The organism is Priestia sp. 40 (genome assembly GCF_049368575.1).
Classification (GTDB): Bacteria; Bacillota; Bacilli; order Bacillales; family Bacillaceae_H; genus Priestia; species Priestia zanthoxyli.
Genome location: NZ_JBMPZA010000012.1, coordinates 1 through 57424, shown reverse-complemented (window position 1 = coordinate 57424; position 57424 = coordinate 1). Strand labels below are relative to the sequence as shown.

The 57424-nt window shown below is 37.5% G+C and carries 60 protein-coding genes and 1 pseudogene (1 of these 61 cut by a window edge); 20 read left to right on the top strand and 41 right to left on the bottom strand.

Going from position 1 to position 57424, the window contains the following annotated elements; genetic code table 11:
* A protein-coding gene (locus tag ACO1DI_RS13115; RefSeq protein WP_115654008.1) for a metallophosphoesterase family protein crosses the window boundary here: on the bottom strand, positions 1-239 show its 5' end (the start). It extends 262 nt beyond the left edge of the window; 239 of the gene's 501 nt are visible here — the first part of the coding sequence; it begins with the start codon at positions 237-239; its stop codon lies off the left edge, out of view.
* Positions 240-399: 160 nt separating this feature from the next.
* On the opposite strand from ACO1DI_RS13115, the gene ACO1DI_RS13110 reads away from it, so the two are divergent.
* Both ACO1DI_RS13110 and ACO1DI_RS13105 read left to right on the top strand, forming a co-directional pair.
* Positions 400-699 (top strand): hypothetical protein, encoded by a 300-nt coding sequence (locus ACO1DI_RS13110; RefSeq protein ID WP_013083290.1) that lies wholly within the window; start codon positions 400-402, stop codon positions 697-699.
* Between the two features lie 148 nt (positions 700-847).
* Positions 848-1957 carry a metallophosphoesterase gene (locus ACO1DI_RS13105; RefSeq protein ID WP_243556763.1) on the top strand — a complete coding sequence of 370 codons (1110 nt, stop codon included), beginning with the start codon at positions 848-850 and terminating at the stop codon, positions 1955-1957.
* A 20-nt stretch (positions 1958-1977) separates the two neighbouring features.
* Here ACO1DI_RS13105 and mug read toward each other — a convergent pair whose 3' ends face one another.
* The 11 genes from mug to pxpA all read right to left on the bottom strand — a co-directional run bounded on the left by mug (position 1978) and on the right by pxpA (position 12738).
* Complete coding sequence (mug, locus tag ACO1DI_RS13100; RefSeq protein ID WP_028413256.1) at positions 1978-2490, bottom strand: G/U mismatch-specific DNA glycosylase; 513 nt, start codon at positions 2488-2490, stop codon at positions 1978-1980.
* A gap of 68 nt (positions 2491-2558) precedes the next feature.
* Positions 2559-3902, bottom strand: coding sequence for a PcsB-like coiled-coil domain-containing protein (locus tag ACO1DI_RS13095; protein WP_028413255.1), 1344 nt, complete (start codon positions 3900-3902; stop codon positions 2559-2561).
* Positions 3903-4488: 586 nt separating this feature from the next.
* A complete protein-coding gene (locus ACO1DI_RS13090; protein ID WP_028413254.1) occupies positions 4489-5298 on the bottom strand; it encodes a uroporphyrinogen-III synthase in 810 nt (269 codons plus the stop codon).
* A gap of 27 nt (positions 5299-5325) precedes the next feature.
* Complete coding sequence (locus ACO1DI_RS13085) at positions 5326-6090, bottom strand: IclR family transcriptional regulator (protein WP_208732272.1); 765 nt, start codon at positions 6088-6090, stop codon at positions 5326-5328.
* A gap of 131 nt (positions 6091-6221) precedes the next feature.
* The gene (accC, locus tag ACO1DI_RS13080; protein WP_115654012.1) at positions 6222-7586 is read right to left on the bottom strand and encodes an acetyl-CoA carboxylase biotin carboxylase subunit; all 1365 of its coding nucleotides are present in this window, start codon (positions 7584-7586) and stop codon (positions 6222-6224) included.
* A 28-nt stretch (positions 7587-7614) separates the two neighbouring features.
* A complete protein-coding gene (accB, locus tag ACO1DI_RS13075; RefSeq protein WP_014459953.1) occupies positions 7615-8082 on the bottom strand; it encodes an acetyl-CoA carboxylase biotin carboxyl carrier protein in 468 nt (155 codons plus the stop codon).
* Between the two features lie 22 nt (positions 8083-8104).
* Entirely contained in the window at positions 8105-9100 is a 996-nt protein-coding gene (locus ACO1DI_RS13070; protein ID WP_208732271.1) for a biotin-dependent carboxyltransferase family protein, read from the bottom strand.
* Entirely contained in the window at positions 9097-9852 is a 756-nt protein-coding gene (pxpB, locus tag ACO1DI_RS13065; protein WP_115654015.1) for a 5-oxoprolinase subunit PxpB, read from the bottom strand. Before pxpB ends, ACO1DI_RS13070 begins: the two co-directional genes overlap by 4 nt.
* A 17-nt stretch (positions 9853-9869) precedes the next feature.
* Entirely contained in the window at positions 9870-10661 is a 792-nt protein-coding gene (locus ACO1DI_RS13060; RefSeq protein ID WP_208732270.1) for a putative hydro-lyase, read from the bottom strand.
* Positions 10662-10713: 52 nt separating this feature from the next.
* A complete protein-coding gene (locus tag ACO1DI_RS13055) occupies positions 10714-11952 on the bottom strand; it encodes an NRAMP family divalent metal transporter (protein ID WP_042992114.1) in 1239 nt (412 codons plus the stop codon).
* Positions 11953-11976: 24 nt separating this feature from the next.
* Positions 11977-12738, bottom strand: coding sequence for a 5-oxoprolinase subunit PxpA (gene pxpA, locus ACO1DI_RS13050; protein WP_115654018.1), 762 nt, complete (start codon positions 12736-12738; stop codon positions 11977-11979).
* 428 nt (positions 12739-13166) lie between these two features.
* Here pxpA and ACO1DI_RS13045 point away from each other — a divergent pair, with 428 nt between their 5' ends.
* From ACO1DI_RS13045 to ACO1DI_RS13030, 4 genes are all read left to right on the top strand, one after another.
* On the top strand, positions 13167-14729 hold the full coding sequence (locus ACO1DI_RS13045) for an alpha-amylase family glycosyl hydrolase (RefSeq protein ID WP_258523580.1): 1563 nt from the start codon (positions 13167-13169) through the stop codon (positions 14727-14729).
* A 417-nt stretch (positions 14730-15146) separates the two neighbouring features.
* On the top strand, positions 15147-15350 hold the full coding sequence (locus tag ACO1DI_RS13040) for a helix-turn-helix transcriptional regulator (RefSeq protein ID WP_251440795.1): 204 nt from the start codon (positions 15147-15149) through the stop codon (positions 15348-15350).
* A gap of 22 nt (positions 15351-15372) precedes the next feature.
* Complete coding sequence (locus tag ACO1DI_RS13035; protein WP_251440797.1) at positions 15373-15744, top strand: hypothetical protein; 372 nt, start codon at positions 15373-15375, stop codon at positions 15742-15744.
* A gap of 1376 nt (positions 15745-17120) precedes the next feature.
* Positions 17121-17561: a YaiI/YqxD family protein gene (locus tag ACO1DI_RS13030; RefSeq protein WP_071277291.1), complete on the top strand. Its 441-nt coding sequence runs from the start codon at positions 17121-17123 to the stop codon at positions 17559-17561.
* A gap of 185 nt (positions 17562-17746) precedes the next feature.
* Here ACO1DI_RS13030 and ACO1DI_RS13025 read toward each other — a convergent pair whose 3' ends face one another.
* The 4 genes from ACO1DI_RS13025 to ACO1DI_RS13010 form a co-directional block, all read right to left on the bottom strand.
* Positions 17747-17887: a hypothetical protein gene (locus tag ACO1DI_RS13025; protein ID WP_170836829.1), complete on the bottom strand. Its 141-nt coding sequence runs from the start codon at positions 17885-17887 to the stop codon at positions 17747-17749.
* Between the two features lie 989 nt (positions 17888-18876).
* Entirely contained in the window at positions 18877-19170 is a 294-nt protein-coding gene (locus ACO1DI_RS13020) for a hypothetical protein (RefSeq protein ID WP_423145355.1), read from the bottom strand.
* Positions 19171-19279: 109 nt separating this feature from the next.
* Entirely contained in the window at positions 19280-19738 is a 459-nt protein-coding gene (locus ACO1DI_RS13015) for a GNAT family N-acetyltransferase (RefSeq protein ID WP_414185145.1), read from the bottom strand.
* Positions 19725-21158, bottom strand: coding sequence for a class I adenylate-forming enzyme family protein (locus ACO1DI_RS13010; RefSeq protein ID WP_423145354.1), 1434 nt, complete (start codon positions 21156-21158; stop codon positions 19725-19727). The genes ACO1DI_RS13015 and ACO1DI_RS13010 overlap by 14 nt, the downstream gene beginning before the upstream one ends.
* 154 nt (positions 21159-21312) lie before the next feature.
* On the opposite strand from ACO1DI_RS13010, the gene ACO1DI_RS13005 reads away from it, so the two are divergent.
* Positions 21313-21870 (top strand): biotin transporter BioY, encoded by a 558-nt coding sequence (locus ACO1DI_RS13005; RefSeq protein WP_226555521.1) that lies wholly within the window; start codon positions 21313-21315, stop codon positions 21868-21870.
* A gap of 13 nt (positions 21871-21883) precedes the next feature.
* Complete coding sequence (locus ACO1DI_RS13000; RefSeq protein WP_181903764.1) at positions 21884-22978, top strand: acetyl-CoA C-acyltransferase; 1095 nt, start codon at positions 21884-21886, stop codon at positions 22976-22978.
* Between the two features lie 11 nt (positions 22979-22989).
* Here ACO1DI_RS13000 and ACO1DI_RS12995 read toward each other — a convergent pair whose 3' ends face one another.
* From ACO1DI_RS12995 to ACO1DI_RS12970, 6 genes are all read right to left on the bottom strand, one after another.
* On the bottom strand, positions 22990-23646 hold the full coding sequence (locus ACO1DI_RS12995; RefSeq protein WP_423145353.1) for an MtnX-like HAD-IB family phosphatase: 657 nt from the start codon (positions 23644-23646) through the stop codon (positions 22990-22992).
* 17 nt (positions 23647-23663) lie between these two features.
* Positions 23664-26870 carry an SNF2 helicase associated domain-containing protein gene (locus ACO1DI_RS12990; RefSeq protein ID WP_423145392.1) on the bottom strand — a complete coding sequence of 1069 codons (3207 nt, stop codon included), beginning with the start codon at positions 26868-26870 and terminating at the stop codon, positions 23664-23666.
* A 132-nt stretch (positions 26871-27002) separates the two neighbouring features.
* Positions 27003-28220, bottom strand: a complete 1218-nt coding sequence (locus ACO1DI_RS12985) for an MFS transporter (protein ID WP_182420525.1) — start codon at positions 28218-28220, stop codon at positions 27003-27005.
* Positions 28220-28759, bottom strand: coding sequence for an NADPH-dependent FMN reductase (locus tag ACO1DI_RS12980; protein WP_014459935.1), 540 nt, complete (start codon positions 28757-28759; stop codon positions 28220-28222). The genes ACO1DI_RS12985 and ACO1DI_RS12980 overlap by 1 nt, the downstream gene beginning before the upstream one ends.
* Before the next feature lie 139 nt (positions 28760-28898).
* The gene (locus ACO1DI_RS12975) at positions 28899-29537 is read right to left on the bottom strand and encodes a response regulator (protein WP_243556754.1); all 639 of its coding nucleotides are present in this window, start codon (positions 29535-29537) and stop codon (positions 28899-28901) included.
* Positions 29538-29552: 15 nt separating this feature from the next.
* Positions 29553-30671, bottom strand: a complete 1119-nt coding sequence (locus ACO1DI_RS12970; protein ID WP_049164789.1) for a GAF domain-containing sensor histidine kinase — start codon at positions 30669-30671, stop codon at positions 29553-29555.
* A 341-nt stretch (positions 30672-31012) separates the two neighbouring features.
* Here ACO1DI_RS12970 and ACO1DI_RS12965 point away from each other — a divergent pair, with 341 nt between their 5' ends.
* Together ACO1DI_RS12965 and ACO1DI_RS12960 are read left to right on the top strand one after the other, a co-directional pair.
* The gene (locus ACO1DI_RS12965; RefSeq protein ID WP_033579093.1) at positions 31013-31351 is read left to right on the top strand and encodes a hypothetical protein; all 339 of its coding nucleotides are present in this window, start codon (positions 31013-31015) and stop codon (positions 31349-31351) included.
* 95 nt (positions 31352-31446) lie between these two features.
* Positions 31447-31731: a hypothetical protein gene (locus ACO1DI_RS12960; RefSeq protein ID WP_013057202.1), complete on the top strand. Its 285-nt coding sequence runs from the start codon at positions 31447-31449 to the stop codon at positions 31729-31731.
* A 44-nt stretch (positions 31732-31775) separates the two neighbouring features.
* On the opposite strand, the gene ACO1DI_RS12955 is transcribed toward ACO1DI_RS12960, so the two are convergent.
* The gene (locus ACO1DI_RS12955; protein WP_014459931.1) at positions 31776-32333 is read right to left on the bottom strand and encodes a helix-turn-helix domain-containing protein; all 558 of its coding nucleotides are present in this window, start codon (positions 32331-32333) and stop codon (positions 31776-31778) included.
* An 85-nt stretch (positions 32334-32418) separates the two neighbouring features.
* On the opposite strand from ACO1DI_RS12955, the gene ACO1DI_RS12950 reads away from it, so the two are divergent.
* A complete protein-coding gene (locus ACO1DI_RS12950) occupies positions 32419-33396 on the top strand; it encodes a multidrug resistance efflux transporter family protein (RefSeq protein WP_014459930.1) in 978 nt (325 codons plus the stop codon).
* A gap of 46 nt (positions 33397-33442) precedes the next feature.
* Here the strand turns inward: ACO1DI_RS12950 and ACO1DI_RS12945 are convergent, their stop codons facing one another.
* Positions 33443-34231 carry a DUF4240 domain-containing protein gene (locus ACO1DI_RS12945; protein WP_116741243.1) on the bottom strand — a complete coding sequence of 263 codons (789 nt, stop codon included), beginning with the start codon at positions 34229-34231 and terminating at the stop codon, positions 33443-33445.
* A 294-nt stretch (positions 34232-34525) separates the two neighbouring features.
* Between ACO1DI_RS12945 and ACO1DI_RS12940 the strand changes: the two genes are divergently transcribed.
* Entirely contained in the window at positions 34526-34954 is a 429-nt protein-coding gene (locus tag ACO1DI_RS12940) for a GNAT family N-acetyltransferase (RefSeq protein WP_423145352.1), read from the top strand.
* Between the two features lie 64 nt (positions 34955-35018).
* Here the strand turns inward: ACO1DI_RS12940 and ilvD are convergent, their stop codons facing one another.
* Positions 35019-36695, bottom strand: coding sequence for a dihydroxy-acid dehydratase (gene ilvD / locus ACO1DI_RS12935; protein WP_013057207.1), 1677 nt, complete (start codon positions 36693-36695; stop codon positions 35019-35021).
* 225 nt (positions 36696-36920) lie between these two features.
* Between ilvD and ACO1DI_RS12930 the strand changes: the two genes are divergently transcribed.
* Complete coding sequence (locus ACO1DI_RS12930) at positions 36921-37865, top strand: alpha/beta hydrolase (RefSeq protein WP_154991278.1); 945 nt, start codon at positions 36921-36923, stop codon at positions 37863-37865.
* Between the two features lie 18 nt (positions 37866-37883).
* Here ACO1DI_RS12930 and ACO1DI_RS12925 read toward each other — a convergent pair whose 3' ends face one another.
* The 7 genes and pseudogenes from ACO1DI_RS12925 to ACO1DI_RS12895 all read right to left on the bottom strand — a co-directional run bounded on the left by ACO1DI_RS12925 (position 37884) and on the right by ACO1DI_RS12895 (position 42889).
* The gene (locus tag ACO1DI_RS12925; RefSeq protein WP_014459925.1) at positions 37884-38810 is read right to left on the bottom strand and encodes a manganese-dependent inorganic pyrophosphatase; all 927 of its coding nucleotides are present in this window, start codon (positions 38808-38810) and stop codon (positions 37884-37886) included.
* A 255-nt stretch (positions 38811-39065) separates the two neighbouring features.
* Positions 39066-39524, bottom strand: coding sequence for a hypothetical protein (locus ACO1DI_RS12920; protein ID WP_014459924.1), 459 nt, complete (start codon positions 39522-39524; stop codon positions 39066-39068).
* 106 nt (positions 39525-39630) lie between these two features.
* Positions 39631-39912, bottom strand: coding sequence for a hypothetical protein (locus ACO1DI_RS12915; RefSeq protein ID WP_014459923.1), 282 nt, complete (start codon positions 39910-39912; stop codon positions 39631-39633).
* A gap of 137 nt (positions 39913-40049) precedes the next feature.
* Complete coding sequence (locus tag ACO1DI_RS12910) at positions 40050-40277, bottom strand: hypothetical protein (protein WP_014459922.1); 228 nt, start codon at positions 40275-40277, stop codon at positions 40050-40052.
* 224 nt (positions 40278-40501) lie between these two features.
* A pseudogene (locus tag ACO1DI_RS12905) lies at positions 40502-41576 on the bottom strand (branched-chain amino acid aminotransferase).
* A 219-nt stretch (positions 41577-41795) separates the two neighbouring features.
* The gene (locus ACO1DI_RS12900; RefSeq protein ID WP_423145351.1) at positions 41796-42281 is read right to left on the bottom strand and encodes a hypothetical protein; all 486 of its coding nucleotides are present in this window, start codon (positions 42279-42281) and stop codon (positions 41796-41798) included.
* A 20-nt stretch (positions 42282-42301) separates the two neighbouring features.
* Complete coding sequence (locus tag ACO1DI_RS12895; protein ID WP_423145350.1) at positions 42302-42889, bottom strand: lysophospholipid acyltransferase family protein; 588 nt, start codon at positions 42887-42889, stop codon at positions 42302-42304.
* Positions 42890-43158: 269 nt separating this feature from the next.
* Here ACO1DI_RS12895 and ACO1DI_RS12890 point away from each other — a divergent pair, with 269 nt between their 5' ends.
* Genes ACO1DI_RS12890 through uraH form a run of 3 tightly spaced genes read left to right on the top strand, consistent with a single transcriptional unit; the run spans position 43159 to position 45374 of the window.
* Positions 43159-44481 carry a nucleobase:cation symporter-2 family protein gene (locus tag ACO1DI_RS12890; RefSeq protein ID WP_423145349.1) on the top strand — a complete coding sequence of 441 codons (1323 nt, stop codon included), beginning with the start codon at positions 43159-43161 and terminating at the stop codon, positions 44479-44481.
* Between the two features lie 12 nt (positions 44482-44493).
* Positions 44494-45021 (top strand): 2-oxo-4-hydroxy-4-carboxy-5-ureidoimidazoline decarboxylase, encoded by a 528-nt coding sequence (gene uraD, locus ACO1DI_RS12885; RefSeq protein WP_423145348.1) that lies wholly within the window; start codon positions 44494-44496, stop codon positions 45019-45021.
* Positions 45018-45374, top strand: coding sequence for a hydroxyisourate hydrolase (uraH, locus tag ACO1DI_RS12880; protein WP_423145347.1), 357 nt, complete (start codon positions 45018-45020; stop codon positions 45372-45374). Before uraD ends, uraH begins: the two co-directional genes overlap by 4 nt.
* Before the next feature lie 36 nt (positions 45375-45410).
* Here the strand turns inward: uraH and ACO1DI_RS12875 are convergent, their stop codons facing one another.
* Complete coding sequence (locus ACO1DI_RS12875) at positions 45411-45911, bottom strand: GNAT family N-acetyltransferase (protein WP_013083340.1); 501 nt, start codon at positions 45909-45911, stop codon at positions 45411-45413.
* Between the two features lie 416 nt (positions 45912-46327).
* Between ACO1DI_RS12875 and ACO1DI_RS12870 the strand changes: the two genes are divergently transcribed.
* The 3 genes from ACO1DI_RS12870 to ACO1DI_RS12860 all read left to right on the top strand — a co-directional run bounded on the left by ACO1DI_RS12870 (position 46328) and on the right by ACO1DI_RS12860 (position 49600).
* Positions 46328-46744 (top strand): hypothetical protein, encoded by a 417-nt coding sequence (locus ACO1DI_RS12870; protein WP_423145346.1) that lies wholly within the window; start codon positions 46328-46330, stop codon positions 46742-46744.
* A 489-nt stretch (positions 46745-47233) separates the two neighbouring features.
* On the top strand, positions 47234-48163 hold the full coding sequence (locus ACO1DI_RS12865) for a PD-(D/E)XK nuclease family protein (RefSeq protein WP_423145345.1): 930 nt from the start codon (positions 47234-47236) through the stop codon (positions 48161-48163).
* 156 nt (positions 48164-48319) lie between these two features.
* The gene (locus ACO1DI_RS12860; protein ID WP_014459912.1) at positions 48320-49600 is read left to right on the top strand and encodes an Nramp family divalent metal transporter; all 1281 of its coding nucleotides are present in this window, start codon (positions 48320-48322) and stop codon (positions 49598-49600) included.
* A 92-nt stretch (positions 49601-49692) separates the two neighbouring features.
* Here the strand turns inward: ACO1DI_RS12860 and ACO1DI_RS12855 are convergent, their stop codons facing one another.
* The 3 genes from ACO1DI_RS12855 to ACO1DI_RS12845 form a co-directional block, all read right to left on the bottom strand.
* Positions 49693-49968, bottom strand: coding sequence for a hypothetical protein (locus tag ACO1DI_RS12855; RefSeq protein ID WP_014459911.1), 276 nt, complete (start codon positions 49966-49968; stop codon positions 49693-49695).
* 520 nt (positions 49969-50488) lie between these two features.
* Entirely contained in the window at positions 50489-51112 is a 624-nt protein-coding gene (locus ACO1DI_RS12850; protein ID WP_140450928.1) for a hypothetical protein, read from the bottom strand.
* A 189-nt stretch (positions 51113-51301) separates the two neighbouring features.
* A complete protein-coding gene (locus ACO1DI_RS12845; protein ID WP_140450929.1) occupies positions 51302-52090 on the bottom strand; it encodes an HAD family hydrolase in 789 nt (262 codons plus the stop codon).
* Between the two features lie 198 nt (positions 52091-52288).
* Between ACO1DI_RS12845 and ACO1DI_RS12840 the strand changes: the two genes are divergently transcribed.
* Positions 52289-52741 (top strand): MarR family winged helix-turn-helix transcriptional regulator, encoded by a 453-nt coding sequence (locus tag ACO1DI_RS12840; protein ID WP_014459908.1) that lies wholly within the window; start codon positions 52289-52291, stop codon positions 52739-52741.
* 36 nt (positions 52742-52777) lie between these two features.
* Here ACO1DI_RS12840 and ACO1DI_RS12835 read toward each other — a convergent pair whose 3' ends face one another.
* From ACO1DI_RS12835 to ACO1DI_RS12815, 5 genes are all read right to left on the bottom strand, one after another.
* Positions 52778-53212 carry a hypothetical protein gene (locus ACO1DI_RS12835; RefSeq protein WP_013083346.1) on the bottom strand — a complete coding sequence of 145 codons (435 nt, stop codon included), beginning with the start codon at positions 53210-53212 and terminating at the stop codon, positions 52778-52780.
* A gap of 142 nt (positions 53213-53354) precedes the next feature.
* Positions 53355-54437 carry a tyrosine-type recombinase/integrase gene (locus ACO1DI_RS12830; RefSeq protein WP_014459907.1) on the bottom strand — a complete coding sequence of 361 codons (1083 nt, stop codon included), beginning with the start codon at positions 54435-54437 and terminating at the stop codon, positions 53355-53357.
* 405 nt (positions 54438-54842) lie between these two features.
* Positions 54843-56033 carry a TcaA NTF2-like domain-containing protein gene (locus tag ACO1DI_RS12825; RefSeq protein WP_014459906.1) on the bottom strand — a complete coding sequence of 397 codons (1191 nt, stop codon included), beginning with the start codon at positions 56031-56033 and terminating at the stop codon, positions 54843-54845.
* 47 nt (positions 56034-56080) lie between these two features.
* Positions 56081-57010 carry a TcaA NTF2-like domain-containing protein gene (locus ACO1DI_RS12820; protein ID WP_226701276.1) on the bottom strand — a complete coding sequence of 310 codons (930 nt, stop codon included), beginning with the start codon at positions 57008-57010 and terminating at the stop codon, positions 56081-56083.
* Between the two features lie 143 nt (positions 57011-57153).
* On the bottom strand, positions 57154-57312 hold the full coding sequence (locus ACO1DI_RS12815; RefSeq protein WP_423145344.1) for a hypothetical protein: 159 nt from the start codon (positions 57310-57312) through the stop codon (positions 57154-57156).
* Positions 57313-57424: the final 112 nt, after the last annotated feature.

The following is a 57424-nucleotide window of genomic DNA, read 5'->3' as shown; positions in this document are numbered from 1 at the left end:
ACATCATCAAACGGAAGAAGTAATGAAGTTGGAAGTACTTGCTGAAGCTCTTCACTGTCTACATTTCCACTCACACCGTGTACAGGAGCAAAAACGCGCAGTTCATTGTATACATCTACCGTTTGAAAATCTCCGGTATGAATAATCGCATCAGCTGTTTTCAGTTCAGCTAGGAGTTTTTTTGGAAAATGTTTCGCTCTCTTTGGAATATGAGTGTCGCCCAAAACAACAATCTTCATTCATCATACCCTCCTTTTTCGTTTATTCATTATGGTGTAGTGTATCGTATTACGTTGGAATGAAGCAACTCTATACGGAGCGTCAGGCAAAAAATTTCTCTTTTTCGTTTAAGTTTGCGAAAATACTTTACATACTAAGTTACAGAATGGAGTTTTCGAAATGGAAGTAAAAATTAATCGAAACGCAGCAAAAGTGTTAAAAAATGCATTGGCTAGCCCAGAAGGTCAAGGAAAAATGATTCGTGTATATGTAACTATCGACCACGGTGATCACGCGCATTATGATTGGAAATTCGATACGCCGACTGAACATGATGAAATCGTAAAAACAGATAAAGATATCGATATCGTTTTAGATAAACGCGAGAAATTTTTAGAAGGCGTATGGATTCAATATTTCCACGTTCCAGAGCCTGAATTTGTGATTAGCAGCCTTCACCACGCGCATCACCATCATTAATACAAAAAACACACCTTGTTTTATAGGTGTGTTTTTTCGTTTGTGTGACAAGCAAAAATTTTATTGATGAGAAGAAGAGATAAAATTTTGTTGAAGCAATAAAAATGAGCTATAGTGGAATTACGGATGAAAGAAAAGAGGTTAGCGTATGAAAGTAAGTGTGTTAGTAAGATCTATTTTAGTTGTTATTTTATATAATTTATTCGTTCTGTACATCGGATGGAACGCTTGGATGTGGCTTCACACAATGTTTGAAGTGGAAAACAAATGGATTCTTACGGTGCTCGTTGTCTTTTTTGCTTATTCCTTTATCATCAGTCGTGCGTTTCAACAAGTGAGCATATTTAAAATTGTGGGATCGTACTGGTTAGGATTTATTCAATATTCGGTTCTTTTGCTTCCTATAGGCAATCTAGCCGTATATATTCTCGCTTTTCTAGGTGCTTCGCTTTCTACAGCTATCGATTCAATCGGACTTTTTATAATTGCCGCTTTTTTATTCATTTTCGCCTACGGTACGTATAATGCTTACAGCCCTGTGGTAAGGAAATATACGATATCAGTTGCTAAAAAGACGAATCGAAAAAACCTCCGCATTGCCGTAGCATCCGATATGCACTTTGGCACATTGTCCGGCAAAAAACATTTGCAGCGGCTAATCACTCATGTACAAAAGATACAGCCGGATCTTATTTTACTCCCTGGAGATATTATCGATGATGATCCTCAAGTATTCTTTAAAAAAGGAATGGATTCTATGATGAAACAGCTTAAAGCGCCTTTAGGTACATATGGAATTTTGGGAAATCATGAGTATTACGGCGGGAAGATCCCTCAGTTTGTGGACAGAATGAAAGAAATGAACATTCCTATTTTAATGGATGAAGTCTTAAATATAGGCGATAGCTTGTACTTAATCGGAAGAAAAGATAAGACGGATAAAAACCGAGACAGCTTTTTCGATTTAGCGAGTGAAGCGGATCGTTCTCTTCCAGTCATCGCGATGGATCATCAGCCGCTTTCTTTAAAAGAAGCGGAACAAGCGGGCGTAGATTTACTTCTATGCGGTCATACTCACAGAGGACAAATGGCACCTAATCATTTGATCACAAAGCGGTTATTTGAAATTGATTGGGGCTACAAGCAAACTAATCAACTGCATACCATTGTCTCTTCAGGATTTGGCTTTTGGGGTCCTCCGCTTCGAATCGGAAGCCGATCAGAAATTATTCAAATTGATATTACATTTACAAAATAGAGAAAGCCCTAGGGCTTTCTCTATTTTAATGTACGCAGCAGCTTCGGAAGCTCTGCGTAAATAGCCACTACTTCATCTACTTTCATCCGAACGAGTCCGCTTGAAGACGGGGCAACAAAATCCATTATTCCTGATACCATCGATTCCTCTTGTTTGCCCCACTTTACTTGCTTGCGTCCGCTGTACTGCTGATAAACGCCTTTTCCAACAAAACAAACGATTTTAGGCGTGTATGTAGCGATTTTTTTCTTTAAGATTTCTCTGCCTTCTGCATATTCTTCTTTTGTAATCTCATCAGCTGCCTTTGTAGGCCGCTCTACAATATTTGTTAAACCGTATCCTAGCTGTAACAGCGAGTGATCTTCTTCTGGATGATATTTACGATTTGTCAAACCTGCTTTGTGAAGAATTGTCCAGAAACGATTGGTTGGATTAGCAAAATGATGACCCGTTTCACCGGAACGGATGCTTGGATTAAAACCGACAAATAAAATATCTAAGTTGGGCTGTATATGATCAAAAATAGAGTTCATAGGCATACGCTCCTTACAATGTAAAAAGAAAACATCCAATTTGGATGTTTTCTCTTTACTATACCCTATTAAATACGAACTACGCGTCCGTTGAATTTTTGTTTCCAGTAGCCGCTGCTCATGTTTGCAATTGCAACACCTGTTGAGCTTTGAGCACCGATGAACTTGCCGCCGCCTACATAAATACCAACGTGGCCGTCTTTTTTATATGTATCGAAGAAAACAAGATCTCCAGGCTGCATTTGACTAGAAGACACTTGCGTTCCAGCATGCTTTAACGTTTCTGTACTTACAGATCCAAGAGGTCCAAGGTTAACGCCTACCTGAGCATATGCCCAGTGTACAAATGACGAGCAGTCAAATAAACCGTGGTTAATATCAGACTGGCTGCGCCCTCCGCCAAATACATAAGCAGAGTTTCCAATCCAACGGTTTCCTACCGTTACAACATTGCTAGCTTTTGGAGCTGGAGCGCTTGTAGGTGCCACATCATTGCTGCTTGCTTTTGGTGCTTCTGCCTTAGCAGAAGATGATGAATCGGCTTTTTCAGCTGGTGCCGCCGCTGCTTTTTGAGCTTGTTCGGCTGCTTTCTTAGCTGCCTCTTTAGCCGCTTGTTCAGCTGCTTTTCTTGCTGCTTCTTCCGCCGCTTTTTGATCTTTAATATTTTGTTCAAGCGTAGACTGTTCATTCGCAAGAGAGCTGTCTTTTGATTGTAGAGAAGCTTTTAGTTCTTCATTTTTTGCTTCTTTATCTTTTAGTTCTTTTGCTAACGCATCTTTTTGTTTCTTTTGAGCTGCTAGCTGGACAGTCATTTCATCCAGTTCTGCCTTCATATCTTCTAAGCTAGCTAACTTAGATTTAACATCTGCTTGTTTTGTTTTTAGTTCGTCTTGCATATTTTTAGTTTCTGTTAAAATACCGCGATCTGCATCTACAATCGTCGAAACAGCTAGCGCGCGGTCTACAAAATCACTAAAACTTGAAGAACCAAGTAAAACTTGTAAATACTCTACGTTACCGCCACTTTCTTGCATGGAACGTGCACGATCCTTTAAAATATCATTTCGCTTTTCAAGTTTTTCTTGAAGCAGCTTAATTTCTTTTTCAAGCTGCTCTACTTGTTTAGACGTTTCTTTAATATCCGCTTCTGTTTTTTCGGCTTTTTTATTATTTTCTTCTTCTGCCAATGTTAATCGCTCAAGCTGTGCTTTCATTTGATCTTGTTCTGCTTGAAGGCGTGTTAATTCATCAGAAGCTGCTTTGATGTTAGATTGCACATCTTGGCGCTGATTTTGAATTTGAGATTTTTGTGATTCCATATCCTGAATGGTAGAGGCATATGCTGGGGTTGATAAAACTCCTCCTAGACCTAATAAAACCGTTGTATTAAGTAAAAGCATTTTCTTTTTCAATATGAATTCCTCCGCTTTCTCGCTCTGTTAAACTAGTAATTTCTAATTATGTATCAATATGTATAAAAGTCTGACAATTTATGTAAAGTTCACTGTATTTGTCGATAAATAGCTAAATATGCTAATGAAAATCTACGAAAATTATACCACGATAAGCGTTCAAAAAAAGAATAACAATATTACAATTGTATTTCAGTCATGTAACATTTAAAGCTTGTGTATACATTCACTTCTTGCCTGCAAAAATATACCTTTATTTCCCCATGCAAGTGAAAGATCTATCAAGCTTCAAAAAGCAGTGTTTTTAGCGTTATAAAGTAGATAATTATCATTGTTTAAGCTGTTTAGATTTAAGATATTTCTAAAAGAAACGTAACAACTCTTTAACATATTCGTCTATTTTTACCCTTTATCTACCATTTTTACAATATTTGAAAATGATTTTCTGGAATAACAATGAATTTATTTCTATTCGATGTTTGAAGAAGTTCAAAAAGAGGGCAATAGGCAATTTTCAAACAATATTCGACAACGCTTGGATGAAGCCATATAAAAAACCTTCTCGCCTCATAGCGAGAAGGTTTTTTTAATTACGCTGCTGATAATAATGTTCTAAAGCTACAATTGCGCTTCCCATTCGCTCTTGATCGGGAATAACAATACGATCTACCCCTTCTTCTTTTAAAGCAGCAGCGGTTACTTTTCCTACGGATACAGCTACTACAGAGCTGTTAAAGAGTTCTCGAATGTGATCAGCTTGTCCGTGTTCTCTTGCAAATGAAAACAAAAATCTGGCCTGTGGAGCGCTTGTGAAATTAACAGCATCAATTTTTCCGCTTATTAATTCGTTTATAAGCTGTTCCATGACTTCTGCTTTTGGCGGAATATGCTGATACGGTAAAATCTCTTTAAATTGGGCTTTTTGATTCGATAGAAAATCAATCAATTTTGGTGCAGGATCTCCGTGAAGCTGAAGCGCTACATGCTTTTCTTCAAAAGAGAACGAATGAAGTGCTCTGACTAGTCCCGCTGTACTTCCATCATCATCTCGAACGGTTGGAGTAACGCCAAGCTTTTTTAACATGTTTACGGTTTTATACCCGCGCGCAGCAATATTGGCTGCTTGTAAAGAAGAGAGGAATTCGTCAGCTAGTCCTAGCTTATCTGCCGTTTTATACAAAATTTCTGTCCCGACGCCTGTCGTAAAAATAAACCAATCATAATTTCCTTTTACCAGTTCTTTAATATCTGCTTCTAAGTGTGTGTCATCTAAAAAGATGGTTCCTTGAGCAGGCCGTACAAGCGGGGTCCCGCCAAGGTTTTCAACAATTTTGCTGATTTCTTCTACTTTACGCTGACCTACGAGTGCGACTGTTTTTCCTTCTAATCGTTTCAATGGTCTACCTCCATTTTTCTATGTATGCTACTTTAATGATCCTTGATAACCGAGTTTTTCAGAAATCACGCTCGCCGCTTCTGTTACTTTTTGAATAATGAACGGCAGTCTGTCTCCTTGAAATCTCGCTTCAATTCCCGCTACGCTAATGCCTGCAACCACTTCATTTTGATGATTTACAATCGGCGCGCTCACGGATGTTGTATAGTTTTCTAATTCAGAGGTGCTAATGGTATACCCTTTTTCTTTTGCTTCTTTTAATACATTTCTTAACTTCTCTTTATCTGTAATGGTTCCAATACCTATTGGAGCTAGCTCCGTTTGACTAATATATGCCTCTTGTTCTTTTTCGGGTAAATGCGCCAAAATAATGCGTGAACAAGCTCCTGCATAAAGAGGCGAACGCCTTCCAATTGATGTATAAAGACGCACTGGGTGAAGCGTATCTACTTTTTCAATATACATGGCTTCATTCCCATCTCGTACAATTAAATTAACCGCTTCTTCTACTTCGTCTCGGAGCGTTTCCATTACAGGCTTTGCGATATGTCTAATATCTAAGCGATTAGCCACTAGCTGACCAAATTGCAAGAATAAAAGTCCTAGCGAATAGTATCCTTGCTCATCTTTTGTTAAAAATCCCATCTCTTCAAGCGAACCAACCATCCGGTGCAAAGAAGTTTTTGGAACGCCTGAATATTCCATCATTTCTGTGAAGGTAAGCTTAGGGTGCTTGATAAAAAGCGTGAGAATCTGCATGGATTTAACGACTGTTTTATTATTAGCTTGCATAAAACCTTCTCCCTTATTTGTGCGAATACATGTATTTGATAGACGTATAGCTTACTAGCTAATCATATGTTCTTTTTATTATACATGAAGAAAAAAAGGAAAGCACTCCCTTATAAGAGCACTTTCCTTTCTTACACCGTTTCTAGTTCTTTAATGGAAATAGGGTTACTTTCTAGAAATTTGGTTGTAAAATCTCCTTCTTTAAAAGAAGGATGGTTCAGTAATTCTAAATGAAAAGGAATGGTTGTATGAATACCTATAATGATAAATTCTTCGAGCGCGCGTTTCATTCGTTGAATCGCTTCATTTCGATCTTTCCCCGTTACAATTAATTTCGCCACCATTGAATCATAAAATGGAGAAATTTCATAGCCTGGGTAAACCGCGCTGTCTACACGAACGCCGTAGCCGCCGGGAGGTAAATACATCTCGACTTTTCCAGGAGAAGGCATAAAGTTTTTAGCCGGATTTTCTGCATTGATCCGACATTCAATTGCCCATCCTTTTAACTGAATATCCCGCTGAGAAAATGATAGCGGGTAGCCCGCTGCTACGGAAATTTGTTCTTTAATTAAGTCAATGTTTGTTACAAGTTCTGTAACAGGGTGTTCAACTTGAATCCGTGTGTTCATTTCCATAAAGTAAAAATGTCCGTGTTTATCTAACAGAAACTCCACCGTTCCCACACCTGTATAATCAACTGCTTTAGCTGCCGAGACCGCCGCTTTGCCCATTTTAGCACGAAGGTTTTCATCTACCGCAGGAGACGGAGCTTCTTCTACCAACTTTTGATGACGTCGCTGAATCGAACAATCTCGTTCACCTAAATGAACTACATTACCTTCTTCATCAGCAATAATTTGAATTTCGATGTGTTTTGGTTCTTCTAAATACTTTTCAAGATATACGCCGCCGTTTCCAAAGGCTGTTTCCGCTTCATGCTGAGCTTGACGAATCGCTTTTTCTAGCTCCTCTTCGCTATGAGCAAGCCTCATTCCTTTTCCACCGCCGCCCGCTGTAGCTTTTACGATGATGGGATAGCCTATTTCTCTTGCTACTGGAATAGCTGAGCTGCTATCTTTAATCAGTCCCTCCGTGCCAGGTACAATAGGCACGCCGGCTTGTTTCATTGTTTCTCTTGCTACAGCTTTTGCTCCCATTTTGCGGATGGCTTCTGCTTTTGGACCAATAAAGGTAACGTCATAGGATTCACACATCTCAGCAAAATCAGCATTTTCAGCTAAAAATCCATAGCCGGGATGAACAGCGTCTGCCTTGGTTACTTGCGCTACGGTAAGCAGATTACGAATATTTAAGTAGCTTTCTTTAGAAGACGTTTTACCAATACAAAATGACTCATCTGCTAGCTTCACGTGAAGTGCATCTTTGTCTGCTTCTGAATACACGGCCACGGTTGCAATTCCCATCTCTTTACAAGCTCGAATGATACGAACTGCAATCTCCCCGCGGTTTGCGATTAACACTTTTTTGAACATAGTGGCTCCTCCTGACAGTATGTATACTTTAATATGATTTTACGATAAATAGAGGCTGTCCAAACTCAACAACATCTCCGTCTTTCACAAGAATTTCAAGCACTTCTCCTTCCATTCCTGCATCTACTTCGTTAAAAAGCTTCATCGCTTCAATTACACATACAACATCTTTACGTTCAATTGTTTGTCCTATTTGAACAAAAGGATCGGCATCTGCTTCTGGCTTAGCGTAAAAGGTTCCGACCATTGGTGATAAAATTTGCTTTTCATTATTTTCTGGTAAGTTTACAGACATAGAATCTTGAGGCGATTGCTCAGTGGCAGCGTCTTTTGCTTGTACTTCTTCAGTTTTCACTTCTGTAACAGCTAGGCCTTCTAAAGGAATTCCCGCTTTATCAATGACAACTTTTGTTCCTTCGTGTTCAATATGGAGCTTTTGAATACCAGATTCATTCATTAATGAAACAACTTCTTGCAATTCACGTACGTTTATCATTTCTTGTCACTCCTGTTTTGTGTTATTTAGTTGACGCAAGGTTAATAGCAATCTTCAATTCTTGAAGCAGCTGTTCTTTTTCTAGATAGATTTTTTCTGCTTCATGAAGCGAAATATGAGAAAAGTAAATGGATTCTCCAGGTTTTACTTGAGCTAAAAGCGGTAAATCTGCTGTGATGACTTGAGCGATTTTAGGATATCCACCCGTTGTTTGACGGTCTGCTAACAGGATAATGGGATTTCCATCTGGCGGGACTTGAACAGAACCTTGTGAAACGGCTTCAGACAATAACTCTTTTTTTTCTTGAAGCTGAAGAGAAGGTCCATCCATTCGATAGCCCATTCGATCTGATTGATTTGATACTTTAAAGGGCTCTTTCATAAAATGACTTTTGCTTTCAGCTGTAAATAAATCAAATTGACTGCCATTCATAACACGGACACTTGGTTTCTTTGTAAAATGAACAAATTCTTTATAATTTACGGACCATGGAGAAGTATATACTCCGTTTATCAGTTCATTTGAAAGAAAAGCAGGCTTTGAACCAGCAGGAACAGATAGAGGTAAAACGTCCTCTGTTTGTAATGCTCTTCCTTTATAGCCACCAATTTTGCCTCTCAAATACGTGCTTTTACTATTTAACACTTCATCAATAGAAAATCCTCCAGCTACAGATAGATAGGAACGACACCCGGTTTTGCAAGGACCAAATGCTAAAGTGCTTCCTTTTGGAATAAATAAAGGTTTCCACATAGGTACTGGCTTTCCGTTGACCGAAGGAGTTAAATCTCCCCCCGTGATCGCTACTAAACAATCGCTTTCTATTTCAAGGGTAGGCCCCATTAGCGTAACTTCAAGTCCCGCTTCTTTTTCATCGTTACCAACTAGTAAATTAGCAATTCGGAGGGAATAAGAATCCATTGCTCCGCTTACAATCACACCGTGCTGCTGAAATCCTCTTCTTCCTAAATCTTGAATGCTCGTTAATAATCCGGCTTTACTAACTCTTATACTCATTTTTCACCCTCCTTTGCCTGCATTTCTTGATACTCTTCTTTAGAGATGGGTTTGAATTTCACAATATCTCCTGCTTGAAGCAAACTTGGCGGATTTTGCTCCGGCAAAAACAGCTTAATAGGTGTTTGACCAATTAACTGCCATCCTCCGGGAGTGGAAATAGGGTACACTCCTGTTTGCATTCCTGCAATACCAACCGAACCGGCAGGAATAGACGTGCGAGGAGACGACCGACGAGGCGTAGCAATTTTTTCAGATAATCCTCCAAGAAACGGAAATCCAGGAGCAAATCCAATCATGTACGCTAAGTATTCACCTTCAGAATGAATACTAATTACCTCTTCAGTTGTTAAGTTATGGTGACGAGCCACATATTCAAGGTCAGGTCCATACTCGCCTCCGTAGCAAACTGGAATGGAAACCGTACGATGGTCTAACTCTTTTTCTGTCTGTTCGTTCTCTAATTTACTTTGAAGGATAGAAGACACTACTTCAAAAGGAGACACAAATTCTTTTTTCTCCTTCTTTTTCACGGCTGCTACCACTTCAAGAGGGTTATAAAAGATCGTAAGGTTCGTAAATGCCGGCACGCATTCAATAAACCCAGGGAAAGGACTTAATTCTATCGAATCTTTACACGTTTTAATTTGTTTATGAATGTCATACTGAATGCTATCTCCAAACGTTATAACAAGCGCTGAGTCCCCAAGCGGAGAAATAACAGCTGACGCTTTTGTTACGGTTTGATTCATATCTACACCTCTTTCTTTTATAAAACACCTAGTTTTTCATCTCGAATATCTGTGATAAACATATGCCCCGGAGCATGTGTAATCATAATAGAAGGTTTTGTTTCCATCGCTACTGCTTGAGGAGTTACACCACAAGCCCAAAACACGGGCACCTCACCTACCTTAATGGAAACAGCATCACCAAAATCCGGAGAGTGCAGGTCTTGGATCCCTATTGCAGCCGGATCTCCAATGTGAACAGGCCCCCCGTGCACGGCCGGGAAACGTGAAGTTACTTGGGCTGCCCGCACCACGTCTTGCTGGGGAATTGGACGCATACTAACCACCGTTGAGCCGTGAAATATTCCTGCTTCAGCGCATGAAATATTTGTTTTATACATAGGAACATTACAATTTTCTTCAATGTGACGAACAGGTATGTCGTTGTTTAAAAGCGCGTGTTCAAATGTAAAGCTACATCCGATAAGAAAAGCTACCATATCTTCTGTCCAATAGTCTGTGATATCAGTTACTTCTTTTACTAGTTCCCCATTTTCATAGATTCGATACTTGGGAAGGTCTGTACGAATATCTCCAGACGGAGCTGCAAACTTTGGCACCGGAGATCCAGCGTCTGTTACATCTAAAAGCGGACAAGATTTAGGGTTACGCTGACAGAACAATAGAAAGTCAAAGGCTTGTTGCTTTGGTAAAATAGCTAAATTAGCTTGAGCATAGCCGTTTGCCATGCCTGCTGTTGGTTGAATAAGCTGATTGTTACGGATTTGCTGACGAAGTTCAGCTGGAGTTAGCTGTGAAAGGGTTATCATATTTCTATCTCCCATCAGTGCCCGCACGCAACTTACGTGCGGGCACTTTGTTTTATTTAAATAATTGAGGAAGTTGATCCATTAACGTATAGCCTCCCATTAAAGCCATTACAATAACGACCAGTACACCAGAAATGGTAAGCCATAAAGGATGTTTATACTCACCAACGATGCTTTTTTTGTACGCAGCGATCAGTAATGTTCCTAGAGCAATTGGCAAAATTAATCCATTGATTGCTCCAACTAAAAGAAGAACTTTTACAGGTTTTCCAATTAAGACAAACGACAGAGTCGAAATAATAATAAATCCAATAATAATCCAGTTTGAGTTTTTATTAAGTTTTTCACTAAACGTTTGAATAAATGAAACAGATGTATAAGCAGCTCCCACTACAGACGTAATAGCGGCAGACCACATGACAATCCCAAAGATTTTATAGCCAACGTTCCCTGCTGCGAGCTGAAACACGGATGCCGGAGGATTGGCTGGGTCAATTTGTAATCCTTTAGATACGACGCCAAGTACTGCTAAAAACAAAGCGATTCGCATAACGGAAGTGATAAGAATTCCTGTTACAGAACTTTTGGTCACTTGAGGTAAAGAATCGATGCCTTTTACACCAGCGTCTAAAAGGCGATGTCCACCTGCAAAGGTAATGTAACCACCCACGGTTCCTCCAACAAGCGTAACAATCGCTATAATGTCAATTTTATCAGGAGCAAAAGTTTTCACCACAGCTTCTCCCACGGGAGGTGAAGTGGTAGCCGCTACATATAGCATTAGCCCAATCATGACAAAACCTGCAATTTGCGTGAAGCGATCCATTGCTTTTCCAGCTTCTTTTACAACGAAGATTAGCACAGCAATAACTGCACTAATTGCAGCTCCGGCTGTTGGAGAAATACCCGTAATCGCATTTAATCCAAGCCCCGCACCAGCAATATTTCCAATATTAAATGCAAGTCCTCCAATAACAATTAAAATAGCGAGCACGTATCCTAATCCGGGAAATACCATGTTGGCGATTTCTTGTCCGCGTTTTTCAGAAACGGCAATGATTCTCCATACATTGGTTTGAGCAAAAATATCAAGAATAATTGAAATTAAAATAACGAATCCGAAGCTTGCGGCCAAATTTTGTGTAAATACGGTAGTTTGAGTTAAAAAGCCTGGTCCAATAGCCGATGTGGCCATTAAAAAAGCGGCTCCAAGCATTAACGTCCAGTTTACTTTAGGCGCAGCCGAAAGCTTTTGCTGAGGTGTTGATTTCTTTATTGGCTCCAATATCATCTTCCTCCTGATTGTATGTAGTTTTTATTGTGAAATAGCCTTAACTACCACTTCTGATGCTCGTAAAGAACGGTTGACATGACGAGCAAATTCAAGTGCGTGGGCCCCGTCTCCATGAATGCAAATCGTATCTGCCTGCAATTCTACATCCTTACCTTGTTGAGATTTGACTTTCCCTTCTTTCACCATTGTAATAACTTGAGAAACAGCTTCGTCATCATCTTCAATTAAAGCATTTGGTTCTGTGCGAGCAGTGAGAGAACCGTCTAACTGATAGGTACGGTCTGCAAATACTTCGTTAGCCGTTTTTAAACCAATTCTGTTACCTGCTTGAATCAGCTCACTTCCAGATAATCCAAACAAAATCAGCTCAGGATTTACGTTATAAACAGCTTTTGCTATTGCTTCAGACAAGGCTTTATTTTTAGCAGCCATGTTATATAGTGCACCGTGAGGTTTTACATGCTGCATTGATAACCCTTCCGCTTGCAAAAAGCCGTTTAATGCCCCAATTTGATAAACCACGATATCGTAGGCTTCCTGAGGTGAAATATTCATGTTTCTGCGTCCAAAACCTATAAGATCCTGCAAACCAGGATGAGCCCCAATTTGCACTTTTTTTTCAGCAGCCAATTTCACCGTTTTTCGCATGACGCTCGGATCCCCTGCGTGAAATCCACAGGCTACGTTTACAGACGTCACATGCTCTAAGATTGCTTCATCATTGCCAATGCGATAAGCACCAAAGCTTTCCCCTAAATCACAGTTTAAATCTACTTTACTCAATGCGTTCTTCCCCCTTAAACCCTTTAATGTAAGCGTAACCATTTGCAGATAGTAAGGAAAATGCAAGCTTTATTATCTGCATCAATACTTCAAGTTCCGTTTTTCGGAATCTTAGTACCGTTTTTCAGTTATATTTGGATTTTAGCACGAGATGATGGATTGAACAACAACATTGTCAGAATATTTGACATAGTCATTATTTTTACTTGGATAATAATACCTTATTTTATTGATGTTTTCTATCTATAGCCTTAATATAACGCAGCCGCTTAATGCCATTGGACACAGTAAATAACTAGGTTGTCAGAATAATTACTAGTTCTAAATAATCAAAATAAAATTTTTGTTGTAATCGTTTTCAAATAGGTGCTATATTTCAATTGTAGTCAATTTATGCAAACGATTGCAAAAAAAAAGGGGATGAAACGATGAAAGGGAAAAAATGGACAGCTTTAGCTCTAACACTGCCGCTGGCTGCTAGCTTATCAACAGGTGTTCACGCCGAAACCGTACATAAAGGTAAAGCTCCAACAGCAGATAAAAACGGTGTCTTTTATGAGGTGTATGTAAACTCTTTTTACGATGCAAATAAAGATGGCCATGGTGATTTAAAAGGTCTTACACAAAAGTTGGATTATTTAAATGATGGCAATTCTCATACAAAGAATGATCTTCAAGTAAACGGGATTTGGATGATGCCGGTCAACCCTTCTCCCAGCTATCATAAATATGATGTAACGGACTATTATAATATTGATCCGCAGTATGGAAATCTGCAAGATTTTCGCAAACTGATGAAAGAAGCAGATAAACGAGACGTAAAAGTCATTATGGACCTTGTTGTGAATCATACGAGCAGTGAACACCCTTGGTTCCAAGCTGCGTTGAAAGATAAAAACAGCAAGTACAGAGATTACTACATTTGGGCTGATAAAAATACCGACTTGAATGAAAAAGGATCTTGGGGACAACAAGTATGGCATAAAGCTCCAAACGGAGAGTATTTTTACGGAACGTTCTGGGAAGGAATGCCTGACTTAAATTACGATAACCCTGAAGTAAGAAAAGAAATGATTAACGTCGGAAAGTTTTGGCTAAAGCAAGGCGTTGACGGGTTCCGCTTAGATGCTGCCCTCCATATCTTTAAAGGTCAAACACCTGAAGGCGCTAAGAAAAATCTCCTGTGGTGGAATGAGTTTAGAGATGCAATGAAAAAAGAAAACCCTAACGTATATCTAACGGGTGAAGTATGGGATCAGCCGGAAGTAGTAGCCCCTTACTATCAATCGCTTGATTCTTTATTTAACTTTGATTTAGCAGGGAAAATTGTCAACTCTGTAAAAGCAGGAAATGATCAAGGAATCGCCACTGCAGCAGCGGCAACGGATGAGCTTTTTAAATCATACAATCCAAATAAAATTGACGGCATTTTCTTAACCAACCATGACCAAAACCGCGTCATGAGTGAGCTAAGCGGAGATGTGAATAAAGCAAAATCAGCTGCTTCTATCTTACTTACGCTTCCTGGAAATCCGTATATTTATTACGGTGAAGAAATTGGTATGACCGGTGAAAAGCCTGATGAATTAATCCGTGAACCGTTCCGCTGGTACGAAGGCAACGGAATTGGACAAACTAGCTGGGAAACACCTGTATATAACAAAGGCGGCAATGGTGTGTCTGTAGAAGCACAAACAAAACAAAAGGATTCCTTGTTAAATCATTACCGTGAAATGATTCGCGTGCGCCAGCAGCACGAAGAGTTAGTAAAAGGAACGCTTCAATCCATTTCAGTAGACAGTAAAGAAGTCGTTGCCTATAGCCGCACGTATAAAGGCAAATCGATTAGCGTGTATCATAATATTTCAAATCAACCTGTAAAAGTATCTGTAGCAGAGAAAGGTAAATTGATTTTCTCTAGTGAAAAAGGTGCAAAAAAGGTTAAAAATCAGCTTGTAATTCCGGCTAATACAACGGTTTTAATAAAATAATAGAAAACACCTTCGAGTGATTACCTGGTAATCACTTGAAGGTGTTTTTTCATAAAAAATTAGCATGAGAACATCATCAGAAATTAGTGTAAACATAATTTCTACTGCTAATCTAATTAGTTCATAAATCTTCATAAATAATCTCTTTCTCTTCTTTATCATGAGGAAAAGGCAACGCAACATACATCGTTATCTTTTCTTTCTCACTTTCTGCCCATATTTCTCCTTGATGAAGTTCGACAATTCGTTTGGCAACGGTACCCCTTTTTTGATTTTATAACTGTTAACATAAAACGTATTATCGGCACAAAATAGAAGATGGGTAGTAAAGCGACCTTTACGTAAAGTGTACTTTACGTAAAGGTCGCTTTACTATAGAATAAGGTTAAATAATAAAACAGAGGAGGATTTATGTGAGTGAAAAACCATTTGGCAGAACATAGACAGAAATATGGTTATTCTCAAGATAAACTAGCCGAAAAGCTAGGTGTATCGAGACAGACCATCATATCAATTGAAAAAGGAAGATATAACCCCTCACTTCCTTTAGCTTTACAAATAGGAAAAATCTTTAAAACTCCAGTAGAAGCAATCTTTATTCTGGACACTGAAAAAGGATAGAACTTTTAGGAGGTAATATAACATGGCTTTAAAAAAAGGATATTTTCTCATCGGTATTATGTTTACATTCATTTTTGGATTCAAATTAGTTTCAGCAATTACAAACTCAGCATCTTATATTGAAGCGTTGATATGGGGCGCATTTACATATATGTGTTTTGCTTTAAGTTACTTATTTCCTCACTTTCAAAAGAAAGATGAAAGAATGAATCTTATTAGACAAAAAGGGTTATATTACTCATTTTTTGCTTTAATGATCTATCTTTTTATAGCTATAGCGTTAATAAAGATTGGAATCATTGCTCTTACTTCACTTGAGATAGCTTCAGTATTAATTTCACTAATGGTTATTACAATGTGGACATCTTGGATTATATTATCTAAACGTTATTAATAAAGCGCTCAATACTACATGAAAAGATAGTTACCATAATGGATTTTCTAGGAAACAAATAAAGACAGCAGCCAATATAGAATTAGCTGCTGTCTTTATTTATAGGTTTAGTTTTCATAAAAATCCCTGCTAATCCAATGAAAATAGCAGATACAAGTAATGCAGTTACTCCCTGCTTTAAAATAAAGCTAAAGACCATTACAGAAAGTAAGCTTAACAAAAACATTAATTTGACTAACATATTTCTCTTATTCATTTATAATCATCTCAATTCTGCGTACGGATAACATATAAAGTTATTGTCGTTGCTCTCTTTGTCCAACAATCCAAGCTAAAACTAAAATAGAAGCTGTTACTACTAAAGCTGTAAACATAACTATATTCACCTCTTATTCCTTATAATTACATTTTAACACATTATAAAGAGAGAAAAATGAATGAATACGATATGCAAAGCTAGTTTACATAAACACTCTTAACGGAACCCACGCAAAAAGAGAACCCTTATGAGAGTAAGGGTTCGAAAGAGGTCTCAATTATGAGTTATGCAGCTTTTTATACATCGTTCATTTGTTAGGTTTTTCATTAGGAGGACCAACATATTCGATGAATAAAAAGCGCACCTTTTATTCATATGCAAGCCCTTATAAAAAAAGCATGTATCGCAAAAAGTATGATACAATAACCTCTGGTCTATTTTTTACAAATTTCAACGTAGCAAAAAGAGCAACCTCTCGTCCACTGCAGAGGTTGCTTCTTTTATTTTATATATGCAGCAACATATTAAAAATAGCTTTTAATTACAGAACATGGTAATCTATTTACGCTTCATACTTCGGATACGTATGAACAAACCCTTACAAAAAAAGAAATCTCGTTCATTGGCCAATGCCGAGGTTTCTTTTTATTTTGCTTACCTTTCAGGACGCTTAGTTACGTATATTTTATATGTATGAGATATTTAATTCTCCCTCTTAAAACTCAGGATTCATACTTCTTTTCTTCATCAATCCATCTATCTTCAGTCAATAGTCCACACTTAGGGCATTTATATTTCGGATCTATTTGAGTTGTTATTTCCTCAACATTACAAAGTTCACATAAATGAATTAAAAACGAATATCACCACACTCCTAATAAATAGAAAACACATCATTATTATTATGGGTTTCATAAGTGATAATAACATCTTTTTCATACTTTAGAAGTTTACGTGAGATCAAATTAGCTTCTCCTTTTAAAAAAGAGAGCATCAAACGCAGGCTTTAATACAACAACTGTTTTTTAATAATTTTAGGCAAAATATCTTTGTCGTTTGACAAAGGATAAGTCTTCCATTATCATCAACTCAAACTTATTTACGAGGAGAGGTAAAAATGAAAATTTATGTTGATGCAGATGCTTGTCCGGTAAAAGATATCATTATCTCTGAAGGTACGAATGCTGAAATTCCTGTTATCCTTGTTACTAGCTTTTCTCATTTTTCTAATGTGGAACAACCATCAGGAGTGGAAACCATTTATGTTGATTCTGGAGCAGATGCTGCGGATTATCGGATTATGGGGTTAGTAAAAAAAGGGGATATAATCGTTACGCAAGATTATGGTCTTGCTTCGCTAGGTTTAGCAAAAGGGTGTGTGGTACTTCACCATAATGGGTCTAGCTATACAAATGAAAACATTGACCAATTATTGCAAACACGTTATTTGAGTGCAATGGCTCGAAAAAGTGGAAAGCGTACAAAGGGGCCAAAACCATTTACACCCGAAGATAGAGAGAAATTTAAGGGGCTTTTTAAAAGAGCAATTTCACGCTAAAAAAGAACCAGCTATTTTCAAAAAAACCAGAAAAACAAATTGTCCAAATGTTAAACTAACCTGCCCCGTTAGCTTAAGTAGAAACATCAATAGGCGACCTATTCCTTCTGCTCAGAAAGATAAAGTCACCTACACGATTTTTCCGTTCATTATTATTTACCCTTTCTGTTTTCCTATTTATACATTTATTGTTTTGCATATTTCTGTTCTAACTGATTTACTACATCTTCCTGACATTCATTGATAAATAAATAAGTAAGGTATGAATGTAAATCAAATCGTTCTTCATTAATAAATGTAGAGAAAACCTGTTTATATTCGCTCAATAGTTTGACCTCCTTTATGCAAGTCCCTATTCTTTATTATTGTCCAACTAGCAATCTCTTATACATACAAATTAACAAAATATTTTATAGGATAAGCTGTTTTCATCTTGTACTGGCCCCGCCTACGTCACATACAATGATAGCAAGCTTATTCCCATTATATATGTAATCGTTTACAAAATAAATTAAAATAATTGAATATTCTGTTTTTTAATCGATATTAGGGACAGTATGGAAAATTCTTATAAGTAGCTAAAAATTAAAGAAACGTCCGCAAAAGTATACTTTTTTGAACTTTTGATTTATATAGAAAATCTATCATTTTCACGGTTCGTTTAAGTTTTGAAATAATATACGAACGTTCTCTAAAACACATAAAACTTTGCGAACGTTCTTATTAGAAAAAAATGATGGATTCAAATCGAATCTTGATAGTGTGTTAGAACGAATAGCTTAAAAATAGTAGGATTCTACATCAAACTTTTAATATAAGTTTTGAAAAAGAAATGTGGCCAGCTTGAGATGAAAAATAATTGATTATAGTCATATCTAAAAAAACACACCTTATTTAATTAATAGTATCTTCTCTCATTATTTCTTTATATTGAAAGAGCTTTATTTACATACGGTGTTTTACACCCTTAATCATGTGGAAACCAATAAGTGCAAAAAAACTGCACCTAGATTTAAAATAATCGAAGGTGCAGTTTTTATTAAACATTGTAATTTAATCTTCTTTATTCAATTCCCCAATAGAAAATTGAGTCCATTCCATACTCATCTTCACTGATGAAAATGCCAAATTTCTCATCAACATTTGTAAGTATGAACCAGAAATAAGCTTCAGAATTATTAGCTTCTGTATAATATAATACACTTTCTAAGTTTTCATAAAAATCTTTTAATTTAATTATTAAATTAGGCAGTTGTTCATGTTTTCTACCATTGTAAATTACAACTTTTTGATTGAGATAACCCTTTATTTTGTTTTAAAATTCTTCTAATTCAACTTTTATTCTTTGTTCATCATGTTTGAAGAATGCCTTAAGTTTAAGCTCTGACGAATAAATAAACTCTAGTTTGTCCAGGTAAACTTTTTCGTTATTTATCTCAAACGATGAAATATCTGGAATGCATTTTTTGAAATCTTCTTCAGCTCTTTTTAAGTAGTTTTTTCTCTTTAATTCAGCTATTTTTTCTTTTCTTAAATAGTTATCTATTGTTCTTCCCTCGCTTTTTGTATCCTGAACGATTTTCTGGGTAATGGATGCTTCTTTAATCATATCTACCTTTTTTATAAGGATTTAACCCATCTACCACGTGAAAATACGGACCTCTTCCATTTGCATTCCAGTACAGTAAAAAATCCGCGGATATAATCCACGGATTTTTTTACAGCCCTTTTTCCAAACAGTTAACTTGATTATGATGCAGCGGCTTAGTGGCATACTGTGTAAAACCAAGGCGCTCCCAAAACAGCTTAGCTCTAGGATTTTGAGACAGAACCCCAAGACGTAGAACGGAAAGCCCCTCTTCTTTTAGCTTGTCTTCAAACGCTAGATACGCCTGCGTTCCGAAACTGAAATTGTGATAGGCGCTATGAATAATAAAAGCCCCAATCCACGGATGATCATCGTTAGGATTTTGTTTCATGTAATCAATAACCCCTACGTATGTATCGTCGGCTTTTATAAAGTAACTGTCCGTTTTTTCGTTCATGTATTCTTTAAAAAGCTCTTCTTCACTTCTCTCTTTCTTACCGTTTTCTAACATGTTATAAGCTTCGTTTGAATTGATAATCTCTGACACAATATACATCGTGTCAGCTGTAACGGGTTCAAATGAGATCATATGTCTTCCCTTCTTTCTCTGTAAAGTAGCTGTATATCGTTGCTTTGTCAATTTTACCATTTTTCATTCGTGGAAAGGACGTTAAAATTCTCCATACGCGCGGGATTTTATAGGCAGATACTCGTTGTGTCAGCGCTTGTCTTACATCAGAAAGAGAAACGTTCTCTAAAACAATTGCTGCACCTACAACTTCTGAACGTTCAGCATCTACTATGCTAAAGACAGCTGCTTCGCTAACGCCCGGTATTTGTAATAGCAGCTCTTCAATTTCTTCAGCATATACTAAGCTTCCGCTGCTTTTAATCACATTTTTATCTCTTCCTACGATGGTAATGCTCCCGTCTTGAAGCTGAACTGCAATATCATGCGACGTAACATATCCATTAAAAAATGAGCGGTTCGTTTCTTCGCTATCTTTAACAAACCCTTCGAATGCTTGAGTTGTTTTCACAAACAGTATTCCTTTGTCTCCTTTTTCTACTTCTTTTCCACGTTCGTTCAGGATTAAAACGTCTACACTGTCAACAGGATAGCCTACTGTATGAGGCAGCGTTTCAGCGGTATCTGGTGAAAGTACCGTAACAAATCCCATTTCAGAAGATCCGTAATATTCATACAAAGAGGCATCAGGAAATGCTTGTGAAAATTTCTTTCGAACGGAAGGCGATAATTTATTGCCTACTGAAATCACAGTCTGTGGAAGAAGTCGTTTTTCTTTCGGTCTGCTTTGTATGTATCGAAGCAATGGAGAAATTAATGCAGGTGTAATAGACATACAGCTAGCTTCTTTGTTAAAAACAGCCGAAGGTGTAAACGATTCTAGCATGATAGCTTGCATCCCGCTGCAAAGCGCATGCAAAACTGGGTAAAGCTGGGCAGAATACGAGATATGTAAAGGAACAAGCACTTTGTCGTGTTGCTCTAAAGAAAATATATCCGACCACTCTTGAAATGATGAAGACCAAGAATAATGCGATTTTACAAACCCTTTTGGTCTCCCTGTTGACCCAGAGGTAAATCCAAATAAAAATAGATCGGACAGTGCATTCACTTGCCGTACAGGCAGGATTGGTTTTTCTTTTGTTATTTTAGTTAGAGAAGATGGTTTACATAGCCAATTCGGGGATTGAATAGAAAAATAGGTATCCACTTCAGCCTCTGTTAGCTCATTATGTAAAAGCATCACAATTCCACCGGCTTTCAAAATCGCTAAAAATGACACAACAGCTTCTGCATTGTTTGGCATACTTAACGCAACGAGCTCTCCTTTTTCCATCCCTTTTTCTTTCAGCTGTTTTTCGACTTTGCATACACAATCCCACATTTGACTATAGCTTAGTTCATCAATAGAATCCGATAGTGCCAGTCTGTCAGGCGTTTGTTGACACTGATTAAAAACTAGTTCTTCAATTCGTTTCATTACTCCGTAAGCTCCCTTTTTCTTTTACTTTTAGTGTATCGTAAATGCGAGTTTGAGAAAAGAAAAATGTAAACTTATATAAAAATTAAGTTGACTAATTTAAGTTTAATAAGATACGATAGTCATGTTTTATCATACATAGCGGAGGTTTACGATGAAAACAAAAGATATGACGTACGTTGCACTATTTACAGCTATAATGGGAGTTCTAGGACTCGTCCCTCCTATTTTTTTATCTTTTACACCCGTTCCAATTACCCTTCAGCCTATGGGTGTTATGCTGTCAGGAGGAATCCTCGGAGCTAGATTAGGAGCTTTAAGTCAATTTCTCTTTTTATGTTTGCTAGCAGCTGGCGTTCCTTTACTTGCTGGAGGACGCGGAGGAATTGGTGTGTTTTTGAGTCCGAGTGCTGGATATATCATTGGCTATGTGTTTGCAGCTTTCTTTATTGGCTGGACGTTATCAAATTTAAAAAATGTAACGGTTGCAAAAGCTTTTGCTGTCAATGTGTTATTTGGGATTGTGTTAGTCTATGCCTGTGGCATTCCTGTGCAGGCAATGCAGCTTCACATTCCGTTTCTGAAGTCTCTTCAGCTAAGCTTTGTTTACCTTCCAGGTGACTGTATAAAAGCAGCGGTCGCGGCTTATTTAATTACAAAAGTTCGAAAAGCAGTAGCGGTACCTGGCCGTTCTAACACTGCTTCTATGTAAGGATGTGATGACTATGTATCAAGCAGCCGTTGTAAAAGCGAAGCGTACGGTCATTGGAAAAGAAAACGGTCTACTGAAAGATTTTCACGTTCAAGAGCTAGCGGCTCCTTTATTAAAACAGCTTAGCGCTGGAATTGAACATGAAATTGATGACGTTATTTTAGGAAATGTTGTAGGTCCAGGAGGAAACGTAGCTAGGCTATCCGCTTTAGAAGCGGACCTCCCTTTTTCTATCCCGGGAATGACCATTGATCGTCAGTGCGGAGCTGGCTTAGAGGCGATTCGAATGGCCAGCTATTTGATAAAAGCAGGTGCAGGAACGTGCTACTTAGCTGGAGGCGTTGAAAGTACAAGCACTTCTCCTTTTGAAAAAAGAGCACGTTTTTCTCCTGACAAAATTGGTGATCCCGACATGGGAATTGCAGCAGAAAACGTGGCCCAGCGATACAACATATCTAAAGACCAGCAGGATAGATATGCTCTTTTAAGTCATAAAAGAAGCTGGGAGTCTTTTGAAAAGAGATTGTTTGAAGAAGAAACGCTTCCTCTTCGAAATGTGATGCAAGATGAAGCATTTATGAAAAAACGAAACCTAACAAAGCTGCTGCAAAAAGCCAGCCCCGTCTTTTTAAAAAATGAAGGCACCGTCACCGCAGCCAACAGCTGTGGAATTAACGACGGAGCCTGCATTACGCTTGTGATGGAAGAGCAAAAAGCACGCGCTTTAGGCTTTCAGCCCGTTTTGCGTTTTATTGACGCTGATATTTCAGGAGTGTCACCTCTTTACCCTGCTATTGCGCCCGTTTCTGCGATTAAAAATATCTTGAAGCGAAATTCGCTTACGGTAGATGATATTGATTTATTTGAAATCAATGAAGCATTTGCTGTTAAAGTTGTCGCTTGCATGCAAGAACTGGGGATATCAGAAGAGAAAGTAAATATTCGCGGAGGAGCATTGACGCTAGGACACCCATACGGAGCATCAGGAGCTATTTTAGCTACGCGTCTTTTTTATGAAAGTAAGCGCCGTGACGTGCGATATGTAATAGCTGCTTTAGGAAGCGGAGGCGGAATAGGAACAGCGGTATTATTTGAAGTAATCAAATAATACCGCTGTTTTTATGCCTTTTTTATTACATTATGTTGCATCAAATATTGCTCAATATCTTTAAATGTCTCAACCGGAACAAATGAAACGTTTTGTTCGCGCAGTAAATCTTGCAAAGAATCTTTCGCAAAGGTAACATCTGCATGTTTTGCGGGATGTGAATCCGGCTCGCTGTCGCCAGCAAAATAAATTGTTTCGTATGCCTCTTTTAGTTCTTGAATAACAGCAGATTTATCAATGCCGTAGCGTTCTGAATGCCATCTGTGAGCAGGATCTAGACGCAAGTGAACGTTGTTTTGATGGAAATATCCTTCATTCGAATAAACTTCCACTTTTTCAACACCGTATTTATCTAAAAGCGGTTTAATATAGTACGTTGTTCCAGCGCTTAAAATATAAAAATCCCCGCCGTTTTCCTGAACAGCTTTAATAAAAGCGGGCACGTATTTATCAATTGGAATATTCGCTACTTCTTCTAAAATTTTCAGTTCTTCTTGGTGAATGGATTGAAAAACAGTAGATAAAAAATCAATATCTTTCATTTCTCCTGCTTTCCACCGGCGGAAAAGTTCTTCACCTTCTGGAAAATACTTTTCAATCACAATCCAGTAAAAATCTTTTTTTGAAATCGTTCCATCAAAATCTGATACAAACGCCCATTTTTTCATTCCTCACACATCCTTTGCTACATACTAAGCAGTTCTCGGAGCTCTTCTTCTGTCAAACTAGAAAGCATTGTTTCTCCCGGCTGAATAACCTGTTCAATGAGTTCTTTTTTCTTTTGCTGCAAGGCGTAAATTTTTTCTTCGATGGTTCCTTGAGAAATAAGCTTGATGACCTGCACCACATTTTTTTGTCCAATGCGGTGTGCACGGCCTGCCGCTTGTTCTTCAATCGCGGGGTTCCACCATAAGTCATATAAAATAACCGTATCGGCTCCCGTTAAATTTAAACCCGTGCCTCCGGCTTTTAATGAAATTAAGAAAATGTCTTGTTCTCCATTATTAAACCGATCCGCCATTTCCACTCGTTCTTTTGATGGCGTTTGACCGTCTAAATAAAAGTATGAGAGATTTTCTTTTTGAAGCTCTTCTCGAATAATATGAAGCATGCTTGTAAACTGAGAAAAGATTAACAAGCGTTTTCCGTTGGCAACCGCATTTCTTGTAATCTCAAGCAGCTGCTCTAATTTGCTTGAATACCCTTCGTAATTTTCAACGAATAGGGACGGATGACAACAAATCTGGCGAAGTCTTGTTAATCCCGCCAAGATCTTCATTCGGTTTTTATTAAAATCTTCACCGGCTAAAGATGATTTTAACTGCTCTAAATAGCCTACATACAACTCTTTTTGTTCTTTAGTCAGCTCAGATAAATGAGTGGTTTCAATTTTATCAGGCAGTTCTTTTAACACATCCTTTTTTACTCGTCGCAGTAAAAATGGTCTTACAATTCGGCTGACCTGCTCCGATGACATGTTTTTAAACTGGCGAAGCCCTGGAAATAAGCCAGGAAGAATGGTCTGGAAAATTGACCAAAGCTCATCAAGTGAGTTTTCAATAGGCGTACCGCTAAGCGCAAAACGTTTTTTAGCTGAAATAGTCCTAACAGCTACTGCTGTCTTCGTTGTATGATTTTTAATACTCTGAGCCTCATCTAGAATTAAAGCATGAAAATGAAGATGCTGATACAAATCGATATCTTGACGCAGCGTTGGGTAAGATGTAATCCATACGTCAGCTGTGCGTTTTAGCTTCTCCTCACGCTCGCTCGGCGTTCCTGTAATGGTTTGAACCGTTAAATTCGGTGCGAATTTCTCCAATTCGTTGCGCCAGTTATAAATCAAGGAAGCCGGCACAACAATTAAAAAAGCACTGCTGTCTTCATCAAGCTCTTTTTCAGATAAGATATAGGCAATGCTTTGAAGCGTTTTTCCAAGCCCCATATCATCAGCCAGTACGCCTCCTAAAGAGTAGTGAGCCAGCGATTTAAACCACTTAAACCCATTGTACTGATAATCACGCAGTGATGCCTGCAAGGATTTCGGTACTTCCCAATCCATTTCCTCTGGGGATTTAAGCTGTGTAAGTAACCTTTTAAATGCTGAGCCAAATTTAGCAGCTGATTTATCACCCGCACTCATAATCTCTTCCACTTGCATTCCTCTATATAAAGGTACCTGCAATGAGTTATCCTTTAAATCTTTTTCCGTTACGTTCAGCTCACGAAACAGATTTTGAATATGTTCAAAGCCCTCATTTTCAAGAGGGATAAACGCACCGTTATCTAGACGATGATAGCTTTTCTTTTCTAAAACAGATTTTAAAACATCTTGAACGGTCTGATGATCAATGCCTCCTAAGGCAAAATTGATCTCTAATAACCCATTACTGTTTTTGATGTCAACCGTTGTTACCGGATCCGAAAAATCCGTATAGGCATAGTCTTTCATCTCATCCGTAATATACACATCTGCTATTTCATCAAGCTTTGGAACAATATGAAACAAAAATTCATATAGAGAGTATTCGTCTTGATTTAAATACAGCTGGTTTTTATAAATGTTTAAAGGAGCTGTTTCAATTAAGTCCATGACGCGATCTTCTTTTTCTAAATCTCGTATTAAGATTTTATCGTACTTTTCAGGTTGAGGTGAAAATGGATTAATTGAAATCTCTCCGTAATTGTACCGAAGCGTCACAAACAGCTGTTCATCCTCACGATCAATAAATACTTTTGCTTTTAGTTCAGGTGCAATAATCTGATGAGATACTTCCTTTGCGATATCTACTTTCCCCACTTTTTTTAGTCCTGGAACGACGTGAGATAAAAAATTGCCCATCTGCTCTTCTGCTATAGGTACGACTGGCTTTAAAGGCGCCGTTTTTCGAAGTCCTTCAAGAAGCATTCGCTGATCTTGAGATAGCTCATAAAACGTCCCGTTTAAAAATAACCATCCATATCGATCAAAAAATGAAGCTTGATGAAGTTCCGTAAAGTCTAGCTCAAATCCAGCTGCCGAATGCTTATTTATTTGAAATGAAAAAGGAGCTGAGCTTTCAGCAAAGATAATATTTTCATATGAGTGCCCGTCATGAATAAATGTAAAGTTCCGATCTTTAAGCAATTGAAATAACTTTTTGGCTATGATGGAGGGAATGATTAGTTCTCTGTTATTTGCAGACGAACGATACATGGAATAAGAATTTTTATAAAATGATTCATTTGTCATAATATCCATCAGCAGCTCAATGATTTTCTTATCTTCTTCTATAAAAAAATGTTCCTCAGGGTCATATTCGAAGCGCTTAGTAAATTCGTGAGTTTGGAATTCTTTAACGTCTGTCAAAAATTCTTGAATGTTTTTTACTACATATGTCCGGTCGACGCCTACTTTCATTTCAAGCGCTACGTACATTCCTTCTGAACGTAAAAATTCTTCTGAGTAAGACTTGCAAATAAATTCTACTTTCAACGGATCTTTATCTGCATATTTTCTATGGTCGCTTATTGTTTGCTGATAGCTCGAAAATAAGTCGATAAAGTGATTTACATTTTCGTATTCTTTGCTTTGGCGAAAAGGCTTCGTTTTAATTGGCTGCGGCTTTGCTCGCTCATCGCAAATGGTTAATAAAACAGCTACTTCGTGTTTGCATTCTGAAAACTCGTGATAAGCAGGACAATCGCAGAATGAATAAAAAGAATTTCCTTTTTGTTCAACCATTACTGTATACATTTCCGCACCTCGAACGGATGCTGTCCACGTAGTGGTCTGTTCATTGTATTCCAAATCAAGCACACGCCCCTGCTTGTAATACGTGTGTCCTCTATAGTACGTTCTGCTTGAGTACGAATCTTTTAATTGTTCTTTGTTTAATGTTTTATTTATCATCGCTTCACAATCTTCCAATCGCATAACAGTCAATGCTGTTGCTGTTTAATTTCTATTCAGAACAAATAATGTCCAACGTCATAAACGTTGAACATTATTTGTCAATTCTTCTATTATAACATGCAACAGACATTATAAAACACTCTTAAGCAGTGCAGACTGTTTTCGGTGTTTTCTTTTGTAGAGCGTCCAGCCTGCCACAGCGGATGATAATAAAAGCAGGCTAAGTCCTAAAAAAGCCAGTCCTATACGATCATTAGCCGTAACGTACGTAAAGAAGAAAATCAATAAAATACGAATCCCTAACGTGATAAAGCGAAAACAGCTGTCGACTCTTCCTACGATAATATTCGGTATTTTTTGCATCATAAACGTATTTCGAGCTACTCTTGTACCTGCATTTGCAAAAGCAAGAAGAAACACAATAGAAAAGTAAACGGGCAGAAGCTTCATAAAGAAGATGATCGATATTCCAAGTGCAAAAAGGCTTATATTCAGCATAATAGCTAGCTCAGTGCCTGTTCTTTTTATAATAGATACGATCAATATCCCTGCGGTTAATGCTCCGAAACCATATACAGCACTTTCAATCCCGTATGCTGCTGGACTTGCGTTTAATTCTTGAGTCAGATAAATAGGAAACAAATAGTTCGTCATCATCACAGCAATGAAAGGCATAAAAGAAAGCAGTAAAAAAAGAGATACCGAGCGATTTTCTTTTATGAATGCTAATCCCTCTTTCATCGCAGTGTGTTTTTTATCGCTTCGTTCACTGCTTTGTTTATATGGAATACTCAATAGAAAAAGGAATGCAGCTATGTACGTAGCTGCATCTACTGTTAAAATCCATTGAAGCGACCACCGGGTAATGACTAGACTCGCTGCAGCCCCTGCAAGCATACTCGATAGCTGGCCTTGTATTTCCATAATACTGTTTAATGATTGAAACGCATCTTTTGAAAAAACTTCTTGATTTAATGCAAAAATCGTTGGATAAAAAAACGTGTAGTAAAGGTTTCCGGTTCCGTACAAAATGATGTAGTGAATGGTTGAATAGTCTGTCATAAAACCAAGGATCACAAATAGTATAACCGTGGTAAAACCGATAAGTTCTACTGTTAGCAATAATTTTTTTCGTGACATTCGATCAATAAGAACGCCGATATACGGAGTAGCAACAAAGCTAATCACCGTCATAATCAGCATAATCGTGCCAAATAGTCTATTTCCGTTTGGAGATGCAACTAATAGTAAAGGAATGGCAAGCATCGTAATACCGGAACCAATAGAGGATAAAACATTCGCAGCTACTACGGCTTGAAAGCGACGGTCCTTATAAAGCGCCTTCATCAAACATTTTGCTTAGCTTCTAAAATTTGCTTAGACACTTGTGCATACAGAGTCAGCTCATTAACTAATTCATGAATTCCGTCAGCGGCGTTTTTTCGTAAAGTTCCTTTTTCCACGATGTCTGCAGGGTCTAATACCAACTGCTTAGATAGAACATTCGCATACAAAGCGCGTGTAACGGTTCTAAGGTTGTTTAAAGCATTGATACCTCCTTTTCCTCCTCCTGATACGGCTACAAGTGCTACGGGCTTATGTGCAAAATACGCACTGTTTAAAAAGTCAAACGCGTTTTTTAATGCTCCGCTCATAGCGCCGTGGTACTCAGGCGTCGCAAGTAAGATACCATCCGCTTTTTCTATTGCTTCAGTCAGCACTTTCACTTCTTCTATTTCATACTGATGAGGTTCACCGGTGAATATAGGAAGTGATAATTGACTTAAATCTAGAAAAGAACTTTGATAGCTTTTGTGAAGTTCTCTCGTTACTTGTGTTGTTCGGCCTGTTTCTCTAGGACTTCCGTTAATAATAAGTATATTCATATTTATTTACCCCTCTGTCGTTTGGTTATATGTATAGTATAGGGATGATTGAACTTTTTTTCGTCATGCTATTGATAGAAAGAAAGCTACCAATATAGACTGAGGTGAACAGAGAAAAACCTACAACTAAAGTCGTAGGTTAGGAAATTCCATGCTGAACAGCATATAGAGCAGCTTGCGTGCGGTCTTGAACCCCAAGCTTCGATAAAATATTAGACACATGTGTTTTTACTGTTTTTTCTGTAATATGTAAGGCAACACCAATTTCTTTGTTGCTTTTGCCTTTTGCAATTTCTTTTAATACGTCTTTTTCTCGTTTTGTTAAGTGATCAATAAAATTGACTTTCTTTTCGCTGCTTTTGGTTAACCGTGTTAGCAAGTGCGTAGTGACTTTGGGATGAAGCTGATTTTCTCCATTCATTAGCTTTCGAATAGCCGTTACAAGTTCATCTGGATCGCTTTCTTTTAGCTGATAGCCTGAAGCTCCTGCTTCTAATGCCGGTATCACGTGATCTTGATCTGAAAAGCTTGTTAGAATCATGACTTGTATATGCGGTGCTTGTTTTTTTAGTTCTTTTGTTGCTTCGATTCCATCGAGAACCGGCATCGATAAATCCATTAACACAATATGAGGCTCTAGAGATGTCGCTAACTTTATAGCTTCTTCCCCGTTAGAAGCTTCTCCTACAACTTCTAAATCAGGCTGCGTTTGTAAGAAAAAGACAAGTCCTTTTCGGACAACGTGGTGATCATCTGCGATTAAAATCTTTATTTTCATGTGCGCTCCTTTCCGTTATGAAAGAGGAATAGATACTTCCACAATCGTTCCGTTTCCTATGCTGCTTGTAACAGATAGTTTTCCATTTAATCTTTTTATTCGCTCGTGCATAGTTTTTAGCCCAAGCGTCGGCAATTCTGCTGAAGGGCTATACATAAACCCATTGCCGCTATCCCGGACTTTCATAATTACTTGGTCTTTGCTTATATTTACGTTTAGATGTACCTCTGCCGTACCCGCATGCTTTCGGCAATTATTAAAAGCTTCTTGTCCAACTCTCCACAGTGTCTCTTCAATCACAGCAGGCAAAACGGACACTCCTTTAATTTGTTCTTTTACGTTAAGCCCTAGCATTTGACCATAGCTTTTTAACGCACTGACAATGCCGTTTTCTAATCCTTGAGGACGAAGCTGCCAAATTAATGCTTTCATTTCCACTTGAGCATGCTGAGCGGTTTCTTGGATTAAGGAAAAAGTCTCTTTTAACTGCACATCTTTTGCTAAGCTGCTTCCGGCTTTGGCTGTGACATTAATTGAAAACAACAGCTGATTAACAGAATCGTGAAGGTCTTTTGCCAGCCTGTTTCTTTCTTCAATAAGTTTTACTTCCTGCTGAGATTGAGTCAGCTTAATCCGCTTGATAGCCGTGCCAATTTGAAGAGCGACGGATCCTAATAAATCAAGCTCTCGCTGTTCAAAATGAATTTTATGAGGGGCAGCTACATTTAATAATCCAAAGCGTTCATCCCCTGCTTGTAAAGGAACCGTTGCATGATGAGTAATGTCATGTGTATCTCCCCACTCATGAATGACGGAATCTTCAAGTCTCTTACACTCCATAATATTAGACGCTTTTTGAAGCCGGCCATCCATATACCGGTCAACACACCAGCAGCTTCCATTACACATAGGCTGAGCGGTTTTATTTAATAAAGCTGGCGGCAAATGCTGAGCGGCAATCATCTCATGCTTTCCATTTTCATCAATAAAAAAGATCCATCCTGTTTGTAAATCTGTGATTTGCAGCAGTTTTAAAAGCGCATCATGAAGCATGGTATGTAAATTAGTGCCTTCATTTAAAATCTCGGAAATGTCTTTTAAAATCTTCAGCTCTGAAATATGGTCTTTTTCCATAGCCTCTCTCCTATATTATATGATGTATTTTCCATTTTTTATTTTATCACAATTAAAGCTGGTTCCGACTCACAGAACGTTATTTTTAAAGCATTTCCGCTTAGATATGTAAGACCTTTTAACATCAATAATAAAATTTTCAAAAAGTATGTCAGGTAGTTTAACAATTAGCTAGAGTCTTTACGTAAAACGAACTATACTACAGATAATTCAAGTAAGAACAGAAAAAATGAAGGGAAATGAGAAGAAAAAAATATTAAAATTAATACATTGAAAACGCTTCCAAATATGAAGGCATAGTGCTATTATATAATTATTAACAGAATAGGGATGTGAGAAAGATGAATAAATTATTTTTAGAAGAGTTACGATACATTATCTTGTGTGAAGTGCCTATGACAAAGTACCGAGTAGAGCAGCTTCAAGACAAATTTGATCAAAGCCCATACTTAATTAATGAACTTTATCAACTCCTATTCGAAAAGCGTCACATTTTAGCTTTTGTTGATGATATTGAATCATCCCTGTATGACTATATTGTGAATAAAGAAATGATGGATGCTAAAACGTATTACGGAGCTATTGCACATGCAGCAAATCTTTTCGGCGAAACGCCTACATATATAAAATGCAAAATAAAAAAATATAGACAGTCTTCGATTTCAAGTATCAGTGCCTAAAAGTTGTGCACAGCTGATTCAAATAAAGAGCAAAAAAGAAATCCTAGCACAAGGGTTTCTTTTTTGTACCACTAACATATAGGGAGGAAAATAAGATGAAGACATTTTTTATCACAAATCGCTATTCGTTTCTTGAAACGCAAGTAAATGAATACATGCAATCTTTACTGGTGAAAACGCCTGAACAAGTTATTTTATATTTCGAAAGACAAATTCGAAAGTATAAAGTATATTTACAGAAAAAACATCATTATCCAGAGTGTATGGTTCAATCCATCCACCGTTTGATTGAAGAATATTCCTTAATTATCATTAGAGTAAAAAAATATATTAGCTATCAAAACAAGCTGATGAATAAACAGCTATTAGAGCCGCAGTAAAACGAATCATTTTTTATGGTTCGTTTTACTGCGGCTCTGCCGTGTTACTCCTCATATTTTAGCAGTAAATGCAGAACAGCGGGACGTTCTTCAAGATTTTTGTATGAGTGTACATGACTTCCTTCAAATTTTATAGAGTCAAATTGTTTTAGCTCGTATAGCTCTTCTTCTATTTTCATTTCGATTCTTCCTTCCATTACCGTTGCTACTTCAATTAATCCTTTGTGATGCGGTTCAGGACGGTATGTAGCGAGAGGCGCAAGAAAGGCTCGGTACATTTCAATCGTCGAATCCATTTGGTTTTGAAACATAAATTCGATTTTCCAAGCTTCATCTGGTCCTTTGAGAGAAAATCCTTCTCCGCACTTAGATAGGGATACTGAAGGCTCTACTGATACTAATTTGGTTAAAGGAATATTTAAACCTGTTGTTATTTTCCACATCACCCCTAAAGTGGGATTGGTCTCTCCCCTTTCAATTTTTCCTAATGTAAGTTTACTGACTCCTGTCTTTTCAGCTAGTTCATCCAGTGTCAAATGATTTTGCACCCTTATTTTTCGCAATTCACTGCCTACTTTTTTAATCATTTCTTCTGTCTGCATTTCTTCCTTCCTTTCTTTTGTATATTATGATAAACTTTTTTAAGTGATTAACATATTATAATATATTTAACAAGGAGGGTAAACAATGAAAGCAATAATATGGGGACTATTATCTTCCATGTTCTTTTCCGCTACGTTTATTGTTAACCGAGCAATGAATGTATCTGGAACGAGTTGGGCATGGACTGCATCCCTCCGCTTTTTATTCGCTATTCCTATTTTACTCATTTTAGTGCTGCTGCAAAAGAAATTTATGCCTCTATGGCAGGAAATGAAAAAACACCCTTGGGCTTGGCTTGGCTGGGGAACACTTGCAGGAGTAGGTTTTTATTCTCTCTTAAGTTTCTCCTCCCTTTTTGGACCATCTTGGCTGGTGGCGGGAACGTGGCAAGTGACTATTTTAGCAGGAGCTCTTCTTTCGCCCTTGTTTTTTATAAAGGTTCAAACTGCGGAAGGATATAAAAAAGTGAGAGGGAAAATCCCGCTAAAAACGCTTAGTGTTTCAGCGTTTATTTTAGTAGGCGTTATTCTTATGCAGGTGAAAGAGGCAGAAAATATTACGCCTATGCAGTTTATCTTAGGGTTTCTACCTGTGGTTGTCGCTGCTTTTTTATACCCGCTTGGAAATCGTAAAATGATGGAAATATGCAGCGGGAAGCTCGATACGTTTCAACGCGTTTTAGGAATGGCATTAGCAAGTATTCCGTTAAGTATTATTTACGCCATATACGGCTTCTTTACTACAGGTATCCCAAGTTCTCCCCAATTTTCTCAAGCCTTCATCTTGGCAATGAGTTCAGGTGTAATTGCTACGATGACGTTCTTTTACGCAACAGACTTGGCAAAAGAAAATTTAGGTTTGCTTGGAGCGGTTGAAGCAACTCAATCAGGCAGCATGATTTTTACCGTGCTTGGCGAAGTGTTTTTATTAAATGGACGTATGCCAACAGGGATTGCGTTAGCTGGTATGACGATAATCGTAATTGGAATGATTATGAACAGTATGCTAAATAAAAAAACAAAACTGTCTTCGGCCGCCCTGTCACGTACTCTATCAAAATAAAAAAAGAGGAGATGAAAATCTGTTTAAAGGTTTCCATCTCCTCTTTTTAATATTCGAGATGATTGTTCCAATAGCGGCTCCAAAGCACAGGGAATCGCATCTGTAAACCATCCTCATCATCTTCATCCCAATCAAGATCCAAATCTTGCTCATCGTACCACACTGGGTCAAACTGGTCATATTTATCATAATAATAGTCGTTATCTAAACCTGTCTTTTCTTCGTAAGCTTCACACGCTACAGAAAGTAATTCTTCTAATTGAGGAGCATAGCCTTCTGCTTCTAGTGGTTTAAGTACAGAAATCATCGTCTCAGGAGATTCAATCGCTTTATAATATATGTCTTTTCCCTGATATAAAAGCCACGCTCTAAAATAATCAAAACAATCATCTGAACAACCGCCCATTACAATATAAGCTGCTGCCCACAATGAAGAAGTATAGGATTGATCAAAATGCTGATTTAGTAGCTGATCAAAGCGGAAAATGTCCTTTTCAGAACGCTTTGCTAGCGTGGAGCGGAGCCATTCCATTTGCTCGTCGACATCCAATTTTGTCTTCGCCTTTTTTATCAGTTCCCAAAAGAGATCCTCTGACATCGTGCTGTCTTTCATTACTTGCATTGAACAAGTTAAAGGCTTATATCCTTTTTTTAATTTTGCACGAATCAGCTTTTCAGCTGCTGCTTCACAAGCTTCTGTGGAAGCAAACTCTTTCACTTGCATGCGACCGGCTGTATCAACTTTTCCAAAGTGAATGACTAACTTGCTGTCTCTTCTTTCAACTTTCCAAAATTTATTCGATTGCTCATCTTTATACACTAAGGTTATTTGCATGATACATTCCCCTTTTTCATCCCACTACTATTGTGAATAGTTCTCTTTTTACAAGTTATGTAGATTCACAGCGCTTCATAATCCATTTTCTTTGCTTTTTTTACATGTTTCAGTTGATTTTACTATTGCTGAGGTCGTTTAAACAGTGAGCAATGACCACAAATTTGTGTAATATGTTCATTAGTTGATTTTTGTTGCATTTACAACATTTTGTTTTTCCTTTATACTCTTTTATATCACTTATTTTTATTATACAAAAAAGAAGCGCAAATTCGTAGAAAAGGAAGGATTTTAATGAAAATTGAGCATGTTACAACAAAAGAGCAGCTTGAAGAAGTATTCCATATACGTAAAACAGTGTTTGTTAAAGAACAAGGAGTGCCGTTAGAAGATGAATTTGATGAACATGAAGAAACGGCAAAACATATGTTGATTTATTATAACAACGAACCAGCTGCTTCTGGAAGATTCCGCATAGTAGATGGTTTCGCTAAGATAGAGCGAATATGTGTATTAAAAGAATTTAGAAAATATGGACTTGGAAAAAAAGTGGTGACCAGCTTAGAAGAAGCAGCAAAAAAAGAAGGCTTAACTAAATCTAAGCTTCACGGTCAAGTTCAGGCTGAACCTTTTTATCATAAATTAGGGTATAAGACTGCTTCTGATGTCTTTATGGAAGACGGTATTCCACACGTTATTATGAAAAAAGAGTTTACGCATTAAAAACTCTTTGCACGGTTGCTCTAGTAAAGAAAAAGGCTCTCCGTAGAGAGCCTTTTTTGTACTATTAGATTTTCATAATTCCGCCTGTGCTAGCAGAAGTTACAAGTTTAGAATATCTTGCAAGATAGCCTTTTTTCACTTTAGGCTCAAAGCCTTTCCAGTTTGCTTTTCGTTCTTCCCAAACATCTGGAGAAACTTGAACATTCATCGAACGATCTTCAATGTCAATCACGATGTGGTCGCCATCTTCTACAAATGCTAGCGGGCCGCCTTCAGCAGCTTCTGGAGATGCGTGGCCAATTGATAATCCACGTGAAGCGCCAGAAAAGCGTCCGTCTGTTAATAGCGCTACTTTTGCACCTAGTCCCATTCCCATAATTTGAGAAGTTGGAGCTAACATTTCAGGCATTCCCGGTCCGCCTTTTGGTCCTTCATAACGAATGACTACGACATGTCCTTCTTTTACTTTTCCGTTAGCAATACCGTGCAGCGCCTCGTCTTGAGACTCAAATACAATTGCTGGTCCTTCGTGGCGAGTAATGCCGTCTTGAACACCGCCTGTTTTAATGATCGCGCCGTCTGGAGCTAGGTTACCAAACAATACAGCAAGTCCGCCTTTTTCAGTGAACGGCTTATCGATTGGATGGATAACGTTATAGTCTTTTACATCGCATCCTGCAATGTTCTCGCCTAGCGTTTTTCCAGTAACTGTCATCGTATCTAAGTGAAGAGCCCCTTCTTTTTTAGATAGCTCGTTTAAAGCGGCCGATACGCCTCCTGCTTCATGTAAGTCTTCAATAAATACATCAGAAGCCGGAGCCAGTTTTGCCAAGTGAGGCACGCGTTCTGCTACTTCATTAATACGCTCTAATGGGTACTCAATTTCAGCTTCATTCGCAAGAGCTAGCGTATGAAGAACTGTATTTGTAGAACCACCTAACGCCATGTCCAAAGCAAACGCGTTGTCGATTGCTTTTTCTGTTACGATATCACGTGGTTTTAAATCTAATTTAATTAATTCCATAAGCTGTTTAGCTGATTTCTTAACGAATTCTCTACGTTCAGGAGCAACTGCTAAGATTGTACCGTTTCCAGGTAAAGCAAGTCCTAACGCTTCAGCTAAGCAGTTCATTGAGTTCGCTGTAAACATTCCTGAACAAGATCCGCATGTCGGACAGCCGAATTGTTCTAATTCAAGTAATCCTTTATCATCAAGTTTACCAGCTTGATGAGCTCCTACGCCTTCAAATACTGAAGAAAGAGAAATCTTACGACCGTCGCTCGTTACGCCAGCCTTCATTGGTCCGCCGCTAACAAAAACTGTCGGAATATTCAGACGTAATGAAGCCATTAACATCCCAGGTGTGATTTTATCACAGTTTGGAATACATACCATTCCATCAAACCAGTGAGCAGACACTACCGTTTCAACTGAGTCAGCAATGATTTCACGACTTGGTAATGAATAACGCATACCGATATGTCCCATCGCAATACCGTCATCTACACCGATAGTGTTCATTTCAAAAGGTACGCCACCAGCTTCGCGAATCGCATCTTTTACGATTTTACCAAACTCTTGTAAGTGAACATGACCTGGTACAATATCAATATATGAATTGACAACCGCAATAAACGGTTTGCCGAAATCCTCTTCTTTTACACCAGCTGCACGCAGTAGGCTGCGGTGCGGTGCTCTGTCGAATCCTTTTTTGATCATGTTACTTCTTAATTCTGCCACAATAATTCCCTCCGTATTCATCTAACCTATTAAAAACTGAATCTTTTTAAATTGTTTAATAATTTTTAATATAAATACTAATTTAACAAATCACATAAAGGTTTGTAAAGGTTTATGACAAAATAATCATTTTTTATTTTAAAATAGTAAAATCACCTGCATAAATTAGTATAATATATACATATATCCCTTATTTTACAGGAAGGCAGAAGGTGGATGCTGAGCATGAAACAATCCTTTTACTACAGAGGTCATCAGGAAAAAGAAATATTTGCACAAAAATGGAATGTTGAAAACAATTCTGCAAAAGGCGTTGTCCAAATAGCCCATGGAATGGCCGAACATATTGGACGCTACGAATACTTTGCTAATGTATTAACTCAACATGGCTATATCGTATATGGAAATGATCACCGAGGTCACGGTCAAACAGCTTTAAAAGATGAAGAAAAACGTTTTTTTGCTGAAGAAAATGGTTTCGATACAGTAGTCTACGACATGATTGCTCTGACTAAGCACATTTCAACGGAACACTCCGGCCTACCAATCTTTCTTTTCGGTCACAGCATGGGGTCTTTTCTAACGAGAAGATATATTCAATTGAATACAGAGCACATCCATGGTGTGATGCTCTCAGGTACTGGCAGCATTCCTTCCCTTTCACTGCAGGGTGGCATATTAGCTGCGAAAATAGAGAAAAAAAGAAAAGGATTACGATCTGCTAGTCCATTGCTTGATAAACTTTCTTTTGGACAGTACAACAAATCCTTTCATCCTGCTCGAACACCTTTTGATTGGTTAAGTCAAGATAATGAGGCTGTAGATTTATATGTAAATGACCCTTATTGCGGAGGAGTTTTCACAGCGGGGTTTTTCTATGACTTACTAACAGGAATCAAACAAATCTCTAACTTAGCTAATATAAAGTTAGTACCATCAAATCTGCCTATTTATTTAGTGTCTGGAGAACATGATCCAGTAGGCAGCTATACAAAAGGGGTAGTCAAAGTATATAACGACTTTAAAAAAGCAGGATTGCAGGATGTAAGCTACCGTTTTTTTAAAGAGTGTCGTCATGAGTTGCTGAATGAATTAAATAAAGATGAAGTGATAGAAGATATACTAAATTGGCTTAACGCGCAAATAGACAAGAAAACGGTTCGTGTGTAGACACGAACCGTTTTTTTATTAAGCAAATACAGATGTTAATACAGGTACTACTTGTTTTTTACGTGATACAACGCCTTCTAAGACAGCTGTATTGTTTTCAAGCGTTACGTTGTATGCTTCTTCTACTTTTGAAGCAGCAGAACCTAATGCTAATGCAGTAGAGTTGCTGTTTAAAATATCTGTAACAACTAAAAGGAATAATTGTAATCCTTTTTCTTCGATTGTTTTAGTAATAGCTTCTTCCAATTCAACTTTGCGTACTAAAACGTCGTTTACGTCAATTGCATTCACTTGTGCAATTTCTACTTTGCTTGTACCCATGCTGAATTCTTTAGCATCTAATGAAATTAATTGTGAAGCTGTTTTATCGCCTAAGTCAGCTCCAGCTTTCAGCATTGCTAATCCGTACTCTTCTGCATCTACGCCTGCAATTTCCGCTAATTCTTTAGCAGCTGCAACGTCTTGGTCTGTGCAAGTTGGTGATTTGAATAATAAAGAATCAGAAATGATAGCTGATAGCATAAGACCTGCGATGTTAGGTTCGATTTCTACGCCGTTTTCTTTATACATCTTGTTTAAGATCGTTGCCGTACATCCAACTGGCTCTGCGCGATAGTATAAAGGATCCGCCGTTTCAAAGTTAGCAATACGGTGATGATCAATTACTTCAAGCACACGAACTTGATCAATGTCGTTTGCACTTTGCTGGCGTTCGTTGTGGTCCACTAAAATAACTTCATTTGTTTCTTTAGATACTTCATCAACGAAACGTGGTAGTTCAGCGTTGAACTTTTCAAGAGCAAATTGCGTTTCACCGTTAATATCACCTAATCGAATTGGTTCAGCGTCTACACCTAATTTATTCTTTAAATCAGCGTATGCAATTGCAGAACAGATTGTATCTGTGTCAGGATTTTTATGTCCAAAAATTAACGTTTTTGCCATCTTAAATCTCTCTCCTTCTTACGTATGTAAATAGCATTCTTGCGTAAAGTTAGTTAATTCGTTCACGCAACATTGCCATTTTAACATAAACTTTTACATTATTTTAATTTTTTTGCGAAAAATGATGTTCATCCGCAGATATTTTGCTGTTTTGTATCTTTTCCATAGGAAAAACACCTTTATTTCCGATGTAAATAGAGGGTTTTACACATTCATTATATAAAAGTCATCGATAAAACACAACCCGTCTCTCCATCACTTGATAGATAACTTAAACGCAGTATCTTGCCATTTTTGATAAAGAAAAAGTAGAACAGCAATAACCATCATTAGTACAAATAATAAAAAATGATTCATTTCCTTCAGTGTATAAATGTCTAGTTTTTCAAAGATAGGACTCATGACAAATGCCTGAAATAAATCGAAAGCTGCATTGATAATCATAAACATCCAAAAGCCAGGGTAGGTAAAATAAAAAATAAAAAGCGTGCCTATTATAAATATGCCAAAAGGAAAAGGCGTCATATTAACAAAGAAAAAAAGAGTTTTATTCACTTCCCACCAGTTAAAGCGATCTGCAATTTGAAAAACCATCGTTAACAATACCACTCCGAATAGTGATACAGCCATATACCGCTTTACTCGCTCTTTATCAACTGCAAAAAGCAATAGCCAAGGACCGATAAAAAACACCCACATTACAATTTGCGCCATGAACATTCCGCCTTTCATTTCAAAAAAAGAGAATATACATTATTCTGTCCTTATTTATGTAAAACAACCAAAAAAAGCACCCCGTATGAAGGAATGCTTTTTTTGGTTATCGTCGCAGTGTAAAGTTGAAATGTTCATTTACTTTAGCTCCTAGCTCTTCAAGAAACTGCTGAGCAGTCATTTCCTCTACGCTTTGGGTATACCAAGCAAGCTGAGATTTTTTATGAACATTGTTGTGATATACATCTCTTGACCAATATGTTTTTGATCGGTATGTATAATTAAAGTGAATGAATAGTTCACTCCCGTCTGGACACTGCAACAATACGCGGTAATGTGGATTACGACGATTTTTATCTAAACTCATTTCTTTGATCTGCGCTAACATTATTCACCTCTAAAGCCATTACTTAATCATTTAAAGGTAAATGCCACACCACGCTATGTCCTAGCTCTGCCATCAACTAGAAAATCATATATTTTCTAAAATTCTACACGATATAGGACAAAAGAGGAAGAGATAATTTATTGGTGGACGTGTAAAGTTTCATATAAATCTTTTAGCTGCTCAGGGTATTGAGACCTTACGTAATAACCCGTAGGACGGTGCTCGATTAAATGAGAAGCAAATAAGTAGCCGATGAGCACGTGCATTTGTTCATCTGAAGTTTCTTGGTTTAATTCTCTTTCGAGTCGTTCAGCTAAATGTGAAGCCAGCTGTTTAATTTTTTCATCATGTGATAAAAAAAGCATTTTGTTCTCCCCCTTATAACGAATAAGTAACGCGGCCAATTCTAATAAAGACAAAGTCTTGCTTTTATAAGGATAATTATATTTTATTTTACAATAAAAGTATATAAATAGTTCTAAATATTCAAAATATAATTTGTTTCTTTTGGACTATTCGGCAACAAACAAAAAAAGAAGCGGGACAGCTCCCGCTTCTTTTACGTAAAAAGATGTTCGATTATCGAAATTTATTCCACTTCCACTGCCCAGCCGAATGGATCTTCCACTGTACCATTTTGAATACCTGTTAGAGTGTCATACAGTTTTTGTGATACTTCTCCCGTGTTTCCACCGTTGATGACCATTTTCTCGTTATTCCAAAATAGTTCGCCAATTGGAGAAATAACTGCAGCTGTACCTGTTCCAAATGCCTCTTCTAGTTTGCCTTCTGAATAAGCTTGCTTAATTTCTTCCATAGAAATACGGCGCTCAGTTACAGGCATATTCCAGTGTTTTAGCAGTTCAATGATGGATTTACGCGTAATTCCTTCCAAAATGCTTCCGTTCACAGATGGCGTTACTACTTCTCCATCGATTTTGAAGAAAATATTCATGCTTCCTACTTCTTCAATGTACTTGCGTTCAACGCCGTCTAACCACAGTACTTGTGAATAGCCTTTTGAGTCAGAAAGCTGCTGGGCTTTTAAGCTTGAAGCATAGTTTCCGCCTGTTTTAGCTGTCCCTGTCCCTCCGGCTACAGCACGAACAAATTCGCTTTCAACCGCAATTTTTACAGGAGCAATCCCTTCTTTGTAATATGAACCAACTGGAGAAAGAATAATGATAAATTGATAGCGGTCAGATGGCGCTACTCCTAAGTAAGGCTCTGTTGCGATGACAAACGGGCGAATGTATAGTGATGTACCTTCAGCAGTAGGAATCCATTCGCGGTCAATTTTAATCAGCTGCTTTAACGCTTCTAGCGCTAAGTCTTCATCAACATGAGGAATACAAAGACGATCGTTTGATTTATTTAAACGTTTGAAGTTCTCATCTGGTCTAAATAGTAATACTTGCTCTTTTTTTGTTACATATGCTTTTAGTCCTTCAAAAACAGACTGCCCGTAATGAAAGATCATGGATGCCGGATCTAATGTGATAGGTTGATAAGGTACAATACGAGCATCGTGCCATCCTTGGCCTTCTGTATAATCCATAATGAACATATGGTCCGTAAAGACTTTCCCGAATTGCAATTGATCAGATTGCGGCTTTTCTTTTTTTGTTTGACTTTAGTGTTACATCGATTGAATAAGTTGTCATAGTTGTTTCTCCTTGCTCTTTATATTTACGGGTTTTTCGCTTAAACCTCTATATAAGTTACATTGTACAACTTTAGGGAAGCGTGTCACAATAGTTAGAGACGAAAAATTCTAAAAATTTTATAAAAATTATAAAGAAATAGCACCTAATCGAATTAAGTGCTGAACTGAAAAGGTTTTCTTTCTAAAAAAACTATTTCTACATTTTATTTACAACCATTTATAAACCAATTTTCACTCGAAGCTTTTCATCTTGTATTGAAAATTGTTTGATTTTCCCTACTGGAATGACCTTTATTTTATCAATTTCATTGAGATTGATATGAATTTGTTTTTTTTCATACGTAGTAACAGGCGGCTTATGAAAAATTCGATAGTTGATCCAATTTTGATTAAGAGGTTTCATTTCATGAATTTTGAATAAAAGCGTACGTTCTTTTGCTTCAAGAGGTTCTAGCACAATGGAAAACGGAATTCTCACCAGAAATTTTTTAATAATTCCATTCACGTGAATATAGGAGTCTTGAAATGAAATAGAAAATTGCTGAATTTGATCTTGCTTTGTCATTTGTTTTTGAAAAATTCGCATGAGCATAGAAGCGGATATAGGAACGGTTACACCGCTTTCAGCCATCTTTTCTTTCATTTTCGCCTGCACATCATCACTAATCACATCGTTTAGCTTTCTCTGTACCCAATCCTTCATGATGCACCTCCGCTATGAAGTTATTTTTCTGTTTCCTCTAACGCACGAATCGAAGCTGTTAAATGATTTGACACGTCCGCGAGCCGATTTTTTGTAAGTTTCCCTTCAGCAAGATAGATGGGCTTACCAAAGGAAATGACAATGGGATCTTTTGAAAATATCACTTTTACATTTGTGGGTCCTTTGTAAACTGCGGGTACAATAGGAACCTTTGCCATACTTGCTATAGTGACTGCTCCTCTTTTTAAGGGAACGTCTTCCTCTGTTCGCGTCCCGCTAGGGAAAATCCCGACGATATGTCCTTCTTTTGCTAATTTAATAGGTGTTTTAATGCTGCTGGGTCCCGGGTTGTTACGATCTACTGGGAATGCGTTAAGTTTTTTTAATACATTACTAGTGAGTATATGATTAAAAAGCTCCTTTTTTGCCATAAAATGAATTTGGTGAGGCAAAACAGCCGCACCAAGCGCTACAACGTCTACCCATCCCTTATGCGAACAAGCGATCACAAAACCTGTGTCCCTCGGTAAAGACTCTTTATTCCTTATGTAAAGCTTACCTCTTCTTTTTAATAAAAATTTACATGCGTGAGCCGCAAGATTATACATAAACATTTCCTCTTCCCTCTATTATTTGAAAATATATACAAAATTATATCACTTGATATTAATATCTGGTACTAAAAAATAAATGTAACATCTTTTTACACGATAGCTTACCTACTTCTCTATATATTGTAAAAAAGTAGATATTGAAACCTCTGTTTTTGGTCAACTTGACTAATGACATCCCTTAAAAAACATTTTACTATTAATGTATCATTCTAAATGTAATATTTATTAACATTACATGTGATATAATTAAAGGAGGTTTTTAGGTGAATAACCAAAATCGACCGTTTCGACTAGCTTCATTAGGATTACAGCACGTACTCGCTATGTATGCAGGTGCCATTCTCGTTCCGCTGATGGTAGGACGCGCATTAAATTTAAATGCACATGACTTAGCCTATCTCGTAGCCATTGATTTACTGACCTGCGGACTAGCTACGCTGCTGCAGGCTTGGACGAACAGGTGGTTTGGGATTGGTCTTCCTGTTGTACTTGGAAGCTCATTTGTAGCGGTGACTCCTATGATTGTAATTGGAACTCAATATGGAATTAGCGCTGTTTACGGAGCGATTATTGCCGGTGGTATTTTCATCGTACTGGCAGCAAGTTTTTTAGGGAAAATTATTAAATTTTTCCCTCCCGTTGTCACCGGAACGGTTGTGACGATGATTGGTTTATCGCTTGTACCATCCGCTGTCCGAAATATGGCAGGAGGAGTGGGAAGCAAAGATTTTGGTTCTCTTTCTAATCTTCTTCTTTCTTTTGGTGTGCTAGCGCTTATTTTAATTTTAAATCGATTTTTCAGCGGTTTTCTTCGTTCTCTTTCTGTGTTGATTGGAATTGTAGTTGGAACAATAGCCGCTGTATTAATGGGAAAAGTTGATTTCACTAATTTTAATGAAGCTTCTTGGCTCCACATTCCCACTCCTTTTTATTTCGGGATGCCTACTTTTGAAATCGGCCCTATTTTAACAATGATTCTCGTATGCTTGGTCATTATTATTGAGTCTACAGGCGTATTTTTAGCGTTAGGAAAGCTGTGTGATCGGGAATTAGAGGAAAAAGATTTTGCAAAAGGCTACCGTGCAGAAGGAATCGCCATTGTCCTTGGAGGACTATTTAATGCTTTCCCTTACAATACATTCGCTCAGAATGTAGGACTGGTTCAATTATCGAAAGTAAAAACAAAAAATGTAGTGGTAGTAGCCGGCTTCATTCTCGTATTACTGGGGCTTGTTCCGAAAATAGCTGCTTTTACAACCATTATTCCCACCCCTGTTTTAGGAGGAGCAATGGTCGTGTTGTTCGGTTTAGTTATTTCATCAGGCATCAAAATGCTAAGTGCTGTTGATTTGGCCAAACAAGAAAATTTGCTGATTATTGCGTGCTCTCTTTCCCTTGGCCTTGGTGTAACGGTGGTACCTGATTTATTCGCCCAGCTCCCAAATGCTTTGCGCGTAATTGTAAGTGATGGAGTTATTACGGGAAGCTTGGCTGCAATTTTATTAAATCTCTTTTTTAACGCATCGGTTGAACGAAAAGTACCTTCTGTCTCTTTAGAAAAGACAGATTATTCAGAAGTAAAATAAAGGTGGTTTAGTATGATTAATGTATCTGTGCAGTATGTAAACCAGCTTAGCAAGCAGCATTTTGTCTCATTAGTTGGTGATATATTTGAACATTCACCTTGGGTTGCAGAAGAGGCTTATTCTAAGCGCCCTTTCTCTTCCGTTGAACAACTTCATGGAAAGATGAAAGAAATTGTAGCGCAAGCATCTGTAGAAAAACAGCTTAAGCTGCTGCAAGCTCATCCAAATCTAGGTGAAAATATCGCTATGACATCTGCTTCTACTGAAGAACAAACAAAAGCAGGCTTACAAAACTTAACACAAAATGAGTATGAACAGTTTTCTTCTCTTAATGGAATGTATATGGAGAAGTTTCCTTTCCCTTTTATTTTGGCAGTACGAGGTAAACAAAAAGAAGATATTTACGAGGCAATGCAAAGTCGCTTAAAAAATACCAAACAAACGGAGTTTGCTACAGCGTTAGAAGAAGTATATAAAATTGCTTTCTTTCGCTTAACTGATAAAATTACTGAAGATAAGGAGACAAAGAAACGAGCATGACTAAAATTACAACGCATATTTTAGACCTCACCCACGGATGTCCGGCTGCTTTTGTCAAAGTTGATTTATATCACATCCAGTCGGAAAGTAAACGAATAAAGCTTTCTCATGGTACTACAAATGAAGACGGGAGGTTAATAACTCCGCTCTTCTCTTCTGAAGCGTTTGAGTCAGGAGATTATGAACTTTTGTTTCACATTGGGGAATATTATAAAAAACAAGAGGTCCAAACAACAAATCCGCCCTTTTTAAATCAAGTTTCTGTTCGAGTCGGATTGTCTTCTGAACAAGAACACTATCATATCCCTTTACTTGTGTCACCGTGGGGGTACCAAATTTATAGAGGAAGTTAAAAAAAGAAACGGCGTCTTTAAACGTCGTTTCTTTTTTTAGTTGAGCAATTTAGACATATAGTACTCATCAATAAACAAACCGCCAATTCGCAGTGAATGTTTTTTTGTTCCTTCAATTTCGAATCCTACTTTATCATACAAAGAAAGAGCCTTTTCATGCTGTATAGCGACTGTCAGTTCAAGACGATGAATATGGTGTTCTCTCGCCCATTCTTCAAGTGCACCGATTAAAGCTGTCCCAATCCCTTGATTTTGAAACGTCTTTCGAATACCTAATGTCAAAGAAGCGATGTGAGCGTTTCGGTTAGCTTCGCCCCCTGTTGCAGCTATATATCCCACAAGCATCTCGTTTTCTTCTGCTACAATAATCGTAGAGTTTGGCTGCTGCTTAAAGATTTCGATGTTTTTCTCCTGCTGATCTGTACTCAACTTTCGCTCTCCGCTTTCGAACAGCATAAACTTACTTTCTTCTTCAATCTGTTTAAGCAAATCTACAAAGTTTGCAGCATCATGTAATTCTAGTTCTCTAATTTGCATGCTGATCCCCCTTTTTGTGTGTCCCTTTTGTTTGTATATGTATTGGTTCACCTTTATAAAATATAGCTTTACAGTTTCTTACGAAAAATACGGCTTTTTAAGTAGCTGCGGTAGAACGAAAAACCTACTAATCTCCCTTTTTTTGAAATCCTTTTTTCCTCTGTATAATTTTAAATCACTTATCAACTTCTGTAAATTTTTTAGATTCCCTCTTTTAATTTCCATTTATCTTCCTTTTATATGGGTTTGAATTGGATCTAAGGAGACCTTTTATAGAAAACACATGACTATTATCCTGTTTTTTGTGAAGAAAGAAAGCAATAAATGTAATTTTATTTATAATCGTTTAGAATAGAAAAAGTGGAAATTTTATGTACCTATCCTCCTTAATTATTGGTCTGTGAAAGGAAATTATTATGAAAGTACAACCCGCAAAATGTGGTGTATATGTCTTAAGCGGTCTAGGGGCTGTTATGGTGTTCTTCTTACTTTTACTTAAGAACAGTGCTTTCTTTCTAGAGGAAGAATACGATCAAAACAAACCTGAAGCTGCGCTTGTGGTCAACGAACATACCTATCACCTTCACAAAGGTTCTATTAACTGGTCAAACGGCCGTTCAACAACAAAAAAAGAAATAAATGTATATGATTTATATACATACATATCGCAGCAAAAAAGCATACCATTGAAGCAGCAGCAATCAGTTAAGCTCCATTTTTCCAACCTAGACGGCGCTTATATTCGCGGCGTGAACGTGCATATATGGAAAAATAACGGCGAAAAAACCAAGCTGTTTGTCAAAAATAATGAATTTAAGATTCCTAAAAATTAAGGTTTTTACGTTGTAGATATCGTGATTAACTCTACAAGAGGAACCATGCAATATGCGGCAAATGTGCAAATACAGTAAGTTTGGTTGCAGTAAGTAAAAGGGGCAGAAATTATAGAAGCGATCAAAAAGTTATCACAAAAAAAGAGAGCAATATGCTCTCTTTTTTATAAAATGAAAAAGACGTCCACGCAGGACGTCTTTGATGCGTTTGTGGCGGGGACCGTGTGACCACATTCACACGTTTAGCTCGAAAGCATGTCCTTCGACTTACACAAATTAGCTCATCGCTTTATTAATATAACATCCGCCATGGAAAAAAGCAATCAATTTTTAAATAGTTTTTTCTATTTATACATATTTCGCGAGAATCCACAAAATAATATGCATGCGTAGCTATTCACTCTCTACATTTTTAGTCTATTTTAACTCATGTACGAATACACTAATAGACCAACCTATGCGCAGTTTTTGAAAAAGGATGTGAATAGCTTGTTTCAAATCACTGATTTCCCTGAATTTTCATGGTCCTATTCCAGGCATAAAATGATCACACAGTGCAAACGAAAGTATGCATATCATTATTATGTCTCACACAATGGATGGCTTGACAGCGCTTCTGCACAGTCTCAAAGCGCTTATCGTTTAAAAAAGGTTTCTACTTTATCTATGTACGCAGGACAAGCCGTCCGTCAAGTGATTACAGAAGCCATTTCTGACTATACATCTACACAGCTTGTCCCGGATGAACAAAATTTAGTGAAGAAAGTACAGCAGCTACTAAATAACGCACTGCGTGATTCTACTGACTATGGAGAGCTTTGGTATCATAAGCCTGCTCAGTATAAGATGCTTTTAGAATTCTACGAAAACGGCTATATTTCTAAAAAAGATCTTAAAGATATGCAAAAGCGGGTACACATTTGTGTACATAACTTTTTACAAAGTAAATCGTTTTGCGACGTGGTGTCTTCACCTTCTTTAGAAGTAGCTTCTCCTCAGTCGTTTCGTTCTATAAATGTGTATGATCATAAAGTATATGCGCCTTTTCATTCCCTTTTTAAAAATCCAGTCACAGACGAATTTACGATTGTTGATTGGAAAACGAGTAAACAAACAAAAGATGATTTGTTTCAACTGGCGATATACGCCCTCTACGTGCTAGCCGAATACAATATTTCCGTTGATCGGATAAAAGTCCGAAACGAATACTTGCTTTCGGGCAGTTCGCGTACGTATCAGCTTACCCTTCACGAAATTGAAGCCATTCTTTGGCAAGTTGATACAAGCATTGATTATATGAAAACTTTTTTGGAAGACTCAGAGGTAAATCAGCCTCTTCCGCTTGAGCATTTTCCTAAAGCAGATACGCCTGCCTCCTGTCACGGCTGTGCATTTAAAGAGTTGTGCCAAACAGGATAAAAATCACTTGGAAATCGTCTATATTTTTTAATAAACTTTTTTATTGTCAAAAGAACCTTTGCTAGCATATAATTTGCATTAAGGAAACATTTTATACTTCATATAAAAAAATTAGCTTGGGCTATTTGTTGTTCATCAAAGAAAGGAGCACTAGACATGAAAGATCAAAACGGCAGTAAAGCATTATCAGCTATGCAGCTAAGTGCTCAAGACGTATTGTCGGGTAAAACAAAAGGAATTAAGCGATTATTGCCTTTCTTAGGGCCTGCTTTTATCGCAGCGGTTGCCTATATTGACCCAGGGAATTTTGCTACTAACATTGCAGCAGGATCTCAATACGGATACATGCTGCTTTGGGTTGTATTAATTTCTAACTTAATGGCTGTCTTAATTCAATCGTTGTCAGCTAAATTGGGTATTGCAACGGGCCTGAATTTACCTGAGATAGCACAAGAACACTTCCCATCCTTCGTTTCTTTTGGGCTTTGGATACAAGGGGAATTGGTCATTATGGCGACGGATTTAGCAGAATTTATTGGGGCTGCTCTTGGCATTTATTTATTATTTCATATTCCTTTGTTCCCAGCTGCACTTATCGCAGCGGTAGGTTCTTTTGCTATTTTAGAATTGCAAAGACGAGGTGTTCGACTGCTAGAAGCAGCTATTGCGGCGATGGTTTTTATTGTGGTATTAGCTTTCGGGACCCAAATGTTTCTTGCACACCCAGACGGTGCAAGTGTTGTCCATGGCTTATTCGTCCCTCAGTTTCACGGAACAGACAGCGTTCTATTGGCTTCGGGAATTTTAGGTGCTACAGTTATGCCGCACGCAATTTATTTGCACTCAGCTCTTACACAGCGACGCGTGGTAGGAACTACTGAAGCGGAGAAAAAAGCGATCTTCCGCTTTGAATTTATTGATATTGTTATTGCCATGATTATTGCTGGTGCAATTAATGCAAGCATGCTGATTGTCGCAGCCGCTCTATTCTTTAAAAACGGACTAAACGTGCAAGATTTGGACGTGGCTTTTACACAATTTGAACATTTAATTGGTCCCTTTGCAGCTATTGCGTTCGGTGTTGGATTATTATCTTCAGGACTTTCAAGCTCTTCGGTCGGAACGATGTCTGGAGATGTCATCATGCAAGGGTTTATTAAACGGAGAATTCCTTTATATCTTCGCCGGTTTATTACAATTATTCCGCCGCTTTTGATTATTGGGCTTGGCGTTAATCCAACAAGTGCACTAGTTGTCAGTCAAGTTATTTTATCGTTCGGAATTGCATTTGCGCTTGTACCTCTTATCATGTTCACAAGTAATAAAAAAATCATGGGCGGATTGGTTAATCATAAAGCTACAACGTCTGTAGCTTGGGTGATAGCTGCATTAGTCATTTGTTTAAATATCTTTTTGATTTACCAAACGTTCGCATAGTAAGTAAATCAAACTTTCAAGAAAAAACAAAAAAGAGACCCTGAAAAGTTAGATATAGTCTAACAACTGGGTCTCTTTTTTATTATTTTTTATTAAACGATAGTAAAAATGAAGTAGACGAGAGTTCCAATAATGGCCGACAGTACTAAGCAACCCAGTGGATATAAATAAGAATAGTTTTCTTTACGGATTGAAAGTATACGATCAACAACAAAAATAAGAACAATTCCTATCATTCCAAATTCAAACATTAAAAATCCAAAAATGGCATGGAATATGAAGGATAGGACAAAATCAATTTTTTTACTACGGTCTTTTACAAAAGCACTGACTAATAAATCAACGATAACCGTGCCCAACGTCCCCATTATTAAAAAGAAGGGCGTAAAGAATAAAAGGTATAAAGGAAATAATTCGATGAAATGCGAACCGTTTTTCTTTATAGTGAAATTGGGAATTGACTCTTTTATCCCGGGTATAAAACAAAAAAGCAAAGCAAAAAGAAACGCAGCTATAATAGCCGCGGATAGCTTTCTATTCAAATGCATGTTTATTTTTTTATTACTAAATTCAGTAGTTGTTTTTGTATGTTTATCATTCATATGTCTTTAACGTGATGTACGCACCTTTTCCTTTCTCATAACTTTGTTATTTATATTTTATGTCTATCTTTTGTTACCAGCAGTTACAATAATACACGTTCTTTTTGAACTTGACTACACTAACGCGTTTTATGTCTATCGTTTGCTCCGCTTCCCTTGTATATTCCTTCTTTTTATTCAGGAGTTGTAGTATCGTTTGCTCTTTCTATGAGAAACAAGATGGTTTTACAAAAAAACGCCTTCTTTTTCTATACAACAAAAGACAGGCGTTTTTTTCGGTATGTAATTAATAATCTTGTTTAGCTTCTTCAAACTTAAACACATCCGCTCGTTCTGATTGCTGTGTAACTAACAGGTTATACGTATGGTTGGCCTTTTTTGGAATTTTAAATGCAACATCGAGGTTAAGCGGTTCGTCGTCAGATAGTGACGGTGATGAAAAAGCTGTCCACACGGTGTGCGGGGTTTCTGTCGATAAATTCCCTCCATCAGACGGTTCGTAGGTTTGATAAGTTGCTGTGTCTTGTAATGTAAACGTCGTGTCGTTTAATACTACAGTCGAATGTTCATTAGGTGTTCGCTGAAACTGAACGGATACGACAATGTACTGGGTGTTTACTTGTTTAGCTCCTTTAACAGGATAAAATTGCGCATCCGTTGTGGACACATAATATTGACCGTGTTTTGATCGTTCTCCAAATGCTAATCGATCATCGGTTTCATCTTCTTGAGCTACCCGACTTACAGGTGCCATCGTTTCATCGGCTGCTGAAATGGTGTCTGCTCCAGGGGCATGTTTAGGTTGAGGGTTTTTGTAAGTGACGTGCGTATCGCCTTGTTTGTCTTCACAAGCGGCGAGACTTGTGAACAAAACAGCCGCTACAAGGCTTCTGGTAACTATTTTCTTCATGTTATTCCTCCAATGACTAGTCTATATACTATGCTACATGGTATTTATATGGTAATCAAGGATAAGATTGGTACAATGTGAATAAAATCAGTGAGATTTGGAATGGATATAGGACCTGCAGAGACTTCTGTACTTATTTCTATAACAAAAAAGAGACGATTTCCGCCTCTTTTTGCTTGTTCGTTCGTATTATGAATTTAGTTCATCTAAAATTGAATGCAGTTCACTTAAATGGGTAATTTCATAAGTAGGAATGACTTCATTTCGCTCTTTATCGTGACGATTAATCCATACAGATTTCATTCCAACGCGAGAAGAACCCAGTATATCTGTCATTAAATTATCTCCAACCATAATCGCCTCATCTTTCTTTAAATCCATAAGTGATAAAGCATGGTCGAAAATAGATGGATCAGGCTTACCGCGGCCAAATGCACCTGAAATCACAATCTCATCAAAATATGGAACTAGTTCTGATGTAATATCTAATTTGGTATTTTGTAAGTCAGGTGAACCGTTTGTTAACAGCAGCAGCTTGTACTTTCCTTTTAATTGATCAAGCACTTCAAACGTTTCTTCGTATACAAACGGTGTTTTGCGGCGCTCTAATGGAAAACGCTCGGCTAGCTCTGCTCCAAAAGAATCATCGTGAATTCCTAAAGCACGAAGACCTCGAGTCCAAGCTTCTTTGCGATAAGTAGGAACAATATCTTTCATTTTGCGGAATTCATCATGATCGTCTAAAAAATTCCCCCATAATCCTTCAAATGGATTAATGCCGATCATTTGCGTAAATTCATAGGTTTCATACGAAGCATATAATTCCCTTGCTTCCTTACGCACCGCTTCTTCTAGTTCTTCAGGTTTTAGATTATATTTCTCACTTGCATATGTACATGTTGCAACGAATGCTTCTTTTACGCTTTTTTGATCCCAAAGTAGCGTGTCATCTAGGTCGAAAAATACCGCTTTAATCATGGATGTGTGTACCTCCTACTGTTTTTGAAAAAGTTTAACTATTCTTACACTAGATTACAAGGATACACCCAATAAGTCTAGTGTATTTGCGATTTATTCTGTAAATTTCTTTTTATAAAGCGTCACTTTTATAAACAAATTTACAGAAATAAAAACAGCTGATATAATCACAGCATGTATGTATGCAGGAGGTTTTATATGGAATCGTTAGAAGAAATATTCGGCATTCCCACGGTTCGTACAAGTAAGCGCTTAAGTAGAGTGGTTGCCGCACGCTTGCGCCCTTTTGGAATTACGCCAGAACAGTGGACCGTTTTAAAACGCGTATCAGAAGCTGAATATAGTACACAGAAGCAATTAGCTGAGCGAGCAGATAAAGATCAAGCGACGCTGACTAAAATTTTAGATTTACTAGAAAAACAAAATTGGATTCAGCGTGTTAGGAATCCAGAAGATCGCCGCTCGTTTTTTATTCAAATAACAGAAGACGGCCTGCGTTTAAAAACAGAAGTGACGCCTGCTGTAGAACAGGTATTTTTCGAATTAACGTCCGAATTAAACGAGCAGCAGGTTAAAATTTACACCGAAACTTTACAAAAACTTGAATACCGCGCCGAACAATTGCTTCAAGACACAGAAGACCTGCGTTAAATACCCAAAACCCCACAGCTAACATTCTGCGGGGTTTTACACGTAGTTGGCGATGCATAGTACTTCTTTTATTTTTGAAATCACTTGTTTGGTTTCATCTGTTAAAGAGGTGAATTTAAACGCGATGGATTCTGCATTTGGATTAATGAAGGGTTCTTTGTTTGTGTCTTTGCGGTAGTCTTCAATTTGTTCTAAACAATATTTTAAAATAAACGACAAGTTCGCACGTCGAAATCTCAAACTGACGGTAGAAGGCCATCTTTTTTGAAACTGATTGCTTCCCTCATACTGAATCGCTCCGATGTAGCGTTCTCCGGATAAAAAAGACTCTTTGCTTCGATATAGCTGAACGGTTTGGGCTGTTCCGCTCCAGTCAATATAAATACCTGCTGTTTCACAAACTTCGTATATGTAATGAAAAAGCTCCGTTACTTCTCCGAAATGGTAGTGAAGCGGATGTTTAGCCGTCATAGGTAGCTCCCTCCTTTATCGACTTTCTACCATTATATTGTAGGAAAAGTAACTTATTCATTTATACAACTTATTTCATACGCATAAGCAGTAAAAATGAAAATCTATTTGTTTTTAGTTTACATAAAAATATTATAAGTAATTAGCGATAACCCGACTTTCGAAACGCGTCGTATACCGTATCCTCTTGAAGTTTTTCAAGATAAACGTTCGTTGTAGCAATAGAAGAGTGCCCTACTACTTGCTTCACAACCGCAAGCGGAACGTCATTAGCTAAACTGTTTGTAATAAAGGTATGACGAAACCAATGAGGAGAAATAGACGCGTTTCCTTTTACTTTATAAACAGCTGATTTAATCGTTCGATACAACGTTGTATAGGATAATCGCTTCTTTTCGCCGGTACGATAGTACTCTTTAATGGAATAAAAAAGCGGTTCAGTATTAAAAGGACTTAGTTCGGTGCTTTCATTTAACGCTTGCCGGTAAGTGAAAAGCGTTTCTTTCACATCATCAAACACGGGAATAGTCCGTTCTTTTTTTCCTTTACCAATCACATCTACAACCAAATTTCCGCGGCGGTCTTCGCGGAAGCTTCCCCAATTTAAACTCAGCAGTTCACTTGAACGCATTCCACTCATATACAAAAGCATTCCCATTAAGCGGTTGCGCGCTTTGAATTCCTTTTCATGTTGGCGAATGCGCACGACGGATTCTAACGCATTTACAATTACCTGTGCTTCGCGATCGGTTAGCTCTCGGTACTCAGTACGATTTTGTTTTTCTTTATCACTGTAATGTCCTTTTGCAATAGATGGCTTTTCAATCCATGTGGTATACAGCGAAGGATAAAAATGAGTAGCGTGTCCAAACTCTAGCATTCTTCTAAAAAATTCTAGCTTTCTTGCAGCAGTTCGATTTGCATATTGATTCATCATTTCTTCATTAAATAATTTGACTTCCATAAATCCAATCGATTTTAATGTAATCTCTCGTTCGTAGAAAAAAGACAGAATCGTTTTCATGTCTTGATTGTAAGATCTGATCGTATGAGGAGAAAGTGATTTTTTAATAATACGCATTGAAAAAAAGAGCTGAATAAATTCTTCATCTGAAACGTGCTTTAAATTCAAGTTGTTATCTTCATCTAACAGCTCTGCCTCTTCCCACTGCTCTTTTAGCTGGCGAAACGAATTTTTCGCAGGCGACAATTCAAATTCTTCCATTTTACCCCTCCTAATTATAAAAAACGAAGATATACTTTTTAAACGAACCAGAATTAAATATAACGAATTTTTATTTATTCGCAACAAATACCATTAAAAGTTTTCAAAAACCTCTCAAAACTTAATTTAGAAAGCCGGTTTTTAAAGATTTCAACACAAATATCCATTATATGTAAAATTTATTCTATTTTCTGCTTATTTTTCTACTTTATCATATAAACGCTTGATAAGGAAGAGTTATCTTGCGTTAGTTAACTAAAGGATTCTATTTGTGTTATACAGTAATGTTTGAAGAACACTATTAGAAGTTTAAGCGGTACTGACTTTGGATAATCAGTAAATTAGATTGACGTCCTCAAAGGAGCCTCTTTACAAATAAAAACATCACGCTTGGCGTGATGTTTTTTAAAGTGATTCAATTTTAGTCAGGTGCAGCTGTTTGTTGCTGTAAGAAACGGTATACGTTCGGTAATACTCTTTTTCTTGACTTTGACCGTTCGTTGTAATGGAAATGACTTCTTTCGTTTGGATTGTATAGACCGCTTCGTCCTCTTCTTCACTCACAGATTCCACGTCTAATACCGAATAATCAACGAGTTCTTCTCGAATGTCTCTTTCATACAGCATTTTCACAAGTTGCTTTTGATCATTCCATAAAACACTATCCCGCTGGATATAAGGCTGTACGTGTTCAAATTTATTCGTGTTAATGGACTTTGTTAAATCTTGCAAATAATGTTCAATAAAAATATCTGCTGTTTCTTGATCAACCTTTTGGATGTTTTTTAAATTAAAATCTTTTTCATCCTTCTCTTCTTTTTCTTTTTCACCTTCGGTAAAATCGTCGATTCGCTGAGAGCTGATTTTGCTGATGGCATATTTTTTATTGTTCTCTTTAAAAATCAAAATTTCTTCCTTTTCCCCTTTTTCATTTGTACGAGTGGTTTCACCTTGGTATGAAATATCACTCGAAGGATTAATTGACTTTACGTATTCTATATATTCATCGGCCGTAATGTTCAGGTATTTTTGATGATAGGTAACTTCATCCCATTCATTTAACTTCCAGTGCTTATTAACGTATTTAAAATTCATGTAAATGGTCAGGCCGCCGCTTCCTTCTTTACTAATTGGCTCAATGGCTGATACTGAAAATTGTCCAGCGTGGTTGTTAATAAGTTCAAAGCGAATAAGGTGAGTTACATCAGGAAAAAAGCTCATATTACATTCTTTGCAGTAATAGTTAGTAGAGATACTTTTTAACTTTGTTGCAATTAAAGACGATGTCGCATATGGCGTTAGCGCTTTTTTTAGCGTTTCATAATCAGCAGGGTTAGATTCATTTTCCCATTCATACTCTTCACCTAATTCTTTATAGGTACTTGAAATTTTGTTCATCGTCTCAACCGCAGTTTTTTCTGCTTTTTTTTCTGATACAAGATCAGGTGGAAGAGATGACTTAGCTTGATCTTTTGGGATCACTTCATCTGAGGAAGGTTCGGTTGGTTTGGATAACTTAACTGTTTCTTTTTCTTCACAGGCTGTCAAAACCATTAGCAGCAGTAGAACGAATGCAATCGTCCATTTTTTATGCATAAGGTGTCCTCCTCAATGCCGAATTTAGTCTGTTTTAAAAATGATCTTTAATTCTCAAACGTATCGAGCACGTAATCACCGCTTGGAATTCCCCACTTTGCCTTTTTATTTTGATCTGTTTTAGCAAGTAATGAAATCGAATTTTCTTTGAGCGTAATGACAATTGTTCCTTTATTTCCTTGTCCATCATTTTCATATTCAATGGCTGCTTGGTTATTTTCAAAGCGAATATTTTTTTGTTCAACGGTTGACACGCGGATTTTGCTAGGTGGCTGGTACGAATTTATTTTAATCGTTGCTTCCGAGTTGGATGTAGCAAGAAATTGAATGATAGGAGATCCGTTATCATTGCCAGTGGTCCATTTTCCATCGTAGTCGTGTAAATCTGTTGTTTGTGTAGTGGGAGTTTCAGTGCTTGCATTTGGTTTAGATGAAAAGTCAAATGGTTCTACACTAGATAACTTTAACGTATCGTTTTGATAAACGGCTGTATAAAGGCGGTCACAAATTTTAGTATAAGGATCTTTACCCGGCTGCTTTAATAAGCTTTCTTCGTGGGTTTGTATTTTGAACACATGGTTAGGTTCTTCATACCAATTGACAATATGAAACGTTTGCTTCTTCTGCTCGATGCCTTGGCGTGTGAAATTTTCAACAAGAAGGTTCTGCTCTTTATAAAAAGAACTGTCTGTTTTCAAAAAAGCTTTTAGATCATCAAAGGAGTTTTGATCAACTGCTTTTCCAAACGCTGAAAAGTAATCAGTCATCCACGCTGTAATAAATTTTCCGGTCATTGCTTCTTTATCTAAATCAATCGATTGAATGCTTTCTACCTGTGTTTTTGGTTCATTTAGTACTTTTTTTGCATCTTTTTCTACTATCATTGTATTTCCGTCTTTTATTGTCTCTTCTTGCTGACAGGCTGATAACAGAATAGATGAAACAACCGTGATAATGATTGTATTACGTTTGTTCATCATAATTGCCCCTTCTTTATCTAATATAAATGTATGTATATTCTTCCAACAAACAGACCTAGTATATCATTCTACAAAAAAACGCTCAACCCTTTAATTTCACAAGAAAAACGGCTTGCCTTTACAGCGAGCCGTTTTTTCTCCTATTTAATGGATGCTTCTTGATACGAATTGGCTGCTTCTTTTTTGAGCTGTCTAGAACCATAAAAGACATAGTAAATAATTGAAAGAAGGAAAATTCCAAGAATCACATACATTAAAGGTAGAGAAACGCCAAACAGCATTAAACTTGTTGTAAGCACACTGTATTTTAGAATGCCGTTGAAGCGGCGCACGAAAAACGCGAAAGCGTTTCACGATAAATGCGAAAACGCAGTCCCTCAGCTTCTAGTAGGTGTTAATATCGGTTTTTTC

Excerpts from the sequence above, each read along its gene's own strand:
- ACO1DI_RS12900 (WP_423145351.1), bottom strand. The coding sequence starts at position 42,281 with ATGAAGGATTGGGTACAGAGAAAGCTAAACGATGTGATTAGTGATGAT.
- ACO1DI_RS12975 (WP_243556754.1), bottom strand. The coding sequence starts at position 29,537 with ATGAAAATAAAGATTTTAATCGCAGATGATCACCACGTTGTCCGAAAA.
- uraH (WP_423145347.1), top strand. The coding sequence starts at position 45,018 with ATGACTAAAATTACAACGCATATTTTAGACCTCACCCACGGATGTCCG.
- ACO1DI_RS13030 (WP_071277291.1), top strand. The coding sequence starts at position 17,121 with ATGAAAATTTATGTTGATGCAGATGCTTGTCCGGTAAAAGATATCATT.
- ACO1DI_RS12920 (WP_014459924.1), bottom strand. The coding sequence starts at position 39,524 with ATGGCGCAAATTGTAATGTGGGTGTTTTTTATCGGTCCTTGGCTATTG.
- ACO1DI_RS13015 (WP_414185145.1), bottom strand. The coding sequence starts at position 19,738 with ATGATCTCATTTGAACCCGTTACAGCTGACACGATGTATATTGTGTCA.
- ACO1DI_RS12820 (WP_226701276.1), bottom strand. The coding sequence starts at position 57,010 with ATGAACAAACGTAATACAATCATTATCACGGTTGTTTCATCTATTCTG.
- ACO1DI_RS13055 (WP_042992114.1), bottom strand. The coding sequence starts at position 11,952 with ATGATATTGGAGCCAATAAAGAAATCAACACCTCAGCAAAAGCTTTCG.
- ACO1DI_RS13110 (WP_013083290.1), top strand. The coding sequence starts at position 400 with ATGGAAGTAAAAATTAATCGAAACGCAGCAAAAGTGTTAAAAAATGCA.
- ACO1DI_RS13070 (WP_208732271.1), bottom strand. The coding sequence starts at position 9,100 with ATGAGTATAAGAGTTAGTAAAGCCGGATTATTAACGAGCATTCAAGAT.
- ACO1DI_RS13105 (WP_243556763.1), top strand. The coding sequence starts at position 848 with ATGAAAGTAAGTGTGTTAGTAAGATCTATTTTAGTTGTTATTTTATAT.
- ACO1DI_RS12870 (WP_423145346.1), top strand. The coding sequence starts at position 46,328 with ATGAAAGTACAACCCGCAAAATGTGGTGTATATGTCTTAAGCGGTCTA.
- ACO1DI_RS13045 (WP_258523580.1), top strand. The coding sequence starts at position 13,167 with ATGAAAGGGAAAAAATGGACAGCTTTAGCTCTAACACTGCCGCTGGCT.
- ACO1DI_RS12840 (WP_014459908.1), top strand. The coding sequence starts at position 52,289 with ATGGAATCGTTAGAAGAAATATTCGGCATTCCCACGGTTCGTACAAGT.
- ACO1DI_RS12930 (WP_154991278.1), top strand. The coding sequence starts at position 36,921 with ATGAAACAATCCTTTTACTACAGAGGTCATCAGGAAAAAGAAATATTT.
- ACO1DI_RS12825 (WP_014459906.1), bottom strand. The coding sequence starts at position 56,033 with ATGCATAAAAAATGGACGATTGCATTCGTTCTACTGCTGCTAATGGTT.
- ACO1DI_RS12845 (WP_140450929.1), bottom strand. The coding sequence starts at position 52,090 with ATGATTAAAGCGGTATTTTTCGACCTAGATGACACGCTACTTTGGGAT.
- uraD (WP_423145348.1), top strand. The coding sequence starts at position 44,494 with ATGATTAATGTATCTGTGCAGTATGTAAACCAGCTTAGCAAGCAGCAT.
- pxpB (WP_115654015.1), bottom strand. The coding sequence starts at position 9,852 with ATGAATCAAACCGTAACAAAAGCGTCAGCTGTTATTTCTCCGCTTGGG.
- ACO1DI_RS12830 (WP_014459907.1), bottom strand. The coding sequence starts at position 54,437 with ATGGAAGAATTTGAATTGTCGCCTGCGAAAAATTCGTTTCGCCAGCTA.
- ACO1DI_RS12910 (WP_014459922.1), bottom strand. The coding sequence starts at position 40,277 with ATGCTTTTTTTATCACATGATGAAAAAATTAAACAGCTGGCTTCACAT.
- ACO1DI_RS12990 (WP_423145392.1), bottom strand. The coding sequence starts at position 26,870 with ATGATAAATAAAACATTAAACAAAGAACAATTAAAAGATTCGTACTCA.
- ACO1DI_RS13020 (WP_423145355.1), bottom strand. The coding sequence starts at position 19,170 with ATGATTAAAGAAGCATCCATTACCCAGAAAATCGTTCAGGATACAAAA.
- ACO1DI_RS12955 (WP_014459931.1), bottom strand. The coding sequence starts at position 32,333 with ATGCAGACAGAAGAAATGATTAAAAAAGTAGGCAGTGAATTGCGAAAA.
- ACO1DI_RS12875 (WP_013083340.1), bottom strand. The coding sequence starts at position 45,911 with ATGCAAATTAGAGAACTAGAATTACATGATGCTGCAAACTTTGTAGAT.
- ACO1DI_RS13000 (WP_181903764.1), top strand. The coding sequence starts at position 21,884 with ATGTATCAAGCAGCCGTTGTAAAAGCGAAGCGTACGGTCATTGGAAAA.
- ACO1DI_RS13005 (WP_226555521.1), top strand. The coding sequence starts at position 21,313 with ATGAAAACAAAAGATATGACGTACGTTGCACTATTTACAGCTATAATG.
- ACO1DI_RS13085 (WP_208732272.1), bottom strand. The coding sequence starts at position 6,090 with ATGCAAGCTAATAATAAAACAGTCGTTAAATCCATGCAGATTCTCACG.
- ACO1DI_RS12985 (WP_182420525.1), bottom strand. The coding sequence starts at position 28,220 with ATGAAGGCGCTTTATAAGGACCGTCGCTTTCAAGCCGTAGTAGCTGCG.
- ACO1DI_RS12960 (WP_013057202.1), top strand. The coding sequence starts at position 31,447 with ATGAAGACATTTTTTATCACAAATCGCTATTCGTTTCTTGAAACGCAA.
- accC (WP_115654012.1), bottom strand. The coding sequence starts at position 7,586 with ATGTTCAAAAAAGTGTTAATCGCAAACCGCGGGGAGATTGCAGTTCGT.
- mug (WP_028413256.1), bottom strand. The coding sequence starts at position 2,490 with ATGAACTCTATTTTTGATCATATACAGCCCAACTTAGATATTTTATTT.
- ACO1DI_RS12850 (WP_140450928.1), bottom strand. The coding sequence starts at position 51,112 with ATGAAGAAAATAGTTACCAGAAGCCTTGTAGCGGCTGTTTTGTTCACA.
- ACO1DI_RS12995 (WP_423145353.1), bottom strand. The coding sequence starts at position 23,646 with ATGAAAAAATGGGCGTTTGTATCAGATTTTGATGGAACGATTTCAAAA.
- ACO1DI_RS12855 (WP_014459911.1), bottom strand. The coding sequence starts at position 49,968 with ATGGGGACGTTGGGCACGGTTATCGTTGATTTATTAGTCAGTGCTTTT.
- ACO1DI_RS12895 (WP_423145350.1), bottom strand. The coding sequence starts at position 42,889 with ATGTATAATCTTGCGGCTCACGCATGTAAATTTTTATTAAAAAGAAGA.
- ACO1DI_RS13010 (WP_423145354.1), bottom strand. The coding sequence starts at position 21,158 with ATGAAACGAATTGAAGAACTAGTTTTTAATCAGTGTCAACAAACGCCT.
- accB (WP_014459953.1), bottom strand. The coding sequence starts at position 8,082 with ATGATAAACGTACGTGAATTGCAAGAAGTTGTTTCATTAATGAATGAA.
- ACO1DI_RS12950 (WP_014459930.1), top strand. The coding sequence starts at position 32,419 with ATGAAAGCAATAATATGGGGACTATTATCTTCCATGTTCTTTTCCGCT.
- ACO1DI_RS13060 (WP_208732270.1), bottom strand. The coding sequence starts at position 10,661 with ATGATAACCCTTTCACAGCTAACTCCAGCTGAACTTCGTCAGCAAATC.
- ACO1DI_RS12945 (WP_116741243.1), bottom strand. The coding sequence starts at position 34,231 with ATGCAAATAACCTTAGTGTATAAAGATGAGCAATCGAATAAATTTTGG.
- ACO1DI_RS12940 (WP_423145352.1), top strand. The coding sequence starts at position 34,526 with ATGAAAATTGAGCATGTTACAACAAAAGAGCAGCTTGAAGAAGTATTC.
- ACO1DI_RS12860 (WP_014459912.1), top strand. The coding sequence starts at position 48,320 with ATGAAAGATCAAAACGGCAGTAAAGCATTATCAGCTATGCAGCTAAGT.
- ACO1DI_RS12965 (WP_033579093.1), top strand. The coding sequence starts at position 31,013 with ATGAATAAATTATTTTTAGAAGAGTTACGATACATTATCTTGTGTGAA.
- ACO1DI_RS12970 (WP_049164789.1), bottom strand. The coding sequence starts at position 30,671 with ATGGAAAAAGACCATATTTCAGAGCTGAAGATTTTAAAAGACATTTCC.
- ACO1DI_RS12835 (WP_013083346.1), bottom strand. The coding sequence starts at position 53,212 with ATGACGGCTAAACATCCGCTTCACTACCATTTCGGAGAAGTAACGGAG.
- ACO1DI_RS12925 (WP_014459925.1), bottom strand. The coding sequence starts at position 38,810 with ATGGCAAAAACGTTAATTTTTGGACATAAAAATCCTGACACAGATACA.
- ACO1DI_RS13035 (WP_251440797.1), top strand. The coding sequence starts at position 15,373 with ATGGCTTTAAAAAAAGGATATTTTCTCATCGGTATTATGTTTACATTC.
- ACO1DI_RS12915 (WP_014459923.1), bottom strand. The coding sequence starts at position 39,912 with ATGTTAGCGCAGATCAAAGAAATGAGTTTAGATAAAAATCGTCGTAAT.
- ACO1DI_RS12980 (WP_014459935.1), bottom strand. The coding sequence starts at position 28,759 with ATGAATATACTTATTATTAACGGAAGTCCTAGAGAAACAGGCCGAACA.